48 protein-coding genes and 4 tRNA genes (2 of these 52 only partly in view) are annotated in these 57,671 nt (G+C 62.3%); 12 read left to right on the forward strand and 40 right to left on the reverse strand.

Annotated elements, in window-relative coordinates:
* From JTF07_RS21010 to aspS, 3 genes are all read right to left on the reverse strand, one after another.
* On the reverse strand, positions 1 to 362 hold the 5' end (the start) of the coding sequence (locus JTF07_RS21010) for a cation:proton antiporter domain-containing protein (protein WP_353844030.1). Its footprint begins 1,252 nt before the window's first position; 362 of the gene's 1,614 nt are visible here — the first part of the coding sequence; the start codon lies at positions 360 to 362; its stop codon lies beyond the left edge, outside the window.
* Positions 363 to 500: 138 nt separating this feature from the next.
* The gene (locus JTF07_RS19035) at positions 501 to 1,976 is read right to left on the reverse strand and encodes a replication-associated recombination protein A (protein WP_204235761.1); all 1,476 of its coding nucleotides are present in this window, start codon (positions 1,974 to 1,976) and stop codon (positions 501 to 503) included.
* Positions 1,976 to 3,760 (reverse strand): aspartate--tRNA ligase, encoded by a 1,785-nt coding sequence (gene aspS, locus JTF07_RS19040; RefSeq protein ID WP_204235762.1) that lies wholly within the window; start codon positions 3,758 to 3,760, stop codon positions 1,976 to 1,978. Before aspS ends, JTF07_RS19035 begins: the two co-directional genes overlap by 1 nt.
* Before the next feature lie 119 nt (positions 3,761 to 3,879).
* Here aspS and JTF07_RS19045 point away from each other — a divergent pair, with 119 nt between their 5' ends.
* Positions 3,880 to 4,254, forward strand: coding sequence for an ArsR/SmtB family transcription factor (locus tag JTF07_RS19045; RefSeq protein ID WP_204235763.1), 375 nt, complete (start codon positions 3,880 to 3,882; stop codon positions 4,252 to 4,254).
* A gap of 53 nt (positions 4,255 to 4,307) precedes the next feature.
* On the opposite strand, the gene hisS is transcribed toward JTF07_RS19045, so the two are convergent.
* Positions 4,308 to 5,642 (reverse strand): histidine--tRNA ligase, encoded by a 1,335-nt coding sequence (gene hisS / locus JTF07_RS19050; protein WP_204235764.1) that lies wholly within the window; start codon positions 5,640 to 5,642, stop codon positions 4,308 to 4,310.
* Positions 5,643 to 5,750: 108 nt separating this feature from the next.
* Positions 5,751 to 6,395: an MBL fold metallo-hydrolase gene (locus JTF07_RS19055; protein ID WP_204235765.1), complete on the reverse strand. Its 645-nt coding sequence runs from the start codon at positions 6,393 to 6,395 to the stop codon at positions 5,751 to 5,753.
* 119 nt (positions 6,396 to 6,514) lie between these two features.
* On the opposite strand from JTF07_RS19055, the gene JTF07_RS19060 reads away from it, so the two are divergent.
* Positions 6,515 to 7,867 (forward strand): DUF349 domain-containing protein, encoded by a 1,353-nt coding sequence (locus JTF07_RS19060; protein ID WP_204235766.1) that lies wholly within the window; start codon positions 6,515 to 6,517, stop codon positions 7,865 to 7,867.
* A 96-nt stretch (positions 7,868 to 7,963) separates the two neighbouring features.
* Positions 7,964 to 8,524, forward strand: a complete 561-nt coding sequence (locus JTF07_RS19065) for a hypothetical protein (RefSeq protein WP_252199942.1) — start codon at positions 7,964 to 7,966, stop codon at positions 8,522 to 8,524.
* Between the two features lie 30 nt (positions 8,525 to 8,554).
* On the opposite strand, the gene JTF07_RS19070 is transcribed toward JTF07_RS19065, so the two are convergent.
* From JTF07_RS19070 to JTF07_RS19155, 18 genes are all read right to left on the reverse strand, one after another.
* Positions 8,555 to 10,852: a RelA/SpoT family protein gene (locus JTF07_RS19070; RefSeq protein ID WP_204235767.1), complete on the reverse strand. Its 2,298-nt coding sequence runs from the start codon at positions 10,850 to 10,852 to the stop codon at positions 8,555 to 8,557.
* Positions 10,853 to 10,868: 16 nt separating this feature from the next.
* Positions 10,869 to 11,885, reverse strand: a complete 1,017-nt coding sequence (gene secF / locus JTF07_RS19075; protein ID WP_204235768.1) for a protein translocase subunit SecF — start codon at positions 11,883 to 11,885, stop codon at positions 10,869 to 10,871.
* Positions 11,882 to 14,239, reverse strand: coding sequence for a protein translocase subunit SecD (gene secD / locus JTF07_RS19080; protein WP_353844031.1), 2,358 nt, complete (start codon positions 14,237 to 14,239; stop codon positions 11,882 to 11,884). Before secD ends, secF begins: the two co-directional genes overlap by 4 nt.
* Before the next feature lie 33 nt (positions 14,240 to 14,272).
* A complete protein-coding gene (locus JTF07_RS19085) occupies positions 14,273 to 14,890 on the reverse strand; it encodes a preprotein translocase subunit YajC (protein ID WP_353844032.1) in 618 nt (205 codons plus the stop codon).
* An 81-nt stretch (positions 14,891 to 14,971) separates the two neighbouring features.
* Positions 14,972 to 16,015: a Holliday junction branch migration DNA helicase RuvB gene (gene ruvB / locus JTF07_RS19090; protein ID WP_204235914.1), complete on the reverse strand. Its 1,044-nt coding sequence runs from the start codon at positions 16,013 to 16,015 to the stop codon at positions 14,972 to 14,974.
* A 98-nt stretch (positions 16,016 to 16,113) separates the two neighbouring features.
* Positions 16,114 to 16,710 carry a Holliday junction branch migration protein RuvA gene (ruvA, locus tag JTF07_RS19095; RefSeq protein ID WP_353844033.1) on the reverse strand — a complete coding sequence of 199 codons (597 nt, stop codon included), beginning with the start codon at positions 16,708 to 16,710 and terminating at the stop codon, positions 16,114 to 16,116.
* 200 nt (positions 16,711 to 16,910) lie between these two features.
* Entirely contained in the window at positions 16,911 to 18,968 is a 2,058-nt protein-coding gene (locus JTF07_RS20535; RefSeq protein WP_252199943.1) for an HNH endonuclease signature motif containing protein, read from the reverse strand.
* Positions 18,969 to 19,358: 390 nt separating this feature from the next.
* Positions 19,359 to 19,955 (reverse strand): crossover junction endodeoxyribonuclease RuvC, encoded by a 597-nt coding sequence (ruvC, locus tag JTF07_RS19105; protein WP_143921814.1) that lies wholly within the window; start codon positions 19,953 to 19,955, stop codon positions 19,359 to 19,361.
* 21 nt (positions 19,956 to 19,976) lie between these two features.
* Complete coding sequence (locus JTF07_RS19110; RefSeq protein ID WP_204235770.1) at positions 19,977 to 20,729, reverse strand: YebC/PmpR family DNA-binding transcriptional regulator; 753 nt, start codon at positions 20,727 to 20,729, stop codon at positions 19,977 to 19,979.
* Positions 20,730 to 20,856: 127 nt separating this feature from the next.
* Positions 20,857 to 21,336 carry an NUDIX hydrolase gene (locus tag JTF07_RS19115; protein ID WP_235344391.1) on the reverse strand — a complete coding sequence of 160 codons (480 nt, stop codon included), beginning with the start codon at positions 21,334 to 21,336 and terminating at the stop codon, positions 20,857 to 20,859.
* Positions 21,337 to 21,560: 224 nt separating this feature from the next.
* Positions 21,561 to 23,582: an alpha/beta hydrolase family protein gene (locus tag JTF07_RS19120; protein WP_204235771.1), complete on the reverse strand. Its 2,022-nt coding sequence runs from the start codon at positions 23,580 to 23,582 to the stop codon at positions 21,561 to 21,563.
* Positions 23,579 to 24,178: an HIT family protein gene (locus tag JTF07_RS19125; RefSeq protein WP_502710973.1), complete on the reverse strand. Its 600-nt coding sequence runs from the start codon at positions 24,176 to 24,178 to the stop codon at positions 23,579 to 23,581. Before JTF07_RS19125 ends, JTF07_RS19120 begins: the two co-directional genes overlap by 4 nt.
* Positions 24,175 to 26,181 carry a threonine--tRNA ligase gene (gene thrS, locus JTF07_RS19130; protein ID WP_204235772.1) on the reverse strand — a complete coding sequence of 669 codons (2,007 nt, stop codon included), beginning with the start codon at positions 26,179 to 26,181 and terminating at the stop codon, positions 24,175 to 24,177. The genes JTF07_RS19125 and thrS overlap by 4 nt, the downstream gene beginning before the upstream one ends.
* 184 nt (positions 26,182 to 26,365) lie before the next feature.
* A complete protein-coding gene (locus JTF07_RS19135) occupies positions 26,366 to 27,700 on the reverse strand; it encodes a DUF4190 domain-containing protein (protein ID WP_213018933.1) in 1,335 nt (444 codons plus the stop codon).
* A gap of 184 nt (positions 27,701 to 27,884) precedes the next feature.
* Positions 27,885 to 27,956, reverse strand: a tRNA-Val gene (locus JTF07_RS19140).
* A gap of 36 nt (positions 27,957 to 27,992) precedes the next feature.
* Positions 27,993 to 28,064: transfer RNA gene (locus JTF07_RS19145), tRNA-Val, on the reverse strand.
* A 34-nt stretch (positions 28,065 to 28,098) separates the two neighbouring features.
* Positions 28,099 to 28,169: transfer RNA gene (locus tag JTF07_RS19150), tRNA-Cys, on the reverse strand.
* A 26-nt stretch (positions 28,170 to 28,195) separates the two neighbouring features.
* Positions 28,196 to 28,268: transfer RNA gene (locus tag JTF07_RS19155), tRNA-Gly, on the reverse strand.
* Positions 28,269 to 28,404: 136 nt separating this feature from the next.
* Between JTF07_RS19155 and JTF07_RS19160 the strand changes: the two genes are divergently transcribed.
* Entirely contained in the window at positions 28,405 to 28,881 is a 477-nt protein-coding gene (locus JTF07_RS19160; RefSeq protein WP_353844034.1) for a TIGR02611 family protein, read from the forward strand.
* A 123-nt stretch (positions 28,882 to 29,004) separates the two neighbouring features.
* On the opposite strand, the gene zapE is transcribed toward JTF07_RS19160, so the two are convergent.
* The 8 genes from zapE to hrcA all read right to left on the reverse strand — a co-directional run bounded on the left by zapE (position 29,005) and on the right by hrcA (position 36,959).
* Positions 29,005 to 30,015 (reverse strand): cell division protein ZapE, encoded by a 1,011-nt coding sequence (gene zapE / locus JTF07_RS19165; RefSeq protein ID WP_204235774.1) that lies wholly within the window; start codon positions 30,013 to 30,015, stop codon positions 29,005 to 29,007.
* Positions 30,016 to 30,112: 97 nt separating this feature from the next.
* Entirely contained in the window at positions 30,113 to 31,048 is a 936-nt protein-coding gene (gene era, locus JTF07_RS19170; RefSeq protein WP_204235775.1) for a GTPase Era, read from the reverse strand.
* Between the two features lies 1 nt (position 31,049).
* Entirely contained in the window at positions 31,050 to 32,303 is a 1,254-nt protein-coding gene (locus JTF07_RS19175; protein ID WP_204235776.1) for a hemolysin family protein, read from the reverse strand.
* A gap of 3 nt (positions 32,304 to 32,306) precedes the next feature.
* Positions 32,307 to 32,795 carry an rRNA maturation RNase YbeY gene (gene ybeY, locus JTF07_RS19180; protein WP_204235777.1) on the reverse strand — a complete coding sequence of 163 codons (489 nt, stop codon included), beginning with the start codon at positions 32,793 to 32,795 and terminating at the stop codon, positions 32,307 to 32,309.
* Positions 32,792 to 33,808 carry a PhoH family protein gene (locus JTF07_RS19185; protein ID WP_502710974.1) on the reverse strand — a complete coding sequence of 339 codons (1,017 nt, stop codon included), beginning with the start codon at positions 33,806 to 33,808 and terminating at the stop codon, positions 32,792 to 32,794. The genes ybeY and JTF07_RS19185 overlap by 4 nt, the downstream gene beginning before the upstream one ends.
* Positions 33,809 to 33,872: 64 nt before the next feature.
* Entirely contained in the window at positions 33,873 to 34,655 is a 783-nt protein-coding gene (locus JTF07_RS19190; RefSeq protein WP_204235778.1) for a 16S rRNA (uracil(1498)-N(3))-methyltransferase, read from the reverse strand.
* A complete protein-coding gene (gene dnaJ / locus JTF07_RS19195; protein ID WP_143921826.1) occupies positions 34,652 to 35,767 on the reverse strand; it encodes a molecular chaperone DnaJ in 1,116 nt (371 codons plus the stop codon). The genes JTF07_RS19190 and dnaJ overlap by 4 nt, the downstream gene beginning before the upstream one ends.
* 121 nt (positions 35,768 to 35,888) lie before the next feature.
* A complete protein-coding gene (gene hrcA / locus JTF07_RS19200) occupies positions 35,889 to 36,959 on the reverse strand; it encodes a heat-inducible transcriptional repressor HrcA (protein WP_204235779.1) in 1,071 nt (356 codons plus the stop codon).
* A gap of 141 nt (positions 36,960 to 37,100) precedes the next feature.
* On the opposite strand from hrcA, the gene JTF07_RS19205 reads away from it, so the two are divergent.
* A complete protein-coding gene (locus JTF07_RS19205; protein WP_204235780.1) occupies positions 37,101 to 37,964 on the forward strand; it encodes a DUF3097 domain-containing protein in 864 nt (287 codons plus the stop codon).
* A 123-nt stretch (positions 37,965 to 38,087) separates the two neighbouring features.
* A complete protein-coding gene (locus JTF07_RS19210) occupies positions 38,088 to 38,906 on the forward strand; it encodes a DUF4870 domain-containing protein (protein ID WP_204235781.1) in 819 nt (272 codons plus the stop codon).
* 128 nt (positions 38,907 to 39,034) lie between these two features.
* Here JTF07_RS19210 and hemW read toward each other — a convergent pair whose 3' ends face one another.
* Together hemW and lepA are read right to left on the reverse strand one after the other, a co-directional pair.
* Positions 39,035 to 40,267 (reverse strand): radical SAM family heme chaperone HemW, encoded by a 1,233-nt coding sequence (gene hemW / locus JTF07_RS19215; protein ID WP_204235782.1) that lies wholly within the window; start codon positions 40,265 to 40,267, stop codon positions 39,035 to 39,037.
* Positions 40,268 to 42,139: a translation elongation factor 4 gene (gene lepA / locus JTF07_RS19220; protein ID WP_252199944.1), complete on the reverse strand. Its 1,872-nt coding sequence runs from the start codon at positions 42,137 to 42,139 to the stop codon at positions 40,268 to 40,270. It lies immediately after the preceding gene.
* Positions 42,140 to 42,311: 172 nt separating this feature from the next.
* Between lepA and JTF07_RS19225 the strand changes: the two genes are divergently transcribed.
* From JTF07_RS19225 to rpsT, 4 genes are all read left to right on the forward strand, one after another.
* A complete protein-coding gene (locus JTF07_RS19225; RefSeq protein ID WP_204235783.1) occupies positions 42,312 to 43,079 on the forward strand; it encodes an endonuclease/exonuclease/phosphatase family protein in 768 nt (255 codons plus the stop codon).
* A gap of 11 nt (positions 43,080 to 43,090) precedes the next feature.
* On the forward strand, positions 43,091 to 43,687 hold the full coding sequence (locus JTF07_RS19230) for a type II toxin-antitoxin system PemK/MazF family toxin (protein WP_204235784.1): 597 nt from the start codon (positions 43,091 to 43,093) through the stop codon (positions 43,685 to 43,687).
* 61 nt (positions 43,688 to 43,748) lie between these two features.
* Positions 43,749 to 44,114 carry a VOC family protein gene (locus JTF07_RS19235; protein WP_204235785.1) on the forward strand — a complete coding sequence of 122 codons (366 nt, stop codon included), beginning with the start codon at positions 43,749 to 43,751 and terminating at the stop codon, positions 44,112 to 44,114.
* A gap of 215 nt (positions 44,115 to 44,329) precedes the next feature.
* On the forward strand, positions 44,330 to 44,590 hold the full coding sequence (gene rpsT, locus JTF07_RS19240) for a 30S ribosomal protein S20 (RefSeq protein ID WP_143921834.1): 261 nt from the start codon (positions 44,330 to 44,332) through the stop codon (positions 44,588 to 44,590).
* Between the two features lie 87 nt (positions 44,591 to 44,677).
* On the opposite strand, the gene holA is transcribed toward rpsT, so the two are convergent.
* The 5 genes from holA to JTF07_RS19265 all read right to left on the reverse strand — a co-directional run bounded on the left by holA (position 44,678) and on the right by JTF07_RS19265 (position 51,226).
* Positions 44,678 to 45,661, reverse strand: coding sequence for a DNA polymerase III subunit delta (gene holA, locus JTF07_RS19245; RefSeq protein ID WP_204235786.1), 984 nt, complete (start codon positions 45,659 to 45,661; stop codon positions 44,678 to 44,680).
* A 64-nt stretch (positions 45,662 to 45,725) separates the two neighbouring features.
* Entirely contained in the window at positions 45,726 to 47,957 is a 2,232-nt protein-coding gene (locus JTF07_RS19250) for a ComEC/Rec2 family competence protein (protein ID WP_204235787.1), read from the reverse strand.
* Between the two features lie 52 nt (positions 47,958 to 48,009).
* Entirely contained in the window at positions 48,010 to 48,900 is an 891-nt protein-coding gene (locus JTF07_RS19255; protein ID WP_204235788.1) for a helix-hairpin-helix domain-containing protein, read from the reverse strand.
* A gap of 146 nt (positions 48,901 to 49,046) precedes the next feature.
* Positions 49,047 to 49,922 (reverse strand): DegV family protein, encoded by an 876-nt coding sequence (locus tag JTF07_RS19260; protein WP_213018934.1) that lies wholly within the window; start codon positions 49,920 to 49,922, stop codon positions 49,047 to 49,049.
* Positions 49,919 to 51,226, reverse strand: a complete 1,308-nt coding sequence (locus JTF07_RS19265; RefSeq protein ID WP_204235790.1) for a UDP-glucose dehydrogenase family protein — start codon at positions 51,224 to 51,226, stop codon at positions 49,919 to 49,921. Before JTF07_RS19265 ends, JTF07_RS19260 begins: the two co-directional genes overlap by 4 nt.
* Positions 51,227 to 51,320: 94 nt before the next feature.
* Here JTF07_RS19265 and JTF07_RS19270 point away from each other — a divergent pair, with 94 nt between their 5' ends.
* The gene (locus tag JTF07_RS19270) at positions 51,321 to 52,016 is read left to right on the forward strand and encodes a hypothetical protein (RefSeq protein ID WP_204235791.1); all 696 of its coding nucleotides are present in this window, start codon (positions 51,321 to 51,323) and stop codon (positions 52,014 to 52,016) included.
* 42 nt (positions 52,017 to 52,058) lie between these two features.
* Here JTF07_RS19270 and nadE read toward each other — a convergent pair whose 3' ends face one another.
* Both nadE and leuS read right to left on the reverse strand, forming a co-directional pair.
* Entirely contained in the window at positions 52,059 to 52,886 is an 828-nt protein-coding gene (nadE, locus tag JTF07_RS19275) for an NAD(+) synthase (RefSeq protein WP_502710975.1), read from the reverse strand.
* A 39-nt stretch (positions 52,887 to 52,925) separates the two neighbouring features.
* Entirely contained in the window at positions 52,926 to 55,850 is a 2,925-nt protein-coding gene (gene leuS, locus JTF07_RS19280) for a leucine--tRNA ligase (protein WP_204235793.1), read from the reverse strand.
* A gap of 190 nt (positions 55,851 to 56,040) precedes the next feature.
* Here leuS and JTF07_RS19285 point away from each other — a divergent pair, with 190 nt between their 5' ends.
* Positions 56,041 to 57,671: the 5' portion of an AMP-dependent synthetase/ligase gene (locus JTF07_RS19285; protein WP_204235794.1), read on the forward strand. Its footprint extends 178 nt past the window's final position; only the first 1,631 of its 1,809 coding nucleotides appear in the window; the start codon lies at positions 56,041 to 56,043; its stop codon lies off the right edge, out of view.

A 57,671-nucleotide genomic window follows, 5' to 3' on the forward strand; every position in this document is an offset into this window, starting at 1 on the left:
GACAGTGCGAATCCGAGCAGACCGATCGTGCCGAGTCCACCGTCGAGCGACACGACGCCGATGACCGCGGCCAACCCGATCGTGCCGGCTCCTACGAGGACACTGGAGATCATGTGAAGCGCGGCCGTACCGTAGGCCTCGGGCTGGAGAAGGGATCGCAGATCGAACTTCAGTCCGATGGTGAAGAGGAGCAGAACCACACCGAGGTCGGAGACCCGTTCGAGACCGTCGAATGCGGAGAAGCCGAGGAAGTGAAGCAGGAATCCTGCACCGAGGAAGCCCACCAGTGGTGGAATGTGCAGTTCACGCGCCACCAATCCCAGAGCGAGAGCGGCCGCGATGGTGACGATGATGTCCTGCACGTCACCCCTCCTCGGCCTCTCAGGCGCCGGCGAACCGACTCTGGCCGCGGCGTTCCTTCATCCTGTGCACAAAACTACCGCGTCCCAGGGGCAAGAGGGAGGAAATCAGCGGCGAATATCGGCAGGCCGGTGCCGATATCAGGGTCGCAGGAGTCTCTGCAGCATCTCGAGACGCTCCCCCAGGGAACGCTCCATCCCGTTGCCAGTCGGCTCGTAGTAGCGCTTCCCGCGCAGTGTCTCGGGCAGATATTGCTGAGCGGCGACCCCGTGAGGATGATCGTGCGAGTATTTGTAGCCCTCGCCGTGGCCGAGCTCCTTGGCACCGGGATAGTGCGCGTCGCGCAGATGGGGCGGGACCTGCCCCGAGAACCCGTTCTTGACGTCGGCGATGGCCGCGTCGAGGGCGCGATAGCTCGCGTTCGACTTCGGTGCCATGGCCAGGTAGGTGACCGCCTCGGCCAGCGGAATGCGTCCTTCCGGCATACCGATGTTCTGCACGGCTGTTGACGCCGCCACCGCGATCGGCAGGGCCTGCGGATCGGCCATGCCGATGTCCTCGGCAGCCGATATCACGACGCGCCGTGCGATGAAGCGGGGATCCTCGCCGGCAACGATCATCCTGGCCAGGTAGTGCAAGGCGGCATCGACGTCTGAGCCGCGAATCGACTTGATGAATGCGGAGACGACATCGTAGTGCTGGTCACCGTTCTTGTCGTAGCGCAGCACAGTTTCGGAGCTGGCCTCGGCACAGGCGGCCTCGGTGATGAGGATCGCGCGGCGATCAGTTTCCAAATCGGCCGCGTCCTCAGACAAGTCATCAGTCGAGTCGTCGGCCGTGTCTGCGTCGTCTGCCTGTGCGAACTCTGTCTGTGCGGCAGCGATTCCGGCGGCGGCTTCGAGGATGGTCAGGGAGCGCCGGGCGTCGGCACCGGCGATGCGGACGATGAAGTCCTTCGCCGCAGGCTCGAGTTCGAACTGGTCGGCCAAACCTCGTTCGCTGGTGACTGCACGGTCGAGCAGATCGGCGATGGCGGCGTCGTCGAGCGGACGCAGCGTGAGCAGAAGCGAGCGGGACAGGAGTGGGGAGATGACGGAGAACGATGGGTTCTCGGTCGTCGCGGCCACGAGCACGACGAGGCGGTTCTCCACCGCTGGCAGCAGAGCGTCCTGCTGTGCTTTCGAGAATCGGTGGATCTCGTCGAGGAACAGCACGGTCGTGCGCTGATACATGTCGCGCTCACGCCTGGCGTTCTCGATCACCTGTCGCACGTCCTTGACGCCGGCGGTGATCGCGGACAGCTCGACGAAGGTGCGGCCCGGCGCGTGGGAGATGACGTGGGCCAGGGTGGTCTTGCCGACCCCGGGGGGACCCCACAGGATCACCGAGGAGGCTCCTGCCCGGTCTCCCCCGCTGGCCTCGACGAGTTGGACGAGGGGTGAACCGGGGAACGTCAGATGGTCTTGGCCGACCACCTCGGCGATGGTGCGCGGACGCATCCGCACCGCCAGCGGATCGAGAGCTCGACCCGAACCGGCAGATGAACCGCCGACGCCCGGACCAGGAGATCCCTGGTGCGGGCTGTCGGAGGAGAAGAGGTCAGGACCGTCGGTCATCAGGCCTCGGTGTCGTCGTCTTCCGGTTCGAAGTCCACGCCGGCCTCGGCACGCTGTGCGTCGGTGATCGGTGCGGGAGCCTGGGTGAGCGGATCGTACCCGGCACCCGTCTTCGGGAAGGCGATGACCTCGCGGATCGAGTCGACCCCGGCGAGCAGGGACACGATGCGGTCCCATCCGAAGGCGATGCCTCCATGCGGGGGTGCGCCGAACTTGAAGGCTTCGAGGAGGAAGCCGAACTTCTCCTGTGCGTCTTCCTCGGAGATGCCCATGATCTTGAACACCCGTTCCTGGACGTCCTTGCGGTGGATGCGGATCGAACCGCCGCCGATTTCGTTGCCGTTGCAGACGATGTCGTAGGCGTAGGCCAGGGCGGCTCCCGGATCGGATTCCAGAGTGTCGAGGAATTCGGGCTTCGGCGCGGTGAAGGCGTGGTGGACGGCGGTCCATGTTCCTTCGCCGACGGCGACGTCGCCCGCGGCCTGAGCCGCGGCTGCCGATTCGAAGAGCGGCGCGTCGACAACCCACACGAAGGCCCAGTCGCCTTCCTTGATGAGTCCTGTGCGTTCGGCGATCTCATTGCGAGCGGCGCCCAGGAGAGCCCGAGAGCTCGCAGGATCACCGGCGGCGAAGAAGATCGCGTCACCGGGGGTGGCTCCTGCGGCTTCGACGAGGCCTGCTTTCTCCTCATCGGAGATGTTCTTGGCCACGGGACCGGTCAGGGTGCCGTCTTCGGCCACGAGCACGTAGGCAAGGCCCTTGGCGCCGCGCTGCTTGGCCCAGTCCTGCCAGGCGTCGAGCTGACGACGGGGCAGGGAGCCGCCGCCGGGGTAGACGACGGAGCCGACGTAGTCGGACTGGAAGACCCGGAACGGAGTGTTCTGGAAGAATTCGGTGAGGTTGTGCAGCTCGAGTTCGAAGCGCAGATCGGGCTTGTCGCTGCCGTACTTCTCCATCGCCTCGGCGTAGGTGATGTGCGGGATCGGCGTGGTGATCTCGTGCCCGATGAGCTTCCACAGAGCCACGAGGATCTTCTCGGCGAGCTCGATGATGTCTTCCTGCTCGACGAAGGATGCTTCGATGTCGAGCTGGGTGAATTCGGGTTGCCTATCGGCGCGGAAGTCCTCGTCGCGGTAGCAGCGCGCCAGCTGGTAGTAGCGTTCCATTCCGGCGACCTGCAGGAGCTGCTTGAACAGCTGCGGTGACTGCGGCAAGGCGTACCAGGAACCGGGCTGCAGGCGAGCGGGGACGAGGAAGTCGCGGGCGCCCTCCGGGGTCGACCGGGTCAGGGTCGGGGTCTCGATCTCGAGGAATTCCTGCTCGTCGAGGACCGTGCGGGCCGCCTTGTTCGCGGCCGAGCGCAAGCGCATGGTTGAGGCCGGTCCGGACCGACGCAGGTCGAGGTACCGGTAGCGCAGGCGGGTCTCCTCGCCGACGGTGCCGGCGTCTTCGGCGTGGTCGGAGACCTGGAACGGCAGCGCCTCGGCGAGGCTGAGGATCTCGACGTTCGTGTCGATGACCTCGATGTCGCCGGTGGGCAGGTTGGCGTTGGTGTTGCCCTCGGGACGCAGGGACACGGTGCCGGTGACCTTGACGACGGATTCGTTGCGCAGCGAGTGCGCATCGTCCTCACGGACGACGACTTGAACGATGCCCGAAGCGTCACGCAGATCGATGAAGGCAACACCTCCGTGATCGCGACGACGGTCGACCCACCCGGTCAGGGTGACGGTCTGTCCTGCATGTGAGGCTCGCAGGCTTCCGGTTGTGTGGCTTCGCAGCACCTAGGGCTCCTTTACGATGTTTATGTGGCAGCGCGTGAACAATGATAGTCGCTCGCCACCGGAATACCGGCATGGCCCACTGCAGGTCACCTGCCGCGGGCGACGAGGAAGAGGATCACATGAGCACAGGTGGCACGGGCACGGAGGAACTCGGCTCGGATGTGGGATCCGACCCCACCTCCGCACAGGTCGAGGTGGCCGCGGAGACCTTTCGCATGCTCGCCTCCGGGACTCGCCTCCGTCTGGTCTGGACGTTGGTCAACCAGGAACTCGATGTCTCGTCCCTCGCCGAGGCGATCGGTGCGGCCGTACCCACCGTGAGTCAGCATCTGGCGAAGATGAGATTGGCGGGTCTGATCTCGTCTCGCCGGGACGGGCGTCGGATCTTCTACACCGTCGACGATCCGCACGTGGTCTCAATGGTGCGCGAGATCTTCGATCACATCGCCCCCGACGGATCGTTGGCGCCCGACCCGCCCGCGAGCGGCTCCTGACACTGGGCAGAGATTTCATACCTGGGCCCAGGCAGGATTCGGTCCGAACGATCTCAGTCCCGGTACACCCGCGGCTTACGATCGGCAGCGACAGGTTCCCAAGTCTGCGGGTCCGCCGGAACTTGGTCCCCGGAGCGGATGTCCTTGATTTCGTGACCACTCTCACCTTCGGTGAACCACACGAAGGGGATCCCCCGACGTTCGGCGTAGCGAATCTGCTTTCCGAACTTCGCAGCACTCGGTGAGACCTCACAGGCGATGTCACGGGAACGCAGAGCGGTGGCGACCGCATCGGCCTCACCGCGCTTGTCCTCATCCGTCACAGCAACGACCACAGCCGAGGGTGTCCCGCGCGTGGCCTTGATGCCGCTGTCGGCATCGAGGATGAAGGCCATGAGCCGCGAGACGCCGATCGACATCCCAACACCGGGGTAGCTCTTCTTACCCACAGTGACGAGCGAATCGTAGCGACCGCCCGAGGCCACCGATCCGAGTTCTTCGTGTCCGATCAGCTGCGTCTCGTAGACGGCTCCTGTGTAATAGTCGAGTCCTCGCGCGATCTTCAGCTGCGCCACAACCACTCCGGGTGCTCGCTCATGGGCTGCGCGAAGCATCGTCGTCAGAGAGTCGAGACCCTCGTCGAGCAGGGGGTGTTCCACGCCGAGTGCACGCACATCGTCTGCGAAGTCCGGCGAATCCGATTCGATCGCTGCCAGTGCCAGGCACAGTCGCTGCTGTTCTTCGTCGGCGTCGGCTTCCGCAGCCAACAGTTTGCCCACCTCGGCGGGACCGATCTTGTCGTACTTGTCGAGGCAGCGCAGGACGGCCTGGATGTTGGTGAGTCCGATGCCGCGCGCGAAACCTTCGAGGAGCCTGCGATCGTTGACCACGATCTTGACCCCGGGCACGCCCAGCGGGGCCAGCCGATTGAAGGCATCGGCCACGGCCAGCGGAATCTCAACTTCGAAGTGTCCGGGCAGCTCCGCCTCGGCGATCACGTCGATGTCGGCCTGGATGAATTCGCGGTACCGGCCCTGCTGGGGACGTTCACCGCGCCACACCGGCTGGATTCGGGCGGCTTTGAAGGGGAAGGAGAGTTCGTTCGCGTTGTCGGCGATGAACCGCGCAAGGGGCACAGTGAGGTCGAAGTGCAGCCCCAGCGGATTGCGCTCGGAGCCCTCGGAGTGCAGGCGGCTGACAGCGAAGATCTCTTTGTCGATCTCTCCGTCCTTGGCGAGCTGGCTGATCGGCTCGACTGCACGGTGGTTGAGTGCCGAGTATCCATGCAGCGCGAACGTGTGTTCGAGGACGTCGATGATCGACCTCTCAATCACGCGCTCTGCTGGAAGTCGTTCCGGGAATCCGGACAGTCGGGCTGACTTCGCCATTGTTCTCCTTGGTGCTCTGCGTCTCTGATGGGTGTTGTCGTACCTGGTGGGTGTTGGCCGGTTCGTCTCGCTCGGAACCGCTTCGTCTCCAGAAGAACGGGTTCGTCTCTAGAAGAACGGGTTCGTCGCCAGCTCGTGGCCGACTCGGGAGCCTGGACCGTGTCCAGGATAGATGGGAACATCGGGCAGCGTCGCGAACGCCCGCAGTGATTGTGCCATCGCCGAGGCGTCTCCCCCGGGGAGGTCGACGCGTCCGATCGCTCCGGCGAAGACCACATCACCGGTGAAGATGATCTCCTCACCGTCGGCCTGCACCCGCAGGAGGGTCGAGCCTTCAGTGTGTCCGGGTGCGGACACAGCAGTGACCGACAACCCTGCGACCTCCACCGTCTGCGCGTCGATGAGAGCGTTGACCTCCGGCGCTGACCAATCCTTGACGAGCGGTTCGAGCATCTGGGCGAACTGAGGGCTGAGAGTCTCGGCGGGCCTGTCCAAACGATAGTGGTCGGTGTCCCCCAGGTAGACGGGCACATTCCAGCGGGCCAGGACGTTGGTCAGACCGAGGACGTGGTCGGGGTGACCGTGGGTGAGGAAGATGGCCCGTGGCACCAGATTCTCTTCGTTGACGATTTCGCCGAGACCGGATGCACAATCGAATCCTGAGTCGACGAAGATGGCATCGTCATGGCCTTCGGCACGCACGGCGTAGCAGTTGACTTCGAGAAATTCGGCGCGGGTCACAAATACATCCATGCTCAAAGTCTATCCAGAGCATGGGGCTTGGTTATGCTGGGATAACGTCAATCAGGAAATCGAGTGATCTGCAGGCACAGAGTCCCGCAGGTTCGACCGATGGAAACAAGGTGAGAATCATGTCGACCCCGACCCCGAAGCCGGTCCCGCGCCCGTCCTCTCTGCCCCGCCCACAGGCGGCCCAGACTGTGACCGGGACTACCGTTGATCATGATGCGGAAGTCCGGCGCGCCATCGAGCACGGTCGCGCTGATCAGGAAGGCAATGTCTTCGTCGTCACTGCCGACGGCGAGCGTGCGGTCGGGCAGTATCCCGACGCCGGCCCTGAGGAAGCCTTGGAGTACTTCGCAAAGAAGTACGTCGACCTGGTGGAGAACGCAGCACTTCTCCGCAATCGCCTGTCCGCCGGTGCTCCCGGTCGCGAAGTGTCTTCGGCTGCAAAGACCCTGCAGGAGACCCTGCCGGAGGCCAATGTCGTCGGCGATCTCAAGGGCCTCTCTGCCACCTTGGATACCCTGATCTCGGATGCGCAGGCCACCGAATCGAAGCAGGCTGCCCGTGCGGAAGCAGCCAAGCTCGAAGCCGCCCAGGAACGCGAAGAGATCGTCGCCGAGGCTGAATCGCTGGCCAAGCGCGATCCCGCGAAGATCCAGTGGAAGCAGTCCGGGGCACGTCTGCGTGAGCTCTTCGCTCAATGGAAGGACATGCAGCGCAGCGGTCCCAGGCTGCCGCGTGCTGTGGACCAGGAGCTGTGGGGCCGCTTCTCGCAGGCCCGGAACACCTTCGAGCACAAGCGCAAGGAATTCTTTGCAGAGCTCGACAAGCAGAATTCCGAAGGCAAGCGGATCAAGGAGAAGCTCGTCGTCGAGGCCGAATCGCTGTCCGATTCGACCGACTTCCGCAATGTGTCGCAGAAGTACAAAGACCTCATGAACCAGTGGAAGAAGGCTCCACGTGCCTCGCGCAAGGACGATGATGCTCTCTGGGCGCGCTTCCGTGCCGCCCAGGACGTCTTCTTCGCAGCTCGAGATGCAGAGAATGCTGCTGTCGACGAGGAGTACAAGGGCAACCTTGAGGCCAAAGAGGAGATCTTGGCCAGGGCGCAGGGCCTGCTGCCGATCGGTGATATTGCCGTGGCGAAGAAGGAACTGCGCGTCATTCAGGATGAGTGGGAGGCCGCCGGCAAGGTGCCTCGGGCCGACGTGTCTCGTATGGAGAACGGGCTGCGTGATGTCGAACGCGCACTCTCCGATGCTGAGAGCGCCGAATGGAAGCGCAGCAACCCCGAGACCAAGGCACGCACGTCCGGTGCGCTGAGCCAGCTCGACGATTCGATCGCGGAATTGGAGCAGAAGTACGAGAAGGCGAAGGCCGGTGGCGACGCGAAGGCCGTCGCTGAAGCACAGTCTGCCCTCGACGCACGTCGGGCCTGGCGAGACCAGCTGGCTCAGACAGCTGCCGAACTGGGCTGATGGGGCTTCCACAGCCTGGAGACCATGAGTCGCGGTTTATCCACAGATCGGATCTTCGGTCTTGAACACGCCTCCATACAGCGCAATAGTTGCTGTATGGAGGCGATGTTTCATCTGCGCGACTACAGCTATGAACACCTCACCGAGCTGACGCTGGACGGTCTGCTGACGCGGCTGACCGAGTCCGCATGGGTCCGCAAGGGCGCTGTGCTCAGCTCAGAGGACCGCATGGCGGCGCTGCGGGCGCAGATCCCACCGCGCCTTGTGCTCTCCCATGACATCGCGTGGTGGGTTCACACCGGGCTTGGCAGAGCTCCGAGTCCGCTGACGTTCATCACTTATCCGAGGCGGCGCTACGTCGACGGCTGCGACGTCATCGTCCATGAGCTCACCATTGCGCGCAACGAATGGGAGCTGATCAGCGATCTGCCCATCACCACGGAGGACAGAACGCTCTACGACCTGCTGCTCCCCCACCTGCGCACCCCCGATGAACGTTCGGCCCAGGTCGTGAAGAACCTCATCGACGAACTTCCCGGAAGAGCCAGACAACGGTTCCGCATGTATCTGGCGGAGATGTCCCGCAGGCCATATGTCGCCCACATGCGTACCGTCTTCGAGGCGACCTGTGCCGCATCAGATCGCGATAGACGCTGACTCTGAGCAGCAGTCTGAAACTGGTCGCCCTCAGCCCCCGGCGATGCGGTAGACGTCGAAGACCCCTTCGACTTTGCGAACTGCCGAGAGCACGGTATCGAGATGACTGGCATCGCTCATCTCGAAGACGAACTTCGACTGGGCGACTCTGGCCCGTGACGTGGCGACCGAGGCGGACAGGATGTTGACGTGGGTCTCGGTGAGAACCTTCGTGATGTCCGAGAGCAGACCCGAGCGGTCCAAGGCTTCGACCTGGATCTGAACGAGGTAGATTCCACTGGTCGTCTCGCCCCAGGAGACATCGACCATCCGCTCAGGCTCCCGCTCGAGGGACGCGATGTTGGGACAGTCCACACGGTGAACGGAGACTCCCGAACCACGGGTGACGAATCCGAGGATCTCATCACCGGGCACCGGCGTGCAGCAGCGGGCGAGTTTCACCAGGACGTCGTCGACGCCTTTGACTGTGACTCCCCCGGACGAGGAATGATGGCCCGAGGACTGACCGGTGCGGTTGCGCGGTGACGGTGGCAGAACCGTCTGTTCGTCGTCGTCTCCAACCTCCTTTGCCAGCATATCAACGACGTGAGCCGCCGAGCTCACGCCGTTGCCGATCGCGGCGTAGAGCGCGGTGACATCGGGCAGGCGCAGCTCTGTGGCCACAACCTGCAGCGCTTCCTGACTCATCAGGGCCGAGGCGGAGAGCGTGTGACGACGCATTGCCCGAGCCAACTGCTCGCGACCGTTCTCGATCGCTTCTTCGCGGCGTTCCTTAGAGAACCATTGGCGGATCTTGCTGCGTGCGCGAGGGCTCTTGACGAAGCCCAACCAGTCACGGCTGGGGCCCGCGTTCTCATCTTTCGAGGTGAAGACTTCCACCGAGTCGCCGTTCTTCAGCTCGGTGTCGAGCGCGACGAGACGACCGTTGACCCGAGCGCCCATGGTCTTGTGCCCGACCTCTGTGTGAACCGCATAGGAGAAGTCGACGGGAGTCGCCCCTGCCGGCAGGCTCATCACGTCACCCTTGGGGGTGAATACGTAGACCTCTTTCGAGTTCACCTCATAGCGGAGATTGTCGAGGAACTCATCGGGGTCGCTGACTTCGCGCTGCCACTCCAGCAGCTGCCGCAGCCACGCTGCGTCATCGACTTCGCCGTCATCTGAAACTTTGACCGACCGTGCGGTATTCGACGTAGCGGCCTTCGATGCGTTGCGGCGGTCCTTGTACTTCCAGTGGGCGGCCACGCCGAATTCTGCGCGCCGGTCCATTTCGTGGGTTCGGATCTGGATCTCCACGGGTTTCCCGTTCGGTCCGATCACCGTCGTATGCAGGCTCTGGTACATGTTGTACTTCGGCATCGCAATGTAATCTTTGAACCGACCAGGGACAGGATTCCACCGGGCATGGACTATCCCCAGCGTGGCGTAGCACTCGCGAACGGTTTCGACGAGGACACGAACTCCGACGAGGTCGTAGATGTCGGCGAATTCGTGACCGCCGACGACCATCTTCTGATAGATCGAGTAGTAGTGCTTCGGTCGCCCTGTGATCGCGGCTTCGATGTTTGACTGCCCGAGCTCCGATTGGAGTTCGCTGGAGACCGTGGCCAGGTACTTCTCCCGTTGGGGTGCCCTATCGGCGACGAGTCGCACCACTTCGTCGTAGACCTTCGGGTGGAGAACCTGGAAGGACAGGTCCTCGAGTTCCCACTTGATCGTGTTCATGCCCAGGCGGTGAGCCAAGGGGGCATAGATCTCGAGGGTCTCACGAGCCTTCTTCGTACTCGATGAGGCGGGAACGAAACGCCAGGTGCGGGCGTTGTGGAGACGGTCTGCAAGTTTGATGACGAGGACACGGATGTCCTTGGCCATGGCCACGATCATCTTCCGCACGGTCTCCGACTGCGCGGCCTGTCCGTACGTGAGCTTGTCGAGCTTCGTCACTCCGTCGACCATCGCGGAGACCTCGGGACCGAACTCCTCGGTGAGTTCCTTCAAGGAGTAGGAGGTGTCTTCAACGGTGTCGTGGAGCAGCGCGGCGGCGAGGGTGACCGGCAGCATGCCGATCTCAGCCAAGATCGTGGCGACGGCCACAGGGTGCGTGATGTAGTCATCACCCGACCTGCGGGTCTGACCGCGGTGAGCCTGTTCTGCGACCTTATAGGCCCGGACCACCAGGTCGATGTCGGCCTTCGGGTGATTAGACTGCAGAGCCCTGATCATCGGACCGAGGACACGTGGGTAGCCAGGGTTGTTCTGCGCCCTGGCCGCCCACCATGCTAAACGGGAGATGCCTCGCGGACGGCGCGAATCGGCGGAAGAAGCCATGACATCCCCTCTCTGCTCAGACCTCGGCGTGAATCACCGGTGGAACATCTTCTGTTCCGTTCTTCAAGCGTAGTTCACGCACGGCCTCTTCCTGTTCCTTGACCGCAGGTTCATTTGCCCGCAGGAGGGCATAGAGAGGGCTGGCGACGAACAACGTCGAAGCTGCTGCCACAATCGTACCGATGAACAGCGACAGTGAGATGTCGACAAGAGTTCCGGCGCCGAGCAGGAAGACACCGATGAAGAGAATCGATGCGATCGGGAGCACAGACACCACAGAGGTGTTGATCGAACGAACCGTTGTCTGATTGACGCCGAGGTTGACCAGCTCGGAGAATTTCAGATTGCGTTTGTCCTTGAACCGAGTCGTATTCTCCCTGATCTTATCGAAGACCACCACAGTGTCATAGAGCGAGAAGCTCAGGACCGTCAGGAAGCCGATCACCGCTTCAGGAGTGATTTCGAATCCTGTCGCGGAATAGATCCCCGTCGTGATGATCATGACGACCAACAGCCCGACGATCGCGGCCAGAGACATCTTCCACGTGCGGAAGTACAGCGCCATCACGATCATGGCGATGCCGACGAAGATGACGAGAGCACGAATCATCTTCTCTGTCACGTCCTGGCCCCACTCGGGGCCGACGAACGTGGATGTGACGTCTTCTGCCTTGACGTCGTATCCGCTCACAAGAGCGTCACGGACTTCCTGCATCTGGTCATCGCTGAGCTGATTCGTCTCGATCTTCACAGCTGTATCGCCTGTAGGAGTCAGACGTGGTTCGGAATTGTCCACGACCCCGGCGACGATGTCTTCGCCCTTAGCCGGCGCAGTGTCCGAGACGTGATCGACTTGGAACTGCGATCCGCCCTTGAAGGCAATACCGAAGTTGAATCCTGCGATCAATGGGACGAGCAGTGACAGAAGGACCAGAGCGCCGGAGATCAACAGCCAGAGTTTGGCCTTCCCGACGAAGGGAATCGATGACTCACCGTTGTGGAGCCGGTTGCCCCAGGCAAAGAACCGTTTCACTTGTCTGCCTCCTTGCCATTGTCGGCAGAATCTTCGGCGGCCTTCTTCGCAGCAGCCTTCCGCTCGGCGATCGTGCCACCGGTTCGTGCCGATTTCGTCGACGACGTGGTCTTCTTCTTCGACTTCTTCTCGGTCGCCTCATCGACTGGCTCTGTGGTATCAGAGGCCTCGTCGGAATCGGTGGACCGAGACTTCTTCGACCGTTTGGTCGTCGTCGTGCCACGAGACTGGCTGGATGACTCGGATCCGGCATCGAGCTTCGACTTCGACGATGCAGACGAGGATTCAGACGTCGAAGCTGTCGACTTGACAGTCGATTCCTCGACCGCATCCGCCTCGGCGTCGGAGGACATTCCTGCCTTCCGGGTTCGAGCCTTCTCCCGTCTGCGTGCCTCCGGCGACTTCTCGTCATCGTCGATGCTGAGGTTGAGCGCGCCACGATAGGCAGCGGGCTTGACACCCAACAGCCTCGGATCCATACCGGACATCGGATGGCCCTGACCGAAGAACTTGGTGCGTGCGAGCACTTCCAACATGGGGTGCGTGAACAGGAAGACGATGAGCACGTCGATGATCACCGTCAGCCCCAGGGTGAAGGCGAACCCGCGTACGGAACCGACAGCCAGGATGTAGAGGATAACCGCGGCGAGCATGTTCACTGCCTTGGACGCCCAGATGGTGCGTTTGGCACGATCCCAACCGACCTCGACTGCAGACAGCAGCTGTCTGCCGCTGCGCAGCTCATCTCTGACACGTTCGAAGTAGACGATGAACGAGTCCGCGGCCATGCCGATGCCGATGATGATACCGGCGACACCTGCCAGAGACAGTCGATAGCCGTATCTCCACGAAGCCAGAAGCAGCAGGAGATAAGTCAGCACACCGGCGACGACAAGACTCGAGACCGTGACGAGGCCGAGCACTCGGTACTGGAGGAGCGAATAGATGACGACGAGGATGAGTCCGACGAGACCGGTGAGCAGGCCGATATTGAGGTAGTTGGTACCCAATGTCGGTGAAATCTGATCCTCGCTCTGGACCTGGAAGCTCAACGGCAGAGAGCCGTTCTTGAGCTGGTCGGCCAGGGTCTGTGCCTCGTCAAGAGTGAAGTTGCCCGAGATCTCGGCGTTGCCGTCAGTGATCGCTGCGTTCGATGTCGGTGCCGAAAGCACGTTGCCGTCGAGAGCGATGGCGAACTGGTTGTACGGCTGCTGCTTCCCGGTGATGTCCGAGGTGATCTGCTTGAAGATCTCACGCCCGACGCCGTCGAATTTGAGGTTCACCGCAGGCTGGTTGGTCTGCACTCCGTTGGCGCCCGTCGAATAGCCGAAGTTGGCGTCTTCGAGATGCTCGCCCGAGAGTTCGACGGGGCCAAGAATGTACTTGGCCTCGCCGTCCTTGCCACAGGCGACGACCGGTTCATCGGAGGGCTGCTGCTGTCCACCGGTCCGATTCTTCGGATCGGTGCAGTCGAGCTCCGAGTACTTCTTGATGATGGACTCGGTCTGCCACTTGTCGACGTCCTTCTCAGGGTCGAAGAGCGGTCTCGGCGTCGAATCAGTGACCTTCGTGTCGTCGCCCTTGCCGGACCCGCTCGCTTCGGCCGCCTGTCCGCCGCTCTTCTCCCCGGATTTCTCAGCGTCCTTGCCTGCCGGTCCTGGAACGCCGCCACCGGCCCTGGCGACATCGTCGCCACCGGCCTTGGCAACATCTCCACCACCGGTCTTGGCAATTTCGCCGCCACCGGCAGGTGCATTCCCGCTGTCCTGGCCCGGTGCTCCAGCGCCGCCCTGACCGCTGCCGTCGCCCTGTGCACCAGCATCCGCCTGTGCACCGGCACCGCCACCGGTGAGATCTTCGAGTCGCTTCTTCTCCTCGTCGGTGAGTCCTTCGGAGGGATCCTGCTGCTCTCCCCCGCCGCTCTTCTCCTGTTCCTTCTGGATATCCTCCTGGGAACGAGGGTCACCGACGAGTGCGACTCGACGGAAGACGAGCTGCGCGGAAGAACGGACCAGGTTGCGTGTCTCCTCGTCCGGGTTGCCCGGCAGGTTCACAATGATGTTGCGATCGCCCTGGGTCGTGATCTCGGCTTCGGAGACACCGGTGGAGTCCACACGCTGTCGAATGATCGACACAGCTTGATCAAGCTGTTCCTTGCTGATGTCCGTGTCCTCTGAAACCTGGGGCTCCAGGATGATCGAGGTTCCGCCCTCGAGGTCGAGTGCGAGCTTCGGGGTGGTCGTGGCATCTGACCATACGACACCGCCGGCAATGATGCCGAGGAGCAGTGCAGCGATGATCGACAGCCACACGAAGCGCAAACCAGGACGTGGCTTTTCTTCAATATCGGACACGTTTCAGCTTTCGATTGAGTGCAGTGAGCGAAGTCAGTTCTTCTTGTTGTTCTCAGGATCGGAAGAATCGGTGCCGGATGCGTCAGCATCGGTGTCACCGGAACCATCCACGACGTCGTCGGCACGCTCAGTCCCGGGAGCATCGTCGCCGATGGCGGAATCTGCATCGTCGGCCTTGGGCTGATCAGCGGCCGTGTTCAGCTCGGTGTCGGAGTCAACCACATCGTCTGCTGGCCGGTTCGCATCCTTATCGGTGTTCTCGGCGCGCTTACGCTCATTCATGGCGTCGAGTTCTGCGTCGGTGATTGCCGGGGTCTCCCTGCTCTCAGCGTCGTCGGCAACGTCGGCAATGTCGGCAGATCCTGCAACAGCACCGCCGGCGGCAGCGCCTTCGGTTTCAGGGTTATTGATCTGGCCGATTGCCTGACGGTGAACGCGGAGGACGGTGCCGGGGCCCGACTCTAGGGTGACCTGGTTGTTTTCATCGTCGATGGACAGGACCGTGCCGAAGACGCCGAACGTCGTCATCACAGTAGCCCCGGGGACGAGTCCCGTCTTGATCTGCTCTGCACGCGCCTTCTGTTTACGCCGAGAATTGAACAGGAAAAAAATAAGCAACGCTGCAAGCGCGAGAGGGATCAATAAATCCACAGGTATCTACCTTTCATAAGAACGAACCAGTCCACTACCTTAGTTCGTACTCAGTACTCAAGGCGAACTCAATTGCCGGGATCAGAACTCATAGTTTGCTGGGATCTGCATCCCAAGGTGTTTCCAAGCTGCTGACGTCGCAACTCGACCGCGCGGAGTGCGGCTGATGAGCCCTTCTCGCACAAGGTAGGGTTCCGATACGGTTTCCACGGTGTCGGCCTCTTCGCCAACGGAAACAGCAATGGTTCCAAGGCCAACCGGACCCCCGGCGAAACGTTGGCACAGAACTTGCAGCACCGAACGGTCAAGACGGTCCAGTCCAAGTTCGTCGACCTCGTAGACCTTGAGCGCCGTGAGCGCTGCGGCCTCATCGATGATGCCGGTTCCGCGCACCTGCGCCCAGTCTCTGACCCTTCGCAGAAGGCGGTTGGCAACTCGAGGAGTGCCGCGAGACCGGGTTGAGATCTCCTTCAGGCCTGCAAGGTCTGCTTCGATTCCGAGCATGTGAGCTGACCGCTTCAGCACGGTCAGGAGATCTTCGCTTGAGTAGAAGTCTAAGAGTCCGGTGAACCCGAACCGGTCGCGCAGAGGTGCGGGCAGCAGACCGGAACGAGTCGTGGCCCCGACCATGGTGAACTGGGGCAGGTCGAGCGGAATCGCTGTGGCGCCGGGGCCTTTGCCGACGATGACATCGACACGGAAGTCTTCCATCGCGACATAGAGCATCTCTTCTGCGGCGCGCGCCATCCGGTGGATTTCGTCGATGAAGAGGACCTCGCCTTCCTCTAGGGAAGAGAGGATCGCTGCGAGATCTCCTGCATGCTGAACTGCCGGCCCGGATGTGACGCGCAGACTTGTCTGCATCTCATGCGCGATGATCATCGCCAACGTCGTCTTTCCCAATCCGGGAGGCCCCGAGAGCAGCACGTGGTCGGGGGCCCTGTTCCGTGCTTTCGCAGCATCAAGCACGAGTGACAGCTGTTCGCGGACCTGGGGTTGGCCGATGAAGTCCTGCAGTCCTTTCGGACGAAGTGCTGCTTCCGCATCGCGCTCGGCGGTCTCCGCGCGGCCCGAGACCAAACGCTCTTCTTCGGCGCCGGTCAGTTCCTGATCGCCGAATTCCATTTCGTAGGAGGTGTCACCACCGCCGTAGGAGGAGTCACCGCCGCCGTAGGAGGACTTTCCACCGTCGTAGGAGCTGTTTCCACCGTCATAGGAGCTGGTCACTTCCTAGCACCCAGAACCTTGAGTGAAGCCTTCAGCAGCACCGAGGTGCCCGCATTCTGGCCGAGATCATTGACCACTTCCTGCACGACGTCAGCGGCCTGTGCTTCTTTCCAGCCAAGACCGACCAAAGCGTCGACGACCTGCTGATTCGCACCGCCGAACGACAGCTGCGGCCCTGGCTCCGACACGGAGAGCTTCGGCAGTTTGTTCTCGAGTTCGAGGATGATTCGGGAGGCGCCCTTTTTGCCGATCCCGGGCACGCGGGTCAGCGCGTTGGCATCCTGATTCGAGATCGCGGCTGCCAGTTCACCCGGCCCCATCACCGACAGAATTGCCATGGCCAGGCGGGGACCGATTCCGGAGATCGACAACAGCACGTCGAAGGTGTGGTTCTCGTCTTCTGTATCGAACCCGAAGAGAGTCATGGAATCTTCACGCACAACCAGGGTGGTCACGAGTTCGATATCTGCACCATGACGTGTGTTTGAAAGGGTATCCGGCGTGACGTTGACTCGGCGCCCGACACCATAGGTGAGAATCACGAGGTGGTCAGCTGCGATGCGATGGACCGTACCGCTGAGGAAACTGATCACGGCCTGCCTTTCGAGTGGGAACACATGTACGAATCCAGGCTATCAGCTAGTCCCCGAGTACCTGACTCGACATACCGACGATACCAAGGCTCCGCCCCGCAATGGTCTGTCCGGAAAACATCACCAGCGCGTCACAGCGGTGGGAGCTCTGCCAACACTGCGGTGGGAACTCTGCCAACACTGTGGCGGGAACTCTGCCATCACTGCGGTGGGAGCTCAGTTCCGTCAAACAGTCCGTCAATGATCTCCTGCGCGACGAACCTGGCGTGTAGGATCGGACGCCGTTCGACGTCAATGCCCGGTGGCGGGATCCATGCAGGTCGGCCGTCGTGGAGCATTCGGGCATACCAATCCGATTTGTCGATCAGGTGGTGATGCAGTCCGCATGCCAACGTGAGGTTGTTGATGTCAGTCTTGCCCCCGTCAGCCCAAGGCACAATGTGGTGCGTGTCGCACCATCCTGGCGGTGCATCGCAGCCCGGGAAGGTGCAGCCTTGATCTCTTGCTGCGAGTACTGCCACTTGCCTGTTCGTGGCAAATCGACCTTCGGTGGCGATTTCCATCGTCTTGGCTTTATCCGACATCAGGTGGAAGAAGACCGAACCGTTCAATCCTTCGCTGACCGCCGTTGATAGAGGAAATTCGGCTTCGCAACCTGTGGTCGATCGTCCTTTTCCGGCCGCAATGTCTTCGGCTTTTGCGGTGACGACCAAGGCGAATGGCGAACCGCGCCCTATCCGGTCCATCTCGACGCGGGAGATCGTTGTTGCAAATCGCTCGTAGATGCGATTGCGCACTGTTCCTTGACTCGCGCTTGTGTCGACCAGCGCTCCGTCTTCTCTGACTCCGAAGCTCGAGAACCCAGAAACAGCCGAATCGGAACCTCCTGTATCGGCAATCCAGTCCGGCCGATCCTCTGGCAGAGCATGTGGCAGCGGCGTGTCCGAGACGTCCCCGGCCAAAACGGCTCGAAAGATGTCGAATTCAGGCTCGGCAGGACCCTCGTCTTTCACGGTCGTGCGCGCGCCATCGGTCGTGCGCGCGCCATCCGTCGTGCGCGTACCATCGTGAGCCTGCAGGGGTTCCGTCGAGCCCGGTGCGCACTGTGCGTTTTCCGAGTTGTCACCTGGCAGAATACGCGAGGCGAGCAGTCCGTTGAGGATTCCTCCTGAGACTGAGTCCAAGAGGCCTCTGAGATCCCAATCGCCGTCATCTCGGGCTCGCACAGTCACGTAACAGCGCGAACGATCCCGCGAAAGCTTCGGTTCTTCCCCGTCGGGATCAATGCGGTCCAAAATAGTAGCGAAGATCGTTTTCAAATCTGAGACCCGGACTCGTGGGGCCCTTTCCACAAGGTCCGCTTCGACTTTGTCGCGCACACTGGATGAAACCCAGGTCGGCAGCTTGGAAAGACAGTCGTTGATCGCGGTCGCCTGACCCGCAGAGAGCACTCCCGAATGCAGGGCCTTGGAGACGATGGGGTTGACGGGTTTTCTGGCCTGACCAGTCATGTACACGCGGCCGCCGAGATTTTTGGCGAGCTCCGCACGTCGGTTGGCTTCATACCCGGTCAGATTCAACCGGTTCTGGACCAGCGCCTTCGTCGTCTTCGCTCCATAGTCGGTGGGTGTCCCGCACCGTTCATAGACCGACAGAGTGACAGCAGACATCGCTTCGAGTATGCGAGTGGCGGTTTCGATCCCGTTGATGACAGTCATCGCGTGATCAGGCCCAAGAGGACGTTCGAATCTCAGCAGTTCGTCTCTGAGGATACTGAGCTCACCGATGCTGCGGGTCAACTCGGGGGCAAGTCGGTCGAGGTCGCGCCATTCCGCATCCGATAGAAGTGGATGCGTCACGACAGAAGTCGATTCACCTTCGTCCACAGTTGGGGACCGGTCGATCCCACCGCCATCACTCTGCGTTCCAGAATCGACCGGAGCAACCTGTTCATCGGCATGTGCACCTTCGGTGCCGTGCCGGTCAGAATCGTCGTCGTCACTTTCCATGGGTGTGACCGGAACAGCCGCGATCGAATCGAGCTTCTCCGCCAAAGGATTGCCGCTCAGGTCCATTCCGGCGGCCTCAAGCTGCTCCCGAAACGAGGTCGGCTCCGGTACCGACAACGATTCATCTTCGGCGGCGGGCTCCCCCACAGCTGTGCCAGTTTCCTTCGGGCCTTCGGCAGACTCTCCCGCGGCGGTGCCAGGTGAGCGCTTATGGCTCTTTCCTGGTGTCTGATCGGGGGTGAGAGTCATCGTCTGTGCATCCGTTCGTCAACAACATTGTTGCGTGTATAGTCCCATTGCATTACCTCCAATGCGCCCTGTATAGACCTTTATTCGATTCTTTGCACGTTTTATTCGTCGTATTCTATGTTGTTCTATTCGTTTAGAGCGGCATTCATGCTCAGCCAAGAGGGATTGACAGCTGCGAACACTGCACATCGGAAAGACTGACAGAACTGCTCGGAGGTCATCTCCGCGCCGACACTCGCTCTCACACACCCGGACCCGGGCACAAAAGAACCGTCACACCCGCTTCGCACTGCGAAACGAAGTGACAGCGAAGTGACGGCAAAATGTCGGAGTGGAGTGCAGCAGTGACAGTGAAGCGCGGAGACAGCGGGACACCCGACCGCGATGACACTACTTGGCTTTGCGAAGGGCCTTGGCCCACTGCTCCTGAGCTTTCGTCAGGCCCGTGCCTTGGCGACCAGCGCTCTTGCGCTCATTCAGGTCCTTGTTCGCTCCAGGAGTCGATTGCCCGCTCAGAGCTCCACGCCATGAGTGGCAGATCGCGATCGCGAGAGCATCCGCGGCATCGGCCGGCTTCGGCGCAGCCTCGAGTTCGAGGATCCGGGTCACCATGTTCGTGACCTGCTTCTTATCAGCCCGTCCTGACCCGGTGATGGCGGCTTTGACCTCGGAGGGCGTGTGCATCGCCACCGGCAGTCCGCGCCTGGCGGCAAGCCCCATAGTCAGGCCTGACACCTGGGCAGTTCCCATGATCGTGGAGACGTCATTGCGGGCAAACACTCGCTCGATGGCCACGACATCGGGACGGTACGTGTCCAGCCAGCTGTCGAACGCCTCGGCGAGGGCGCCCAGACGCAGATCCACGGAGTCCGTGGATGGCGTACGCAGCACATCGACGGAAACCATAGTGGCCTTGCGGGCGGGCAGAGTGTCGATGACACCCAGCCCGCACCGGGTCAGACCAGGATCAACGCCGAGGATTCTCATCAGCCACCATATTCGGTCTCATCAGGAATCAAGTTCGGCAAGTACCTCGTCGCTGACATCAGCATTGGAATAGACGTTCTGAACTTCGTCGCTGTCTTCGAGCGCATCGATGAGGTTGAAGACCTTGCTGGCGGTGTCCGCGTCCAAGCTGACTTCGATCCCGGGCACGAAAGATGCCTCAGCCGAGTCATAGTCGATGCCTGCATCGACAAGCGCTGTGCGCACAGCGACGAGGTCGGTGGCCTCACAGATGATCTCGAAGTTCTCGCCTTCGTCCTTGACCTCTTCGGCTCCGGCGTCGACGGTGGCCAGGAGGATTGAGTCCTCGTCGGTTCCCTCGGCGGGAACGGTGATGACGCCCTTGCGGTCGAAGTTGTATGTGACCGATCCGGGGTCTGCCATGGTGCCGCCGTTGCGCGTGACTGCCACGCGGACTTCGGAGGCAGCACGGTTGCGGTTGTCGGTCAGACATTCGATGAGGAGGGCGACACCGCCTGCGGCATAGCCTTCGTACAGAATGTTCTCGTAGTTCACGGCAGAGCCGTCGAGACCACCGCCGCGCTTGACCGCGCGGGTGATGTTGTCGGCAGGAACCGAGTTCTTCTTCGCCTTCTGGACCGCGTCGAACAGCGTCGGGTTGCCGTCGAGATCAGGCCCACCATTGCGAGCGGCAACCTCGATGTTCTTGATCAGCTTGGCAAAGAGCTTGGCCCTCTTGGAGTCGATGGCAGCTTTTTTGTGTTTAGTCGTTGCCCACTTGGAATGACCTGACACTGGTGTTCCTTCCTATAGATACAGCCCCTAGAGTCTATACGCTCAGCACACCGTTATGTGCGCTGTGCCGGACGAAGCAGCTCACCGCTCGTGCGGTACGTTCCCTCGGCCGATGGCGAGCGGCCATTCAGTCGATGACGAGGGGGACCTCGGGCACAGAGCCTTCAGCGACCAGATCCATGAGGCTGAGAAGATTCTTCGGATAGATCGTCTCCGTCGTGGTCATCAGCTCTTCGCGAGACCACCACCGGAATTCCAGCAGACTGCGCTTCTCGATGTCAGTCCAGACGGCGTCCTCGAGCTCGATGTCCTCGCTCGTGCGGAATGCGAAGTAGGTTTCGCGCTGATGCAGAGACTTCTCCGTGAATTCGAACACCCCGTCACGGGTGGCCAAGGGTCCGATGAGCTCGCCGGGTTCGCATTCGATCCCGGTCTCCTCGGCGAGTTCGCGGGCCGCTGTCTGAGCCGCAGACTCCCCCAGTTCGGATCCGCCGCCGCAGGTCATCCACCACTGGTGTGTGGGCGTGAGCAGGTCCTGAGCACGAATCAGGAGAACCTCGTCGCGCTCATTGAGTAATACGACCCGTGAGGCTTTACGAGGTTTCATGGTTCTCCAGGAGTTGACGATGGACGGATGCAGTCTGTGCAGAATAGTGAAGCGGCAAGCAACCGGCAAGACCGCAATCGTAACCGACAGAACGATATCGGGTAGTGCCCAGACGACCAAGCTGGTGACGTTCAATGTGAGAAATCACCGACTTGGGACGTGTTCTGGCCAGGTGCAAGAGGGGTAGGGGCATCGCCTCAGAGGCGGTTGATTCGGTCATCGGCTCAGTGGATCGCCGAGGCGGTCTGGTCGTCGAGATTCGCATCGACGTCTCCGCCCAGATGCTGGTCCCACCAGTCGAGCATCGATTCGAAACGCTGCCGACGGTGGCGGGGCTGGCCCGAGCGTGAGAGTTCGTGGTTCTCTCCGGGGAAGATGAGCATTTCGGTGTCAACACCGGCCCGCTGCAGCGCGGCATAGTACTGCTGAGCCTGTTCGAGTGGACAGCGGAAGTCGAGTTCCGAATGCATCACCAGGCTGGGCGTGCGGACCTGCGAGGCGTGTGCCAAAGGTGACTGCCGTGCAATGGCTTCCCGATCACGGGTGGTGTACTCCTCGGTGAAAAACCGTCCGATGTCGGAGGTGCCTAAGAAACTGTCGGGATCGAGGTAGCCGCGTTCGACGATGGCCGCCTGGAAGCGATGATCTGCCGCAGTGATCATCGCGGTGAGATAGCCGCCGTAGGATCCGCCCTGGACGCCGAGGCGGGTGGAGTCGAGCTCGGCATCATTGGCCAGCGCGTGGTCGAGGACCGCGAGAACGTCGGACATCGCTGGGGCGGCCATGTCCCCCTGCACGGCGGTCCCCCACGCACGGGTGCGTCCGCCGGAGCCGCGCGGGTTCGCGTAGACCACGGCGTAGCCGGCCGAGGTGAGCACCTGGGTCTCATCGAACCACCCGTGGGTGTACTGCGCGAACGGTCCACCGTGGATGTTGAGAATGACGGGGAAGGGGCCGGGGCCGCTGGGCTTCGCCAGCCACCCCGTGATGGCCCCGCCCTCACCGTCGACGCGAAGAAGCTGTGGCAGGACGGAATTCGCGGGCGCAGGATGTGTTCTGAGGGCCTCGCGGTCGCCAGAGGATGGCCCGCCGGACCCGGAGAGTCGCACATGGGTGAGAACAGCAGGGTTCGCGGGCGTCTCCCCTGTCCAGACGAGACTGTCTCCGACGACGTCGAAGCCGTTGACCACTGCCGTGTCATCTGTGAGGAAGTCCAGTTCGTCCAGCGTCCGTTTCTCGGCAGCGAGTTCGATCGAGATGATCCGTGAAGCTCCGTCCGTGTCCACAACAGTGATGACTGAAGCCTTCGCCGCATCTGAGCCGTCTCCAGCTGTATCGATGACCTGGGGCCGGATCGACGCAACCGAAACGGTCTCCGGGTCGGTCAGGCGTCGTGTCGAGCCAGTGGTCAGATCGTGGACGAAGAGTCCGGGCATCTGCCCGACGAAGTCGAGTTCGTCTCGCGTCAGCTCGTTGCCGACGAGCAGCACAGTCTCATCGTCGATCCAGCGGTGCAGGTTCACGCTCATCCGGGGCAGCGTCAGCGGCTCAGGGTGATCTCCGCCAAGCAGCCACACCGTCGTTCGCAGGTCGGGCTCGCCATGATCTGGAACAACGGAGGACACCACGCTGACTCGGGTGCCGCTCGGTGAGAACTGCGGGTCGTGGACATCTGACTCCGGGGACTCCAGGAGCGTGGACATCGGCACCTCGGCGCCGCCGACGATGCCGGACTTCCCCAGGCCCGGTTCGACGAGATCGACCAGGAAGGCCCGCGCCGGACGGTCGTTCGTGTAGCCCAGCCCATTGCTCAGGTAGGCCGCCGAGGTGATGCGCCGTGGCGCTTCCTCAGCGGCGGGGATGTCGTCGTCCTGGCCGTAGCGCCCCGGCTGCGCCACTCGCGCGACGTAGAGTGCCCGTGCGCCCTCATCGTCGAGCGCGAACTCGGAGACGCCGAGGTGGTTGTCCGTGATCGGATGTGCCGTCTCGAGGCTGGAGCCGGCGAACAGCTGAGCTGATTCCTTCTTGGCCGCACTCAGATACCCGGACCAATTGCTGCGGATCTCGGGGGCGAAGTCTCGCCAGTTGTGGGTCAGTCGTCTCGAGTTCTCCCCTGACAGAGCGAACAACTGCGAGAGGTAACTGTTCGACTCAAGGTCGGGGCGGGTGATCGTGATGACGGCTTCGCTGCCGCGCAGCAGTGGGGATGAGTACTCGGCGAGAGAGTCGAGGTCTTCGGGGTTCATCTGTTCCATTCCTTTGACAGCGCTGCCTGCACGTCGGCGTGCACCTGCGGCAGAGCTTTGGTCTGTGCCACGACGGGCAGGAAGTTCGAGTCCCCGCCCCATCTGGGCACAATGTGCTGATGGAGGTGCGCGGCGATTCCGGCACCTGCCACGGGTCCTTGGTTCATCCCCAAGTTGAAGCCGTCCGGGGAGGACACGGCGCGAATCACGGTCATCGCCTTCTGCGAGAAGCGGGCGAGTTCCGCAGTCTCCGACTCGGACAGCTCCGTGTAGTCCGCGACGTGACGATAGGGGCAGATGAGGAGGTGGCCCGGATTGTACGGGTACAGGTTGAGCACTGCGTACACTTCCTCACCGCGGGCCACGATCAGGCCCTGTTCGTCGGACTTCGTCGGTGCCGTACAGAACGGGCACTCAGAGACTCCGGAATGCTTGGGTTTGTCCTGTCCTCCGATGTAGACCATCCGATGCGGTGTCCACAGCCGCTGGAAGCCATCGGGCTCCCCTGGGAAGCCCGCAGCCGCCTCGGGTTCGGGCATGCCCTCACATGGATCGGACCTGCTCTCGCCGAGGCGGTTGTGAGGGTCCTCTGTCATACCTGGGCCTTGGTGTTGATGGATTCGACGATCCGGGTGACCGCCTCGGCGACGGATACGCCGTTGTCCTGTTCCCCGTTGCGGAAACGGAACGACACGGCATTCGCATCGCGATCCTCCCCACCGGCGATGAGCACGAAGGGCACCTTCGACTTCGAGGCGTTGCGAATCTTCTTCGGGAAGCGATCGTCGCTGTCATCGATCTCGACGCGAACTCCGGCGGCCCGCAGCTGTGCGGCCACCTCGGCGAGGTAGTCGTTGAACTCCTCGGCCACGGGGATGCAGGTGACCTGGACCGGTGCCAGCCAGACGGGGAACGCGCCCGCATAGTGCTCGATGAGCACACCCATGAACCGTTCGATGGACCCGAACTTCGCCGAGTGGATCATCACCGGCTGCTTGCGGGTGCCGTCGGCGGCCTGATATTCCAGGCCGAAGCGCTCCGGCTGGTTGAAGTCGAGCTGCACGGTCGACATCTGCCAAGTCCGGCCGATGGCGTCGCGGGCCTGGACGGAGACCTTGGGTCCGTAGAAGGCGGCTCCGCCGGGATCAGGGACCAGTTCGAGCCCGGTCTCCCGTGCAACCTCTTCGAGGACCTGAGTGGCTTCTGCCCACTGCTCATCCGAACCGATGAACTTGTCCTTCTTCTTGCCGTCTTCGTCGCGTGTGGAGAGTTCGAGGTAGAAGTCGTCGAGTCCGAAATCACGCAGCAGGCTGAGGACGAATTCGAGCAGGTGACGGATCTCCTTCGCAGCGTCCTCCTGAGCCACATAGGAGTGCGAATCGTCCTGAGTCAGCGCGCGCACACGGGTGAGGCCGTGGACGACGCCGGAGGCCTCGTCACGGTACACGGTTCCGAATTCGAAGAGACGCAGGGGAAGCTCGCGATAGGAGCGTCCACGAGAGCGGAAGATCAGGTTGTGCATCGGGCAGTTCATCGCCTTGAGACGATAGGGGGTGCCCTCCTTGACGATCTCCCCGGATTCGTCGCGAACCTCATCGACGGAGATCGCCGGGAACATGTTCTCGCCGTAGTACGGCAAGTGCCCGGAGGTGTAGTAGAGGGCCTCCTTGGAGATGTGCGGGGTGCCGACGTATTCGAAGCCCTCTTCGATGTGGCGGGCGCGGACGTAATCCTCCATCTCGCGCTTGATAACTCCGCCTTTGGGATGGAAGACGGGCAGACCGGAGCCGAGCTCCTCTGGGAACGAGAACAGGTCGAGTTCGGCGCCGAGCTTGCGGTGGTCACGGCGTTCTGCCTCGGCGAGGCGATCCTGGTGGGCTTTGAGATCCTCCTTCGAGGCCCAGGCAGTTCCGTAGACGCGCTGCAGGCTCGCATTGGCCTGGTCCCCGCGCCAATAGGCCGCCGAGGAGCGGGTCACCGCGAACCCGTTGCCGATCAGTTTGGTGGTGGGCAGGTGCGGTCCGCGGCAGAGGTCCTGCCACACGACTTCGCCCTTGCGGTCACGGTTCTCGTAGACGGTGAGCTCACCGGCGCCGACCTCAACGGAGGCCGAGTCGTCGGAGCCTGCGCCCTTGTCGGAGATGAGTTCGAGTTTGTAGGGCTCATTGGCCATGCGCTCGCGTGCGTCCGCCTCGTCCACGACGACGCGATTGAAGGTCTGGCCGGACTTCACGATCTGCGCGGCCTTCTTCTGGATCGCTTTGAGATCTTCTGGTGTGAAGGGCTCAGCGACATCGAAGTCGAAGTAGTACCCGTCTGTGATGTAGGGCCCGATGCCGAGCTTTGCGTCTGGGAACAGGTCCTGGACGGCCTGAGCGGTGACGTGTGCCGCCGAGTGGCGCAGGATGTCGAGACCGGCGGGGGAATCGATGGCGATCGGAGCGACCTTGTCACCAGCGGAAAGTTCGCGACTGAGGTCGACAGGCTGCCCGTCGAGCCACATTGCAACGACCGTGCGGTCCGTGGAGAAGATCTCCGTGCCGGTCAGTCCCTGTTTCCAAGGAATGGTCTCTCCCGCGCAGTCAATGCTGTCTGCCACTGATCTTCTCCGTTCGTCTGTTCTAGGGTGTCTCGCCACTCGAGTCTAATACCAAATCGGCGTTGAGAAATCTGTTGGGTGGCAGTCGTAAGACCGCCACCCAACAGGTAAATCATATGCAATTTTCGATGTCCGCGCGGTTCGCGCTTACGTCAGTCGGGATCGGAGCGTCGTCCCAGCCGTGTCACGCAGCCTTGCTGAACTCGAAGTCCTTGCCCTTGCCCAGATCTTCGCTCATGGAGAGCTTCAGGTGGACCTTGTCGACCTCGGCCGACGGAACCGCGAATGCGAGTTCGACTGTCTCTTCGCCTCCAGCCGGGATCGGGCCGGAGAAAGGGAAGCCGCCCTTGTATTTCGAACCGTCGAACACATCCTCATATTCCTTGCCCGCACCATTGTCGGCGGTGAACTGTGCAAGCGAAAGATCAACGTCGGAGCTTCCGCTGTTCTTGGCAGTCACGGTCACAATCGCGATCTCACCATTGCTGCTTTCGGCGCCTGCAGAATATTCGGACGCGGTACCCGATTTCACGGCGACCGCCGCCGTCACATCGGTGCCGACCTCGACGCCGCCGCTCTCGACCGGAGGAGCCGCCGCTTCACTGCCGTCAGACGAGCCCGCACCTTGGCTGGGGTCCTGTGCAGGATCAGAGGGACCCTGAACCGGTGCTGCGGACGAGGACTGCTCATCAGCGGCCTCACCTATCGCTGTGATGAACATGCCGCCGAAGATCAAGGTGACGATGACCGAGATGATCGAGAACAGGATGGCGATGAAGCTGAGGATCATGCCGGTGATGGTCATGCCCTTGTTGTTGGCCAGCCCCTTCTTGATCGCGGAGAGACCGACGAAGGCGAAGATCGCGCCGGCAACGCCGAAGATGAATCCGATTCCGAAGAAGATGGACAGGACGATGCCGGCAATGCCGCCGATCAACGCGAGGATTCCCCAGATATTCTTCGACTTGTTGTTCCCCGGGCCTGCCGAATACGAACCGTAGTTCGCATTGGGGTTGGCCGGGATGAACTGGTCCGACGAACCGTCAGCACCGGCATAAGCGGGCTGCTGGCCGTACTGGTTCGCATCGTAGCCCTGCGCATTGGGGTCGTAGCCCGGAGCGCTGGAATCATAACCCTGGCCGTAGCCGCCCTGGTTCTGGCCGTACGGGTCCTGGTTGTAGCCTTGTGCGTTGGCATCGTAGCCCTGAGCGTGAGGATCATAGCTCTGGCCGTAGCCGCCTTGGTTCTGGTCGTATGCTGGAGCACCCATGTCGTTTGGCTGCGAGCCGTACTGAGGCTGCGAACCGTACTGCGGCTGCTGATTCGGATCGTTCTGCGATCCGTATTGTGGTGCCTGCTGCCCGTTGTTCTGCGAACCGTACTGCGGTGGCTGCTGGCCGTTGTTCTGATCACCCGAGAAGCCAGGAGCGCTGGGCGGCTGGTTGTCGGGGCCCTGACCGTTGGGGTTCTGATTTCCAGAACCGTTGTTCGGTTCGTACGGGTTCTGAGGAGTAGACATGAGTGCTCCGAAGTCTTCGTCGATGGTTACCTTCACTAGCGTACTAGTGAATGTGTCGCTTTCCCCCCGAAATCCACGTGGCAGTCCTGACACACACCCGACATATCGGGGCCGAGGCCATCAGGCTGAAGACGAGGATGATGAATGCACGAAGCCCCGAGTGAGTCACTCGGGGCTTCTTCTGTGCGCGATACTGGGATCGAACCAGTGACCTCTTCCGTGTCAGGGAAGCGCGCTACCGCTGCGCCAATCGCGCCTTATTCATTTGTTGCACCGGAACACAAGGTCCCTGTGCGCGATACTGGGATCGAACCAGTGACCTCTTCCGTGTGAAGGAAGCGCGCTACCGCTGCGCCAATCGCGCCGACTCACCAACAGCGAACCGTTGGACGAATCCGAGGTGGCGACGGGATTCGAACCCGTGTATACGGCTTTGCAGGCCGCTGCCTCGCCTCTCGGCCACGCCACCATCAAGGCAGTGCCATGACGCCTTCGAGCGGATGACGGGATTCGAACCCGCGACCCTCACCTTGGCAAGGTGATGCTCTACCAGCTGAGCCACATCCGCATTTCTCGCTGCCCGGTTTCCCTGGCAACGAGATACAACTCTATACGCAGGTGGCGGTCCATGCAAAATCAGATTCGAGTGATCGTGGTCACACACGCAAATCGAGCTTTCAGACTCATCGACTTATATTGGAAGAGTGAACGACGATCCCCAGGACAAGCGCCCCACAGGGTGGCTGTCACGCCATCACAAGCAAGGCGTGCGCCCCTGGCGCAAAACGCGTCTGAGCTTCCTGCGCTGGCGCAGAACCGTGATGGCCAACCCGCACACGGCACGGCTCTATCGGACCATCGTCGGCGGAGTGGGCACGCTCATCGTGCTCATCGGCCTGGTGCTCGTGCCGTTTCCGGGCCCGGGGTGGCTCATCGTCATCATCGGACTGTTCGTCATCTCCAGCGAGTTCCGTTGGGCGCAGCGGATTCTGCACTTCGTCCGCCTCAACGTGGAGAAATGGACGCACTGGGTCATGGCGCAGCCGGTCTGGGTGCGCTGGACGCTCGCTGCGGTCACAGCGGTATTCGTTGCCGTTATCGTCTGGGCTGCATTCAGGATCATCGGACTCCCCGACTGGGTGCCCGAACTCGAGGTCCTCAAATACCTCGAGCTGCAGTAGCGCCGATGCGCCTGCCCTTTGAGCCTGCTGTTGTCAGCACAGCCAACTGCCGCCTGGAGAGCCTGTCGACGCGGGGAAAGCCTGTCGACGCAGGGGGTGCCTGTGACTGCCAGGAGAAGCAGATTACTGCGAGGAGAGCGCCGTCAGGCGCGAAAGGCAGCGCATATACTTCTTCCGGTACCCACCGGCCAATGACTCTTCAGTGAAGACCTTGTTCAACGCCTGTCCCGAGTTGATGATCTTGACGTTGCGATCATAGAGCCTGTCGACGAGTGCCACGAAGCGCAGCGCGACACCCTCGTTGTCGATCGTCGTCACGTCTTCCCACACGGCCGCGTCCAACCCATCGACCATGCGACCATACCGGGAGGGATGGACGGTGGAGAGATGGCGAAGAAGTGTCGGGAAATCGTCGCGGGCGACGGCGCCGGTCAACTCAGACGTCGCGGCATCGAGGCTCTCGGCGGGAATCGGCTCGGCCGGCTCGCTCAACCCACGGTGGCGGTAGTCCTTGCCTTCGATGCGGTAGATGTCGAACTGGTCGGCCAGCGCCTGGATCTCTCGGATGAAGTCCTGTGCGGCGAAGCGGCCCTCCCCCAACGATCCGGGCAGAGTGTTCGAGGTGGCGATGATCTTCACGCCGGCGTCGGTGAGTTCGCGCATGAGGCGTGACATGAGCACCGTGTCGCCGGGATCGTCGAGTTCGAACTCGTCGACGCAGACGAGCTTCATCTGTGAGAGATCGTCACGGGCACGGATGAATCCGAGCGCGCCGACGAGGTTCGTGTATTCGACGAAGGTGCCGAAGGTCGCAGGCTTCTCATTCGCATGCCAGGCCGAGGCCAACAGGTGTGTCTTGCCCACGCCGTAGCCGCCGTCAAGGTAGACGCCCTTTGGCCCGTCCTTGCCCTTGGAGAACAGCTTGCCCAGGAAGCCCTTGGACGTCGACGACGCCGCGAATTCCTCAAGTTTGTTGCGCGCCTGGGCCTGCGAGGCCTCCGAGTCATCGGTGCGGTAGCTGGCGAAGGACACGTCCTGGAACTGAGGTGGCGGGACGAGGCCCGCAATCAGTTCATCGGGCGCAACGTGGGGGGAACGGTCGCTCAGTGCGACCAGAGTCTGCTCGGCATTCACTCGGCCTAGTCTATTGCAGGCCACGCGTGGTCGATCAACCGCCTCTGACGTGAGAGTGCTCTCAGCCGACGTCAGAGCACTCCCAGCTGACGTCGTCTCAGCTGAAGTCGAAGCCCAAGCGCCCCAGCTGCTTCGGGTCTCTCTGCCAGTCCTTGGCGATCTTCACGTGCAGGTCGAGGTACACCTTGGTCCCGAGCAGTGCTTCGATGCCGCGCCTCGATTCGCTTCCGATCTCTTTGAGTCGGCTGCCGCCCTTGCCGATGATGATCGCTTTCTGGCTCGAGCGCTCGACGTAGAGGTTGACGTGGACGTTCCACAGCGGGTTGTCCTCACTGCGTCCCTCGCGGGGGTACATCTCCTCGACCTGAGCGGCCAGAGAGTGCGGAAGCTCGTCGCGGACGCCTTCGAGCGCGGCCTCACGGACGAGCTCGGCGATCATCATCTCCTCCGGCTCATCCGTCAGCTCGCCCTCAGGGTAGAGCGGCGGCGAGACCGGCAGGTGACCGGTCAGAACGGAGTCGACCGTGTCGATCTGAAAACCGTCGACGGCAGAGACCGGAACCACATCGGCGAAGTCGGCGAGGGCACCCACGGCCAGCAGCGCCTCGGCGACCTTCTCCTGAGGAACTTTGTCGGTCTTCGTCACCAGGGCCACGATCGGAGTGCGGCCGTCGAGCAGCTCGAGCTGGGACGCGATGTATCTGTCGCCGGGCCCGATGGGTTCATCAGCGGGCAGGCAGAAGCCGATGACGTCGACCTCGCTCAGCGTCGAGGCCACAAGATCGTTGAGGCGGCTGCCCAACAGGGTCCGAGGCTTGTGGAGTCCCGGGGTGTCGACGAGGATGAGCTGGTGATCGTCTTTGTGGACGATGCCGCGGATCGTGTGCCGGGTGGTCTGGGGCTTCGCCGAGGTGATCGCCACCTTCTCCCCCACCAGCGCGTTCGTCAGCGTTGACTTGCCGGTGTTCGGTCGGCCCACGAAGCAGGCGAAGCCTGCCCGGTAGTTCTCGGGATAGTCTGTGCGAAATTCCATTTCAGTTCTCTTCCTTCGTGACCCGGACGTGGGTGATGCGGTGGCGGCGGCCCTGACCCTCCATCGCTTCGATGTTGAGACCTTCGATCGCTGCGTTCGAGCCGTCGATGGGAACGCGGCCGATGAGCTTCGTGAGCAGACCGCCGACGCTGTTGACGTCGTCCTCGTCGATCTTCACATCGAAGTAGTCGGCGAAGTCGGAGATCGACATGCGGGTGCTGATGACGAATGAGCCGTCGTCGACTTCGACGAGTTCATCATCACTGGTGTCGTATTCGTCTTCGATCTCGCCGACGATCTCCTCCACGATGTCCTCGATGGTGACGAGTCCGGCGGTGCCGCCGTATTCATCGACGAGGATCGCCAGATGCGTCGAATCGAGCTGCATCTGCTCCAGCAGGTCATCGGCAGGTTTGGTCTCGGGGACGAACAGAACTCCCCGTGCCAGGATATCGACCGATCGTTCTGAGTCCTCCGGGTGGAGGTGGAGCCGTCTGGCGACGTCCTTGAGGTAGGCAACACCGCGAATGTCGTCGAGATCCTCTCCGCTGACGGGGATCCTTGAGAATCCCGAGCGGAGGAAGAGGTTCATGACCTTGGTCAACGGTGTACCCGAGTTGACCGTCACGAGATCGGTGCGCGGGACCATGACCTCATTCGCCGAGGTGTCGGAGAGGTTGAAGACAGATTGGATCATCTCCCGTTCGCCGTCTTCGATGATGTCGGACTCGCTGGCTCGCTCCACGAGGTCGCGCAGCTGGTCGGAGGTGACGAAGGGGCCGTCCTTGTACACGCGGTCCGGCGTCAGCAGGTTTCCGAGGAGGACGAGGATATTCGTCAGCGGTTTGAGAACGACCAGTGCTGCACCCACGACCCAGCTGAGGTTGAGGCAGACGGCCAGAGAACGGCGTCGACCGATTGTCCGTGGGGACACGCCGGCGACGACGAAGACGGCGATCGAGGCGGTGAGCACTGTGAGCACGACCATGAGCGGTCCCACGGAGTAGATCGAGTTATAGGCCAGCGCAATGAAGACCGTGGCCAGTGCCTCCATGAAGTTTCGGACGAAGATGATGACGTTGATGTTGGTGGGCAGATCGATGAGGATCTTCTCTGCCCGAAACGCAGACTTCTTGCCTTCGTCCTTCGCATCCTGGATCGCCTGATGGGACACGCTGAGCAGAGCGGCATCGACAGCAGACAGAGTCGCCGAAACGACGAGACACAGTGCGGCACCGAGGAACAGCCAGAGCACGGCTCAGACCTCAGTGGGAGAAGGGATGTCGGTGCGACCGTCGTAGCGGGCAGCGAAGAAGGTGAGCAGCAGATGCCGCTGCAGGGCGAACATCTCCTCCTTCTCCTCAGGCTCACCGTGGTCGTATCCGAGCAGGTGCAGGAATCCGTGGACGGTCAACAGGAGCACCTCGTCCATGGTCGAATGTCCCGAGGACGAGGCCTGGGCGGCGGCCACCTCGGGGCAGATGATGATGTCACCCATCTGGCCCTCGGTGGGAGCCCCGGCCTGTCCCTGTGTGAGCTGGTCCATCGGGAACGACATCACATCGGTGGCACCGTCGAGGTCCATCCAGGTGACGTGGAGTTCCTCCATCGCCTTCGCATCGACCATCGTGACTGCGAGCTCCGCGCCGGCGTGCATGTGCAGAGCCTGGCCCAGGTATTCGGTGAGAGCCACGACCTCGTCGAGGTCGATTGCTTCGTCTGTCTCGTTTGAGATCTCGGTATTCACTCGGTGCTTCCCCACAGGTCATAGGCATCGACGATCTTCGTCACCAGCTGATGGCGGACGACATCCTTGCTGCCGAGGTGGCAGAATTCCATGTCGTCGATTCCGGTCAGAATGTCCTGGACAAGGTTGAGACCGCTGCGGGTCTTGCCTGGCAGGTCGATCTGAGAGACGTCACCGGTGACGACCATCCGCGCGCCGAAGCCCAGCCGGGTGAGGAACATCTTCATCTGCTCACCGGTCGTGTTCTGCGCTTCATCGAGGATGATGAACGCATCGTTGAGGGTGCGGCCGCGCATGTATGCCAACGGTGCGACCTCGATGGTCCCCGTTTCGATGAGCAGCGGAATCGACTCCGGATCAACCATGTCGTGCAGGGCGTCGTAGAGGGGCCGCACATAGGGGTCGATCTTCTCGTTCAGCGTTCCAGGCAGGTAGCCCAGGCTCTCCCCCGCCTCAACCGCTGGGCGGGTGAGAATGATGCGTGAGACTTCTTTGTGCTGCAATGCGTTGATGGCCATGGCCATCGCCAGGTAGGTCTTGCCCGTACCTGCTGGACCGATGCCGAAGGTGATCGTATGGTTGCGGATCGCCTTGACATAGTCGTGCTGGCCCATCGTCTTGGGACGGATGGACTTTCCGCGGGTGGACAGGATGTTCGTTCCCATCACCGCCGAGGCGGCTTTGCCCTCCGAGGAGAACGACGCCACCCGGTCGATCGTCTCCTCGTTGATGCGGTGGCCGGAGCCGTGCAGCTTCTTGAGCTCCCCGATGACGGAGACGAAGGCTGCCACCTGCGTCGGCTCGCCGTTGGCCTGGACCTGGTTGGCGCGCACGTGCAGGTCGAGGTCGGGGAATACTCGCTCGAGCTTCCGCAGGTTCGACTCCCCCGGCCCGAAGAACTCGACCAGATCGATGGAGTCGGGAATCACGAGACGCACTGTGTCCGATGCAGCTTCTTCGGCAGGTGTGTTGTTCACAGAGTTCGTGGGATGAGTGGAGGTGTCCAGAATGATCCTTAGTGACTGTTCGTACTTGTGGGATTACTGCAATTGCGTGTTTCCATCGTAGTCGCCTTCGTCACCAACGGCCCAATGAATTCTGAGCCATGACGAGTCCGGCCGCTCCGGCCGACGACGACCGCAGAACCGTGGGTCCCAGGAGCACGGCTTTCGCACCGATGGCTGCGAGTGCATTGAGCTCAGCGTCGCTGATCCCGCCTTCGGGCCCAACGACGAGGACGATGCGTGCAGAGTCTGCGGCCGAGGAGTCTTCGACGACCGAGGTGTTCGCTGGTCCCGAGTCCCTCAGAGCCTGCGACAGTTTCTGCTCGGCGGCCTCATGGAGGACGTAGACGGTATCTGTCTCGGTCAGAATCGACGCCAGGCCGGTGCCGCGGACCAGGTCGTGGCGCAGAGGGAAGCGGGATCGCCTGGCCTGCAGGGATGCTGCCCGCAGAACGTTGTCCCACTTGGCTGCGAGCTTGTCGCGCTTCTTCGCGGGCCAATCGGCGATCGAGCGCTCGGCGGCCCAAGGGACCACCTCGTCGACTCCGATCTCCGTGGCGGCTTCGATCGCCTGCAGATCGCGGTCGCCCTTGGCCAGAGCCTGCACGAGGACCAACCGCGGCTGGTCTTCGTCGGTGTGAGCCACCGAGGCGACGTGCAGTCCGAGTTGGTTCGCCGAGGCGGCCGATACCGTTCCGCGTACGCGGGTGCCGGATCCGTCGACGACTTCGAGTTCGTCCCCGGGCCCGAGTCTGCGGACTCGGACCGCGTGGCCGGCCACGTCCTCACCGAAGGTGAGCACCTGACCGGCGGCCGCCTCGGCGACCTGAGTCGAGAAGAAGACGGGAAGGCTCACCGACCGGCGAACTTCTCACGCATGCGGGAGAACATACCGCGGTTCTGGGTGGTGATCTGAGCGCGAGGGGTCTCTTCCTCACGCAGAGTCGCCAGCTGTGACAGCAGTTCCTTCTGCTCATCGTCAAGCTTGTCCGGCGTCAACACGTCCACCGTGACGAGCAGGTCGCCTCGGGTCTCCGAACGCAGTCGGGTGGCGCCGAGTCCCGGAAGCTTGATGACGGTGCCTGACTGGATGCCGGCTTCGATCGAGAGTTCCTGTGATCCGTCGAAGGTGTCGAAGGGGATCGACGCCCCCAGAGCGGCTGCGGTCATCGGCACGGAGACGGAGGCGCGCAGGTTGTCACCGTCGCGCTGGAAGACTTCGTGGCGGGAGACCATGACCTCGACGAAGAGATCACCGGCAGGACCGCCGCCGGGTCCCACTTCGCCCTGCGATGAGAGCTGGATGCGGGTTCCGTCGGAGACGCCGGCGGGGATGCGGATCTTCATGGTCCGCTGCTTGCGGACCCGACCGTCACCCTGGCAGTTGAGGCAGGGGTTGGGAATGACGGTGCCGAAGCCGTGACAGGAGTTGCACGTCTGGTTCGTCACCATCTGGCCCAGGAGCGTCCGGGTCATGCGCTGAACGCTGCCGGCACCGTGGCACAGGGAGCATGTCTCAACGGATGTGCCCTGCTGGGTTCCGGCACCTGAGCAGGTGTCGCAGACGACGGCAGTGGTGACATCGAGGTCGATGTTCCCACCGAACGCGGCGGTCTCGAGATCGATGTCGACTCCCACGAGTGCGTCCTTGCCGCGCTGTGTGCGCGGCATCGGACCGCCGGCCGATCCGGCTCCCCCGCCGAAGAAGGTCTCGAAGATGTCGCCGAAGCCACCGAAGCCGCCACCGGCTGGGAATCCCTGTCCGTTCTCGCCGCCGCCCATGTCGTAGTTCCGGCGCTTCTCCGAATCGGAGAGGACATCGTAGGCGAGGGAAATGGCTTTGAACTCGTCCTCGTGTCCCGGGTTCACATCGGGGTGATACTTCCGGGCCAACTTTCGGTACGACGATTTGATTTCAGCCGCCGAAGCGTCTTTGGACACTCCGAGTGTTTCATAGTGATCGGCCACAGAAACTTCTCTCTCCCTGGTGGTGTGCGTTGTTCGCGTTATCGTGCCTGTTCGCAGTGTGGTGCTTGGTCACGCTGTGCTGCTTGTTCGCGCTGTGCTGAGTGCTCTGGTGTCGGTTCATCTAGCCCTGGTCGAGGACGGAGGAGACGTATTTCGCCACGGCCCGGACAGCTGTGATCGTCGTAGGATAGTCCATCCGGGTCGGCCCGAGCACTGCCAATCGCGCGGTGGACCCCGCGTCATGACCATATTCGGCGGCCACGAGGGATGTCGAGCTGAACGACTCGTGAGTATTCTCACGACCGATCCGAACGCTGATCTCCTCTTGGTCCTCAGCCATCGACGTCAACAGCTTGAGCAGTACGACCTGCTCCTCGAAAGCTTCGAGGATCGGTGCCATCTTCTCACCGAACTCCCTGCCGGAGCGAGCCAGGTTTGCCGTGCCTGCCATGATGATGCGCTCTTCACGCGTGGCGATGACGAGATCGGTGACGGCGGAGCGGACCTGTACCAGTGCCGCGGCGGCGTCCGTTCCGACAGCGCCGGCTCCCACGACAGATTCCGCCTGGGTGCCGTCATCGTTCTGAGCCGAAGCACGAGGGGTGACTGTGCCCACGACTCTCGACAGCTTCTGACCGGAGAATTCGGAGTTGACCTCATCGCGGATTCCGCGCAGCGACTCATCGTCGACGACGCCCGGCGTGATCACGATCTTCTGCTCGACCTGACCTGCGTCGGTGATGAGGACGACGAGGATGCGGTTGGGGCCAAGACCCACTACCTCGATGTGCTTGATCGTGGCACGCGAAACTGTCGGGTACTGGATCAGCGCCACTTGGTGAGTCAGGCCCGAGAGGACCCGCACCGTGCGGTCGAGCATGTCATCGAGGTCCCCGTTGCCATCGATGAGCTGGAAGATCGCACGCCGCTCAGCGTGTGTGAGCGGTTTGAAGTCGTCGATGCGATCAACGAACATCCGATAGCCGAGATCAGTCGGGATTCGACCAGCGGAGGTATGAGGCTGCGCAATGTAGCCCTCCTGCTCCAGGTGGGCCATGTCATTGCGGATCGTGGCCGGAGAGACGCCGAGCGTGTGGCGCTGAACGATGGCCTTCGACCCGACGGGTTCATTGGTGGCGACGAAGTCTTCGACGATCGCACGCAGAACCTGTGCTCGCCTGCTGTCGTTCATTCGTCCCCTTCCTTCGTTCGGCACCGCATTTGGCACTCATCTGCTTTGAGTGCCAATTCTACGCCTCTTGCATTCCGAATTCACTTTCGGGCCTGCCCCAGCGGGTCTGCACCCATCGCATCACGTCCTTGATTAGGGTGGTTGACCGTGAATACCTTTGATCGCTACGGGCACGATGTGCTGGCAGGTTCCTCTCCTTCCTCGCACCGGCCCAAGAAGTCCACACCTGTTGAACTGGGTCTCGGAATGGTTCTCGAAGACGCAATGAGCGGATATGTCGGCGCCGTCGTCGGCGCCGAGAAGACCACCGCCGGGGTCGTCGTCAATCTTGAGGACCGGACAGGCAAGGTCCGCGCATTCCCCCTGGGTCCTGGCTTCCTGCTTGAGGGCAGACCCGTCGACGTCAAACTTCCGACTAAGAAGAAATCGGCTCCCGGTCGCACGGCTTCGGGCTCACGTGCGGTCGGCAATGCTCGTGCCCGGGTGGCTCGAGGTTCCCGCATCTGGGTCGAAGGCAAACACGATGCCGAGCTCGTCGAGAAGATCTGGGGCGACGATCTGCGCATCGAAGGAGTCGTCGTCGAACCGCTGGGTGGACTGGACGATGTCGCCGACAAGCTCGCGGCGTTCGGTCCTGACAAGGATCACCGCGTCGGTGTCCTCGCCGACCACCTCGTGTCCGGCACCAAGGAATCCAAGATCGCCGAGGCGGTGCGTGCTGATCCCCGCTACCGCGACGTCGTCCACATCATCGGTCATCCCTATGTCGACATCTGGCAGGCGGTGAAGCCTCATGTCGTCGGCATCAGGGAATGGCCGGTCGTCCCCCGTGGTGAGGATTGGAAGACGGGAATCCTGAGACGTATCGGTTGGCCGCACGCCGACCACCGGGATGTTGCCCGCGGTTGGGTGCGCATCCTGGGCAAGGTCAGCACCATAGCCGATGTCGAACCCACACTCTCGGGCCGAGTCGAAGAGCTCATCGACTTCGTCACCGTCGGCTGAGATTTCCGTCGGCTATGGCCGCGGTCGAATGTGATCGATCTGCTACAGAATTCGGGCTTTCCCCAATTCGGCGTCAGGGCATTTCCGATAGTGTGAATGTCCAGAAGCTCTGAAAGGACCCACATGTCTGACAACCCCCAGCAGCCGAACAACGGCCCTGACCAGTCGCGTCCAATGCCGCCGAACTATTCTCAGGCCTCTGGACCCCAACAGCCCTACAGCCAGCAGAACCAAGGCTACGGTTCCCAGCAGCCGAACCCCGCTTCGCAGAACTACGGTTCGCAGCAGAGCCAGCCAGCTCAGCCGGGCTTTGGTGCACAGCAGACAGCGTACGGATCACAGCAGCCGAGCTACGGTTCGCAGCAGCCGGGTTATGCCTCGCAGCAGCAACAGCCAGGCTACGGATCACAGCAGGCCTACAGCGGTCAGCAGCAGTATGGCCAGGGTCAGCAGTATGCTCAGCAATCCTATGGTCAGCAGGCACACAGCTACGGACCGGGGCAGCCAATCGGAAATCCGGCGCTGTTCGACTCACGAATGCTTCCGGAGAATGCCTACGGCCCCGGCTCCGAGATGTTCTGGCAGGCCAGCCAGACCGAGAGAACCACGGTCCTATGGACCCATATCGGGTCGATCTTCGTCTGGTTCCTTCCCCTCATCATGTTCCTCGTAAAGAAGAACGAATCGCCTTACGTGCGCGAACATTCGCGACAGGGCCTCAATGCAATGATCACGAACTGCATCGCCACGTTCGCGGCCGTCATCGTGTTCATGGTCATCGGCTTCGTCCTCGCTCTCGTCACCTTCGGTCTCGGATTCTTCGTCTACTTCCTGGCATTCCTCGTCCCGCTCGTCTACACGGTGCTCTACATCATCGCCGCTGTGGCAGGGAACAAGGGAGAGGGCTACAAGATCCCACTGACCTTCGAATTCGTGAAGTGATCAGATCCGGCACATGATCTGACTGTCATTTCAGCATAGAGAAGCCGCCGCCATCGAAATCGATGACAGCGGCTTCTCTGCGTTCGGTTCCGTTCACATGGTCGTGGTGCAGTCCACGTAGTCTCGGTTCAGTCCACGTAATCCGTGAGGATGCGAACCATGTAGTCAGCCATCAGCCGGCCCTGCAACGTAGGTTCGAAGCGGCCTTCATCCACGGCGTCTCCATCGAGAAGTCCCTGCTGGACGAAACCCGTGATCGCCCTGTCACTGCCTTGGCCCAAGGTGTCCAGAGGCAGCTCCGAATCGATGCGAGCCGCGAGCATGATCCGCTCGATCTCCTGGGTGGATGCGTCCAGCACCTCACGTCCGATGGCAGGCGACTCACCTGCAAGCAGCCGGTCGGACCAGGCACGGGGATGTTTTGCGTTCCAGAACCGCACTCCGCCGATGTGCGAATGAGCTCCGGGTCCGAAGCCCCACCAATCGGCATTGCGCCAGTAGGCCATGTTGTGGTCGCAGCGGGTCTGCGCTGACGTCGACCAGTTGCTGACCTCATACCAGTGCAGACCAGCCGCCTCCATGGCGGCATCGGCGATCTCGTATTTGTCGGCCAGGTCGTCTTCGTCGGGCACCGGCAGTTCACCTCGGCGAACCATGGCACCCATCTTCGTACCGGGTTCGACGATGAGCGAATAGGCGGAGACATGATCGACGTCGTTGCTCAGCGCCACCTGAAGTGACCGGCGCCAATCATCGATGGACTCCCCTGGTGTGCCGTAGATGAGGTCGAGGCTCAGTTCCAGGCCGGCCTCCTTGATCCATTTCGCCACATCCGGAATCTTCTCCGGATCGTGTGTGCGGTCCAGGGTCGCGAGCACATGGGGCACAGCCGACTGCATGCCCAAGGAGATCCTCGTGAATCCGGCTGCGGCAAGAGTTGCAATGTAGCTTGGGTCCAACGTGTCGGGGTTCGCTTCGGTCGTGACCTCAACATCCGATGCCAACCGGAAGCGGTCGCGGATGTCATCCATCACCCCGGCCAGCACCTCGGCGGCCAACATCGTCGGGGTACCCCCGCCGAAGAAGATCGTCGTCACCGCACGGTCGGCGGCCCCTGCCTCGGCGAGAACACGAGTCGACAGATCAAGCTCGCGGGCAAGATTGCTGCGGTAGTCGTCGCGGGAGGCGCCGGGCCCCAGATCCTCTGCAGTGTAGGTGTTGAAGTCGCAGTAGCCGCAGCGGACCCGACAGTAGGGGACGTGAACGTACAGGCTCAGCCCGCGAGAGGCCGCGCCGACCCCGACCGAGGCCGGCAGCGAACCGTCAAGCGGTGGAGTCTCACCAGTCGGTTGTGCGGGCACTTACTTCTTGGATTCCTTCTTGGGCTCCGGATCATCCGAGGACAGAGCAGCGATGAAGGCTTCCTGAGGGACCTCGACGTTGCCGACGACCTTCATCCGCTTCTTGCCTTCCTTCTGCTTCTCCAGCAGCTTGCGCTTACGGCTGATGTCTCCGCCGTAGCACTTGCTCAGGACATCCTTGCGGATGGCGCGGATGGTCTCACGAGCGATGATGCGAGAACCGATGGCAGCCTGGATCGGCACTTCGAACTGCTGGCGCGGGATCAGCTTGCGCAGCTTGCCGGCCATGAGCACACCGTAGGAGTAGGAGTTGTCGCGGTGGACGATCGCGGAGAAGGCATCGACCTGATCGCCGTGGAGCAGAATGTCGACCTTGACCAGGTCCGCTGCGTCTTCGCCGTCATCTGAGTAGTCGAGGGTCGCGTAGCCCTTGGTCTTCGACTTCAGCTGGTCGAAGAAGTCGAAGACGATCTCGGCCAGGGGCAGTCGGTACCGGATCTCGACCCGATCCGAGGACAGATAGTCCATTCCCTGAAGACTGCCGCGACGCGTCTGGCACAGTTCCATCACCGCGCCGATGTAATCGCTCGGGGTGAGGATGGTGGCCCGGACCATGGGTTCCCTGACCTCTTTGATCTTGCCGGTCGGATACTCGCTCGGGTTCGTGACCTCCATCTCCGATCCGTCTTCCATCGTGACGTCGTAGATCACGCTGGGTGCGGTGGAGATGAGGTCGAGGTCGTATTCGCGTTCGAGGCGATCACGCAGGACTTCGAGGTGGAGAAGTCCGAGGAATCCGCAGCGGAAGCCGAAGCCCAGCGCAGTCGAGGTCTCTGGCTCGTAGGCCAGGGAAGCATCGTTGAGTTTGAGCTTGTCAAGGGCATCGCGAAGGACCGGGTAGTCCGATCCATCGATCGGGAACAGCCCGGAGTAGACCATGGGCTTAGGTTCCTTGTAGCCCTCGAGCGCCTGCGTGGCCGGTGCAGAGCTCAGTGTGACCGTGTCGCCGACCTTGGACAGGCGCACGTCTTTGACGCCGGTGATGAGATATCCGACTTCGCCGACGCCCAGGCCCTTCGTGGCCTTCGGCTCCGGTGAGGAGACGCCGATCTCGAGAAGCTCGTGGGTGCTGCCTGTCGACATCATCGTCAGCTTCTCACGCGGATGCAGCGAACCGTCGATGAGGCGCACGTAGGTCACGACGCCCCGGTATGTGTCGTAGACGGAGTCGAAGATCATCGCTCGCGCCGGTGCATCGGCGTCGCCGACAGGCGCAGGAATGTCCGAGATGATGCGATCGAGGACCGCGTCGACGCCTTCGCCGGTCTTGCCCGACACCAGCAGACAGTCTTCGGGCTCGCAGCCGATGAGGTTGGCCAGCTCCTCCGCGTACTTCTCGGGCTGTGCAGCGGGGAGGTCGATCTTGTTGAGGACGGGAATGATCGCGAGATCGTTCTCCATGGCCATGTAGAGGTTGGCCAGAGTCTGGGCTTCGATGCCCTGTGCTGCGTCGACGAGAAGGAGCGCACCTTCACAGGCGGCCAAGGATCTGGAGACCTCATAGCTGAAGTCGACGTGCCCCGGAGTGTCGATCATGTTGAGAGCGAAGGGAGTGCCCTCGTTCTCCCAGGCCATGCGCACGGCCTGGGACTTGATCGTGATTCCGCGTTCGCGTTCGATGTCCATCCGGTCGAGGTACTGAGCTCGCATATCGCGGGGTTGAACCGCCCCGGTGACCTGGAGCATCCTGTCAGCCAGGGTCGACTTTCCATGGTCGATATGGGCAATGATGCAGAAATTGCGGATCAACTCGGGTGATGTAGCGGACGGCGAAATCCGTTCGAGTGCTTGCGGCTTCACCTGAGGTGACATGAACGCCCTTCCTTCGACAGACCAGAACTTCCATTGTTCCATGGGTTGCGCACCAGACTGGAATCCTCCGCGCCCCGGTGCATGCGGCCACAGCTTCTTCTCACCGACTCGAACTCACAGAGAACCCAGTGTCGATCCTGCACATTCGACGGCGATCGGCGAAGATTGAGCCATGAGCGATTTCTCGATCATGAGCTTCAACCTCAGATATCCGGCGTTGGACGGCCATCCCGTGGCCAAGCGCCTGCCCATCGCCGCCGAGCTCATCACCCAGGCTCACCCTCATATCATCGGCACGCAAGAGGGTGAGCTCGATCAGCTCGAGACACTCATCAGCCTGCTTCCCGGAGAGTACATCTGGTTGGGTGAGGGGCATTCGGGCGGCAATTCGGGTGAGTTCACCGCGGTCATCTACGACTCATCGCGATTCGACGTCGAGACCGTCGACATCAGCTGGCTGTCCGAACATCCGGAGACGGTCGCCTCCGAATCCTGGGGTGTCTCACACGCCCGGACGCTGACAGTGGTTGACTTTCGGGACCGTATCGCCGGGCAGTCGCTGCGCCTACTCAACACTCACCTCGATCACAAGTCTGAGGAGGCTCGTCTGGAATCAGGGAAGATCATGGGCGGCCATCTCGCCGCGGCAACCGGCCCCTCCGTGGTCACTGGAGACTTCAACGTTGCCACAGGCTCTCCCGTCTACGACTATTTCTGCACTGAGCTGGGACTCACCGACACCGGGGCAGTCGTCCCGGGTGAGAACATCGGCACCTTCCACCGCTACAAGGGCCCGAAGGACGGAGATGGCCGGATCGACTGGATCTTGACGACATCGGACCTGCGGACCGTGTCGACCCGGATCAACACCTTCTCCGCTGACGGCGAATACCCCTCCGACCACTTTCCGGTCGAGGCGGTCCTGAGCTACGTCGATTAGGCTTAGTGACCATGAGTTGGAAATCACTGGTCAATCGCGTCGTCAAGATCGGCGTCAACGAAGGCTTCAAATTCCTCAAGGAATCACAGGCGAAGAAGAAAGCGGATTCGCAGGGGTCGGGCCCGCGCCCGAACGGTCCTGGAAGAAGCGGAGCTGGAGGGACCGATGCGCGGTCATCCGACCCCGCCTCGGCGAGTCAGAGCGACTACCCGGGTGATTACCGCGGTCCAGTCAATGTCGCCTATTCACCCGATCTCGACGGCGATGCCGATCCGGGAGAGGTCGTCTGGGGATGGGTCCCCTACGAAGAAGATCATTCCCAGGGCAAGGATCGCCCTTCCCTGGTCGTGGGCAAGGACGGTCGTTGGGTGCTCGCGCTCATGCTCACCAGCCAGGACCACATCTCCGGTGGAGTCGGCGAGGTTCGCGAAGACCGCCATGCCCGGTGGATGAACATCGGCAGCGGCGATTGGGACTCACAGGGCAGGCCCTCCGAGATTCGCCTCGACCGTGTGATCCGACTCGATCCGCAGTCCATCCGTCGAGAAGGATCGATCATGCCCCGCGCGATCTTCGAGCAGATCGGCAGGAACGTCGCCGCCGGCTGAGCCTACTCGTCCATCAACACACAGCATTGACAGGATCGTCTCCCCCACTGAGAATTCGATCATGGACAGTCGCAGGATAGGCACAATCGTTTCCGCGGACCTGACAGTCCCCGAGGCCGGCCCACTTCGTGACTTCTACACAGATGTGATCGGATGGACTGTCGAAGAGTGGGATATGGAGGGCTACTCCGACTACTTCCTCAAGACTGCAGACGGTGCCGACTATGTTGGCGGTATATGCCACCGGCGCGGCGCAAATGCACCGCTTCCGCCAGTCTGGCTCGTCTACATCAACGTCGCCGATGTCGCAGTCAGCGCGGAACGATGCACTGCTCTGGGCGGCAAGGTTCTTGTTCACAATGATCAGTTCGCGGTGATCGAGGACCCGGCCGGAAGTATCCTCGCCATCACACACGTAGACAGCTGATGCTCACTCGTGTGACTCACGCGGATTGAATTTCTGCCTGACGGGATCAGCCTGTATCGTTGAGAGAGTATCTTCATCAAAGGCGTGTGTCTCGCTGAGGTCGGGTGAAGATGCCATCAGGCTCGATATCATCGATGTGTTTCCCCGCGGAGATGAGTATGTCGGTCAGGTGTGCCCTCACGACCATGTTCCACTAACACGAAAGAGTGTTGAAATTGGCTAATATCAAGTCACAGATCAAGCGGATTGAAACCAATGAGAAGGCTCGCCAGCGCAACAAAGCTGTGCGGTCCGAGGTTCGGTCACATATCCGTGTCGTCCGCGAGAACATTGCTGCCGGCAACAAGGACGAAGCACAGCAGGCTTATGCTGTTGCCGCCCGTAAGCTCGACAAGGCTGTTTCGAAGGGTGTTCTGCACAAGAACAACGCTGCGAACCGCAAGTCGCGCATGGCCACGCAGATCAACGCTCTCTGAGTCGATCACTGAGGCTATAGCTTCGAGGGGCCCGATCCGTTTGGATCGGGCCCCTCATCTATTCACCATTCAGAGTCTGTTCTCCGCTCAGCGCTGACGAGCCAGCCGGCAGACTTCGGAGACGAACCATTCGACCGCATACACCGGGTCACGGCCTCCGCCTTTGACGGCTTCATCGGCTTCGGCTGCCGCGATCAATGACTGCCCCAAGGCGACTTCGTTCCACCGGCGCACCTCGCGCCGGGCGCGGTCGACCTGCCAGGGAGCCATCTTCAGCTCCGAGGCGAGCTCGCCGCTCGATCCCGAGAATCCCTGGACCTTGGCCATCGACCGCAGTTTCATCGCGACCGCGGCTACCAGGGGCACCGGATCGGATCCGGTCGACAATGCGTGGCGCAGGAGGCTCAGCGCGCTCTTCGCATCGCCTCCGACTGCGGCGTCGGCGACTTTGAAGCCGGTGGCCTCCACTCGACCGCCGTAGTACTGGTCGACGATCTGCGAGGTGATGATTCCGCCGGTATCCTCGATGAGCTGGTCGACCCCGGCATTGAGTTCGGACAGGTCGGCCCCGAGTGCAGACATGAGCGCGGCCATCCCCGATTCGTCGATCTGCCTCTTTGCAGCCTTGAATCGTCCTTGGGCGAATTTGGCGCGGTCGCTCTCGTTCTTCAGCGGAGCCGCATCGACCCGGGGGAATCCGTTCGCCTCGATCTTCTTGACCAATTTGGCGCCTCGGTTGCCGCCTCCGTGAAGAAGCAGGACGACGGCATCGTCATTGGGTTCATCGAGGTAGGCGAGCGCGTCTGCCAAGAATGCCTCCGAACACTTCTCGACGCTGTCGACGACGATGAGCTTGGAGGAGGAGAACAATGAGGGAGAGGCAGCCATGAGCAGCTCTCCGCCCTGGTATCCGGCGGCGTCGAACTCGATCTCCTCAGGGTCGGACTTCCGCGCGGCAGCGACGATCCGATCCTTGGCCATGCGGATGAGCACCGGCTCGTTTCCGGAGATCATCACTACGGGCGCGGGCTTCGCGGAACTCCACGGGATCAGGGTCTTCTTCACTGCCATGCGCCAAGCCTATCGTTAGCCACGGACTCGATGCGCGGCAGTGGCCGGAGCCTACGCGTGGGAATCACTGTCCATCACCGCCACAGCTTCGCCCCGTGCTGTACGCAGCGTTCGCATAGACGGCGATGGTGCCGCAGAGGTCGGTGCGCAGAACAGGGACGGGGCCGAAGGCTCGTTGGGCTCGTGGGGTGGGATGGCCGTAGCTGTTCTCCCCCACTGAGATCGCTCCGAGGCGAGCGCCTGCAGCGGTGAAGAAGTCCTCGGACAGGTCGGAGGAGCCATGATGGGGTGCGATGAGCACGTCGACGGGTTCGAGATTCTGGGCGACGATGAACTGTTCGTCCTCTCCGATGTCGCCAGGGACCAGGTAGCTCAGTCCCTTCTGTTCGACCCTGAGGACCAGTGAGTCCTCATTGCGCACTTCGGTCCCCTCTGCCCCCGCGGTCTCTCGCGCAGGTGGCCAGAGCACCTCGATCTGAGCCCCACCGGCGTCGAACGTGCGTCCACGCGCTGTCGGGACCACCTCGGCTCCGGTGTCCTCGACAATACTGTGCATCTCCTCTCCCCCGTAGGCGTTGGTGGACACCCACAGGCGGTGCAGGGTCCGCGACCAGGTGGTTCCGGCATACCCGGCGCTGTGATCGGCGTCGAAGTGGGAGATGACGAGATCGAACTCCTCGATCCCGCCCTCGTCGAGACACACATCGACGGGCTTCGGGTCCTTGCCTGTGTCGATGACGAGGCCACGGCCCTCGCCGAGGTTGATCAGCGTTGCCGAGCCCTGCCCGACATCGCAGATCATCACCAACCAATCGTGTGCCGGTGGCTTCGTCCGACCGACCACGATGATCAGTGCGGTCAGGCAGATGCAGAGGACGACGACCGGGACTCCCCACAGCTTCCTGCGCACCAGCAGCCAGGACCCTGCACCCAGCACGATGAGGAGTCCGAGCGCGGCCAGTGTCCCCCACGGCGGTTCGGGCCAGTCGAGGGCAGCTCCGGGCAGCCCAGCACAGATCCTGGCCACCGCGACGATCCACCATGCGCACAGAGAGCCGAGCCAGGCGGGAATCTGAGCACACCACATCAGTCCGGGGACTCCGATGAGACCGAGCCCCCCGCACACCAGCGATAGGAACCCGAGGACGGTGGCGGGCAGGACTGCGGGCGCGGCCAGGGCGTTCGCCGCCACCGACCACAGCCCTATCCGGGGGTCGATGGCCACGAGGACCGGGGTGCAGGCCAGTTGGGCGACCAGGGGCACGATGAGGGCACTGAGGACGACGGCGGGGACCATCGACAGGCGCAGGCTCAGTCGCCGCAGACAGATCGGAACGACGAACATGATTGCGGCGGTCGAGACGACGGAGAGCACGAAGCCTACCGAGGTCGCCAGCACAGGGACAACGGTGAGCAGGATGCACACGGTCGAGCTCATCACCGCCACTGGTGAGATCCCTCCCCCACGAAGGAAGACGAAGGCGACCGCGATCGCCATACCCGCGGCACGGATGGCGCTGGGTTCGAATCCGACCACGAACACATACCCCATGCAGGTGAGTACCCCGACACCGACGCGAGTCCGAGGACCGGCCCCGCACAGTCCGGCCAGCAGTCCGGCACCGAGGCTGACAATCGTGACATTGCTGCCTGAAACAGCCGAAATGTGAGTCAGGGACACCACACGCATATCGTCTTCCATCCGGGAATCCTGAGGCTCGGTGTCACCGACCACACGGCCCGGCAGCAGTGCACCGCCGCTGTGTCCTGAGGCCAGGGAATCAGTCCGCAGCTGCATGCGCAGGTCACCTCGCCACTGCCACAGCCTGTTCGGTGTGCGCAGGACCGTCGCATCATCGCTGCTGATGCGGATGTCGTCGAGAGCCTCCGTGCGCATGGTCACGTGCGATCCTTCAGCTGGAGCGGAAGGGCTGAGCACCTCGGTGAAGCCTCCCGAGGTGAGCACCGTCAACCGAGACCACCCCGAAGGCCCTGGTTGGCTGTGGCCGACCACGATGCCCTCCACATCGGTGACTTCTTCAGTTCCGCGGCCGGCACCGAGCATCGTGGTCTGAACCGTGAAGAGACACGCGAACACAATGAGGAGCACGCCAAGGTGGTGGTGTCTGCGCAGGCAGAGGAAGCCGAGACCCACGAGGAACCCAGCGGCGAGGAGCGCCCATGGCCCTGGGGCCACCAGCGCGGTGATCCACAGGCCCAGCGCGCAGATAAGCAGTCGAACGGATCCTGGCCAGACCGTCGCAACCGAGCGAGCCCGGCGGAGGCCTGCTCTCACACGATCTCTCACCCACTGAGCCTTCGACCAGTTCGCGCGCTCGTGCCGGGCCCTATCCGACCGAGACACGATCTTTGAGGCTCTCGAATGTCTTGGGTCCGATCCCCTGGACAAGCAGCAGATCTTCGATGCTGGTGAAGGGCTGTTCTTCGCGGTGGGCGATGATCGCCTCCGCCGTCACCGGTCCGACTCCTGGCAGCGTCTCCAGAGTCGTGAGATCAGCCGTGTTGAGATCCACCTGTGCCCCCTGCTCTGCGGCCCCACCGCCGGAGGCACCGACCGCGCTGTCTGCCCCACTGCCGGGAGCATCAGCTGCGCTGTCTCCCTCACTGCCGGTCCCTGTGTCCCCTGGCGCCTTCGATGCCCCACTGCCGGCATCGGCGCCTCCGGGATCTCGTTCCTCTCCGTGGGCGGGGATGTGGATCTGCTCGCCGTCGTGGAGGACGCGCGCGAGGTTGATGGCCTCCGCATCCGCCTGGTCCTCCAGTCCACCTGCCTTCTCCACAGCGTCCTGGACTCGGGCTCCGGCGCTCAGGCTCACGACTGAGGGTCTGTTCACCGCCCCGGTGACATGGACGACGACCGTGCCGGGATCGGCGCTCTGGGCGGCAGACGTGGCTGCGTCCGCAGCAGGTTGGTTCTGTTCTGGAGATGCGCCCGTCTTCGTCTCGGTCGAGGTCGCTTTCCTTCCGGAGGCCGAGCCCTCCTGGTCCCCACTGGCGGCATGCTGTGGGGCCGGGCGAAGAATGAGAAAGGCCATGACGAGCACAGCCATGGTGGCGACCGTCAGCGCGACGAGGATCGGCAGACGCACCCGGCGAGGCTCGACCGGTTCCTCTTCGCCTTCGCTGTCGCTTCCGAAGACGTCTCCTGGGACCCATCCGCCGCGTTCGGCGCTGGAGTTGATGAGGCCTGCGAAGCGATCATCGGGAGAGACAGCCATGCCGACAAGCTAAGGGCAGGTGCTCCGATCGCACCAGGGCCGACATTCCGCCTGTGGAAACCATTCGCCGGTCCACACCTCAAACGCACATCAGTCGGCCCGTCGTCCACAGTTCAACGAACGTGAGTGGCCCTGCTGTGAGGAGATCAGGGTCTGGTCTGGACGGTGATACCGATCGTGCCGGAGCCGACGTGGGCGGTGATGATGGTCGACAAGGTTCGAAACGTCGTCGGCAGACCGGCACCTTCGATCTTCTCGCGCAACATGACCACATCGGGGTGGGAGGGTTCACCGTCCGCGTGCTGGATCTCCACGTAGACGTCCTGCTCATCGGAGTCGATCTCTGTCGCGGCTTCGCCGGCCAGCGCAACCATGCGCTCCAGTGCTTTCGTCCGTGTCCGGACCCTGGCGACAGGAGCGACGACACCGGCGTTGAGTCCGAGCACCGGAACGATCTGCAGGGCCCGGCCCAGCAGTGAGGAGGCGGCGCCGATGCGACCACCTCGGCGCAGGTGCTCCAAGGTCTCAGGAGCGAATGCGGTTCGGGTCTCGCCCGCGCACCAGTCGGCGACTGTGCCGGCGATCGATGCCACGTCGTGTCCCTGCGAGATTCCGGCGGCCGCGATCGCCAGGGCACCGGCCAGTCCCGCCGAGGTGGTTCGGGAGTCGACGACATTGATCAGCGAATCTTCGTTCTGTGCTGCGGCCACGGCCGAGTCGCGGGTCCCCGAGAGATCTCCGGACATGGTCACTGTGATGATCGACTCGGCACCATGATCAAGCAACGTCGCATAGGCGTTCGCGAACTGGGCGGGTGTCGCCATGGACGTCGACACCTCGGCGCCTTCGTCCATCTTCCGGCACAGGTCTCCAGCGGCGAGCTCCCCGTCGGTGAAGGCGACCCCTCCGACGAGCACCGTCAGGGGTACGACGGCGAAGAGATCACCGGTGATCTCACGCAGCGTGGCTTCCTCTGCATCGGACAGCTGGGCCGTCGAATCAGTGACCAGGCCGATCCTCATGGACGGCCCAGAGCCCGATACGTCCATCCAGCCGAGCGCCACACCTGCGGTGTCAGCACATTCCTGCCATCGACGAGGACTTTGCCCGCCACCAGCGAGGCCGTGGCGACGGGATCAAGATCCCGATACTCCTGCCATTCCGTCAGCAGCAGCACCGCATCGGCACCAGCCAACGCCTGAGAGGCATCGGCCACATAGTTCAGCTCGGGAAACGATCGTGCGGCATTGTCGATGGCCTGCGGATCAGTCACCGTAACCACACCGCCCTGTGTCGCGATCAGCCGCGCCACCGCCAGAGCAGGAGAATCCCTGACATCGTCGCTGTTGGGTTTGAACGCGGCACCGAGGACCGTGATCTTCTTCCCGATGAACGAGCCGTCCAAAGTATCCCGGGCAATGTCGACCATGCGCACACGCCGACGCATGTTGATCGAATCGATCTCACGCAGGAACGCCACTGCCTGATCAGCACCCAACTCACCGGCACGCGCCATGAACGCACGGATGTCCTTGGGCAGACACCCACCGCCGAAGCCGAGTCCGGCATTGAGGAACTTCCTCCCGATACGATCGTCCATCCCGATCGCATCCGCCAGCTGAGTCACGTCCGCGCCCGAGGCTTCGCACAGCTCAGCCATCGCATTGATGAACGAGATCTTCGTGGCCAAGAACGAGTTCGCAGCGGTCTTGACCAGCTCGGCCGTGGCGAAGTCGGTGACCATTCGTGGGGTCTGGTCCGCCAGCATCGTCGCATACACCTCGTCGAGAACTGCTGTAGCCCGCTCACCGGCCTCATCCTCAGCAACGCCGTAGACCAGACGATTCGGGTGCAGTGTGTCCTCAACGGCATGGCCCTCGCGCAGGAACTCCGGATTCCACATCATCGACGCACCTGTGGGAGCCAGCACAGCGGCCAGACGCTCAGCAGTGCCAACAGGAACCGTGGACTTACCCACAACCACCGACGACGAAGTCAGATGGGGAACCAGCGAATCCACGGCGGCATCGACATACGTGATGTCGGCTGCGAACTCCCCAGGCTTCTGCGGAGTCCCGACACACACGAAATGGATCGCAGAATCTGCGACACGCGAGACGTCGGTGGTGAACTCGAGACTGCCGAGATTCTGACCTTTCACCAGCAATTCACTCAGGCCCGGTTCGAAGAACGGCGGCCGACCAGAGGTCAGCGCCGCAATCTTGTCTGCGTCGACGTCGACGCCGACGACCTCGTGTCCCAGTGATGCCATAGCCGCCGCATGCACAGCGCCCAAGTATCCGCACCCGATGACTGAAATCTTCAACCCGTGTTCTCCCTGCTACGTCCCGGCGTTTCAGCCACACTATATGCCACTAGGTTCCACGATATCTGCAGGTTGAAACAGTACCCTTGGAATTGTGAAGCGTTTCTTTGATTTCCTGACCAACTCACCAGCAGCCGTGACATTCGCGGTGCTCAGCGTTCTGGGCATCGTGGTCTTCGCTGTGCCCGGACTGCATCCGATCGCCTGGATCCTCGGCCTTGTTCTGTGCCTGGGCGTCATCGGCGCCCTGCTCATGTTCCATGGCGAGTGGAGGCGGGCACAGACGCAGATCGATTCCCTGCGCCAGCTGCTGAGCACCGAGCGCGGGCGCCTCGACACGCTGGGGCTGACCCCCGTCGACGAAGAGGTCACTGCGCTGCCCGACGAAGAGCGAGCACAGCGGATCCTGGACCTGCTCCCGGATTCTGCCGGTCTGGTGCAGTCGCTGCGTCTTGACGCGACCTACGGGTCGCTCGAAGTCGACGAACTCGAGCCGCTGCACACGTTCAGGCAGGAATTCTCGAAGTCCAGCTTCGACAATTCGCGCTCGCACACCGCGTTCATGAATCTCTATCGCGCGGCCGAGGCTCTCTCGATCTGGGTCAACGAAGAGACGCGGCCGCTGGCTGACGATCAGACGAAGCGGGAGATCCGTCCAGGTGACACCCGCAAGGGTGGCTGGAGAGAGTACACAGAAGCACGCGGCCGCGGCGAAATCTTGGGTGACAGGTTCGTCTCCGCTCGGTGGGAATTCAACCAGACAGCCTTGGAACTCGGACTCGTCGCCTGAGCCGAATCAGCGGCGCCGAGTCAGTGGCGGATCCACGCCGAGTCAGTGGCGGATCCACCACGAATCGGTCGGTGTCACCGGAGTCCGACGCTTGTGCTCGGTGGCACGGTACTTCTCGATGATTCTCGCAGCCGCCGACTTCTCGATGTCTCTGCCCTCGAGGAAATCGTCGATCTGGTCATAGCTGAGCCCCAGTGACGACTCATCAGTCTGGCCCGGTTCGTCATCGAGCAGGTCCGCCGTCGGCGCCTTTCGCGCAAGGTGCTCGGGGGCGCCGAGGTGGTCAAGCAGTGCTCGACCCTGCCGCTTGTTCAGTCCGGCCAGCGGCACCACATCGGCACCGCCGTCGCCGAATTTGGTGAAGAAGCCTGTGAGCGCCTCGGCAGCGTGATCGGTGCCTGCGACGAGGAGCCGCTTCTCACCTGCCAGCTCGAACTGAGCGACCATCCGCATCCGTGCTTTGACGTTGCCCTTGCCGAAGTCGGAGATGGACTCTCCGGTGGCATTCTCATATTCAGCCGCCGCTGCATCTGTCGCCGAACCGATATTGATGACGACTTCGTGGTCGGCGCGGATGAATCCCATTGCATCCTGAGCGTCGCTCTCATCGGCCTGAACGTGATGCGGCAGGCGGATCGCCCAGAATTCCGCTCTCGCTCCCCGCCGACGCAGCTCCTCGACCGCCAGTTGGCACAGGCGTCCGGCCAGGGTCGAATCCTGGCCGCCGCTGATGCCCAAGGTCAGGCCTCTGACGCCGGTTGTCAGGATGTAGTCGCCGAGGAATTCGACACGCCGAGCGACCTCCGTTGCCGGATCGATTGTCGGCCTCACACCCAGTGTGTGCCGGATCTCGTCCCGTGTAGCTTCCAATGACATATGTTTCCAACCCTTCCGGGCAGACGCCGACGCTCAGGCGTCGGGGACGATATTGACCAACTTGGGCGCACGAACGATGACCTTGCGCACTCCGGCCCCGTCGAGCGCTTTGAGGGCATTCGGTGATTCCAATGCCAGCTTCTCCAGATCCTCTGCCGAGATATCTGGGTCGACCTCGAGCCTGGCACGCACCTTGCCCTTGACCTGGACGACACAGGTGACCTGGTCGGCGACCAGGTGCTGTGGGTCCGCGACGGGGAAGGTCGCATAGGTCACCGTCGATGTGCGTCCCAGCTTCGTCCACAGCTCTTCGGCCAGGTGCGGTGCAAAGGGCGAGAGCATGATGGCCAGCGGTTCGAGCACGTCGGCCGTGGCTCCGCCCTGCTTCGTCGCATGGTTCGTGAGTACGATCAGCTTCGAGATCGCGGTGTTGAAGCGCAGGTGGTCCATATCGTCTCGGACGCCGTCGATGACCTGGTGAAGGACCTTGAGTGTCTCCGGATCGGCCGCACCGTCCCTGATGACGGACTCGCCGGTGGTCTCATCCACGAACAGACGCCACACGCGCTGCAGGAACCTCTGCGCGCCGACGACGGCACGAGTCTCCCAGGGGCGAGCCTGTTCGATCGGCCCCATCGACATCTCATAGACGCGGAACGTGTCTGCACCGTACGCGTCATACATCTCATCGGGCGAGACGGAGTTCTTCAGCGACTTGCCGATCTTGCCGTATTCACGGTTGACCTGCGAACCGTCGTACCAGAAGCTCGACTCGCCCTTGTCATCGGTCCTCTCCTCCACCTCGGCGGCGGGAACATAGACTCCACGTGAGTCGGTGTAGGCGTAGGCCTGGATGTAGCCCTGATTGACCAGACGATGGAACGGCTCCGACGAGGTGACGTGGCCCAGGTCGAACAGGATCTTGTGCCAGAATCGGGCGTAGAGAAGGTGCAGAACCGAGTGCTCAGCACCGCCGACGTAGAGGTCGGCGCCGCCGCGTGGCTTGGATTCGCGTGGACCCATCCAGTAGTTCTCGTTGACCGGGTCAACGAGACGATCGCTGTTGTGCGGGTCGGCGTAGCGCAGCTGGTACCAGGACGATCCAGCCCAGTTGGGCATCGTGTTCGTCTCGCGGTAGTACCTCTGCGGACCATCGCCCAAGTCGAGTTCGACCTCGACCCAGTCGCGATTGCGCCCCAGGGCAGGTTCCGGATGGCTGTCGGCATCATCGGCGGCGAACGTCCGAGGTGCGAAGTCATCGACCTCTGGCAGCTCCACCGGCAGCATGGAATCGGGCAGTGCGATGGGGGTGCCGGCCTCGTTGTAGACGATCGGGAACGGTTCGCCCCAATAGCGCTGACGTGAGAACAGCCAATCCCGCAGTCGGTACTGGGTCGACTCGGTGGCCAGACCCTGGCTGGCCAGCCAGTCGGTGATCGTCGCCTTCGCCGCATCGACTTCGAGACCGTTGATGTCGATCTCGTCGTTGGCGGAGTTGATCATCACGCCCGAGCCGGTGAAGGGAGTGTCCTCATCGTGGTCGACTGGAGGCTGCACCGTGCGCACATAGGGCAGCCCGAAGGTCTTCGCGAAGTCCCAGTCACGGGCGTCCTCTGCCGGAACAGCCATGATCGCACCGGTGCCATAGCCCATCAGCACATAGTCGGCGACGAAGACGGGGATCTGTTCACCGGTCGCAGGATTGATCGCATAGGAACCGGTGAAGATTCCGGTCTTCTCCTTGCTCTGCTGACGGTCCGCGTCAGTCTTCGCGGCGGCGTCCCGCTGGTAGGAGGCGATCGCCTCGGCGGGGCTGGGCTGACCACCGCGCCACGAATCGGGCGTCTGCTCACCCCACTCAGCTGCAGTCAGCTCAGCGACCTGCGGATGCTCTGGGCTGAGGACGAGGTAGGTGGCGCCGAAGAGTGTGTCCGGACGGGTCGTGTAGACCTCGACCTGAGTATCTGATGCGGCCACAGGCAGGCGCAGCAGGGCGCCCTTGGAGCGGCCGATCCAGTTGACCTGCATACTGCGAACGGCCGAAGGCCAATCCAAGTCGTCCAGGTCGTCGATGAGGCGGTCGGCGTAGGCGGTGATGCGCATGTTCCACTGCCGCAGACGGCGGGTGTAGACCGGGAAGTTGCCCCGTTCGGACAGTCCCTCGGCCGTGACCTCCTCGTTCGCGAGCACTGTGCCCAGTCCCGGGCACCAGTTGACCGGGGATTCCGAGACGTAGGCCAAGCGATAGTCCTGCAGGATGTTCTCCCGCTCCGCCGGGCTCATTTCGGCCCAGGGACGAGAGTCAGGTGTCTGCTTGGTTCCCTGCTCGAATGCCTCGACCAGAGTAGAGATCGGTCGTGCGGCACCGATGGAGGCCTCTCCCTCGGTGGCTGCCTCCGGGTCGTACCAGGAGTTGAAGATCTGCAGGAAGATCCACTGGGTCCACCGGACGAAGTCATCGTCGGTGGTCGCGAAGCTGCGGCGGGCGTCGTGGGCAAGCCCCAGCCGACGCAGCTGACGTGTCATGTTCTTGATGTTCGCATCCGTCGTGATGCGTGGGTGCTGCCCCGTCTGCACCGCGTACAGATCGGCGGGCAGTCCGAAGGCGTCATAGGACAGTGCATGCATGACGTTGTGGCCGCGCATCCGCTGATAGCGGCCGTAGACGTCCGTGCCCAGGTATCCCAAGGGGTGGCCGACGTGCAGTCCGGCCCCTGAAGGGTAGGGGAACATGTCCATGATGTAGAGGGATTCACGCTCACCGAGAGCCTGTGGCGGAGCGTAGGCAGACTCCGAATCCTGTCGACCGAGACTTCCGTCAGCCCGGCTCAGATCACCGGTGGGGTTCGGTGCGTGGAAAGTTCCCGCCTGTTCCCATGTGTGCTGCCATGACTTCTCGATCTTCTCGGCCAGCACCGCGTCATAGCGGAAACCGGTCTCCTCAGGATTCGTCGTCATTACCTTCCTTCACTGACTGGGCGTGAGCGGGTTTCGACCATCGTACTCTGAACATTCCCTGCTTCGACTTGGCTAGACTGCCAGATAGAGGTGTGAAGTGGTTTTGAGCCTCCAAACGTGAGCGATTTCACCTCACAACGCCAGACCAGTAGGATAACCGGGCAGTAACTTACGTCACGAAGGAGACCTCATGAGCCCAGCGACAATGCCCCAATCCACGACCCCGGTCGTCGACTTCAAGGTTGATACGACGTCATCGACGACCGATGTCTTCCTTGCGAAGGTTGCCGAGGACGCGAATCTGCCGTTGCTGGCCAAACCAGTTGAGAACGGCTGGGAGGAAGTGAGCGCCGGCGAATTCCTCACCCAGGTCCGTACAGCAGCCAAGGGGCTCATAGCTTCCGGAGTCGAGGTCGGGGACAGGGTCGCGATCTTCGGTCCCACCTCCTTCGAATGGACGCTCAGCGATTATGCCGTGTGGTTCGCCGGCGCGATCTCGGTTCCCTTCTACGACACCTCTTCTGAAGACCAGCTGGCCTGGATGATCAAGGACGCTGAAGTCGGCCGTGGCCTTGTCAGCACACGTGAGCACGCCGACCGGGTCGAAGCCGCCGCGGCCGCCGCTGGCATCGCGGCCCCGCAGCTATGGGTGTGGGACCAAGGAGCCTTCGCCGAGCTCGAAACAACCGGGCGAGCGATCAGCGACGACGCCCTTGAAGCTCAGCGTTCACAGGTCACCGGCGAATCGGTCGCCACCCTCATCTACACCTCCGGCACCACCGGCAAGCCCAAGGGCTGCGTCCTCACACACGGAAACTTCGTGCAGACGGTGCAGGCTGCTCAGGAGCAGATCCCCGAGATCTTCACTGAAGGCATGCGCGCCCTGTTGTTCCTGCCGCAGGCACATGTCTTTGCCCGTTTCATCGAGGTCCTTGCGATCAGCTCCGGCGCTCTGCTGGCCCACCAGTCCGACCTGACCAAGCTCACCGACGCGCTCGCAAGCTTCCGTCCATCGTTCATCCTCGGAGTTCCTCGTGTCTTCGAGAAGGTCTTCAACTCGGCACTGGCGACGGCCCAGTCCGGCGGCAAGGAGAAGATCTTCCGTCGAGCAGAACAGGTCGCGGTCTCCTATTCCAAGGCCACGGATGCCGGCAAGGTCCCGGTCGCGCTCAAGCTGCAGCATGCGCTCTTCGACAAGCTCGTGTATTCGAAGCTCCGTACGGTCATGGGCAACAATGTCAGCGCCGCGGTCTCAGGCGGCGGCCCTCTCGGTGCCCACCTCGGCCACTTCTTCCGCGGAGTCGGCCTCGTCGTGCTCGAAGGATACGGCCTGACGGAGACGACCGCCCCGATCACTGTCAATGTGCCGGAGAAGTCCAAGATCGGCACCGTCGGCGTTCCCCTTCCCGGAGTCAGCGTGGCGATCGCACCCGATGGAGAGATTCTGGCCAAGGGCGTCCCCGTCTTCCGCGAATATTGGAACAATCCCGAGGCCACCGACAAGGAATTCCACGACGGATGGTTCGCCACCGGCGACCTCGGTTCTCTCGACGAGGACGGCTACCTCACGATCAGTGGCCGCAAGAAGGAGCTCATCGTCACCTCGAGCGGCAAGAACATCGCGCCGGCACCTCTCGAAGATGCACTGCGCCGCCACCCGCTCATCGGCCAGCCCGTCGTCGTCGGTGACAACCGGAAGTTCATCTCCGCACTCATCTTCCTCGACTCTGAGATGCTGCCGACATGGTTGAAGAATCATGATCTGCCGGAGATGGACCTGCGCCAGGCTTCTGCCGACGAAACCGTGAGAGCCACCATCGA

The organism is Brevibacterium sp. RIT 803 (assembly GCF_016892625.1).
GTDB lineage: Bacteria > Actinomycetota > Actinomycetes > Actinomycetales > Brevibacteriaceae > Brevibacterium.

Excerpts from the sequence above, each read along its gene's own strand:
- JTF07_RS20535 (WP_252199943.1), bottom strand. The coding sequence starts at position 18,968 with ATGACTCTCACCCCCGATCAGACACCAGGAAAGAGCCATAAGCGCTCA.
- JTF07_RS19070 (WP_204235767.1), bottom strand. The coding sequence starts at position 10,852 with ATGGCTTCTTCCGCCGATTCGCGCCGTCCGCGAGGCATCTCCCGTTTA.
- ruvC (WP_143921814.1), bottom strand. The coding sequence starts at position 19,955 with ATGAGAATCCTCGGCGTTGATCCTGGTCTGACCCGGTGCGGGCTGGGT.
- JTF07_RS19235 (WP_204235785.1), top strand. The coding sequence starts at position 43,749 with ATGGACAGTCGCAGGATAGGCACAATCGTTTCCGCGGACCTGACAGTC.
- JTF07_RS19115 (WP_235344391.1), bottom strand. The coding sequence starts at position 21,336 with ATGAAACCTCGTAAAGCCTCACGGGTCGTATTACTCAATGAGCGCGAC.
- hisS (WP_204235764.1), bottom strand. The coding sequence starts at position 5,642 with ATGGCGAAGTCAGCCCGACTGTCCGGATTCCCGGAACGACTTCCAGCA.
- JTF07_RS19045 (WP_204235763.1), top strand. The coding sequence starts at position 3,880 with ATGAGCACAGGTGGCACGGGCACGGAGGAACTCGGCTCGGATGTGGGA.
- JTF07_RS19125 (WP_502710973.1), bottom strand. The coding sequence starts at position 24,178 with ATGACAGAGGACCCTCACAACCGCCTCGGCGAGAGCAGGTCCGATCCA.
- JTF07_RS19120 (WP_204235771.1), bottom strand. The coding sequence starts at position 23,582 with ATGAACCCCGAAGACCTCGACTCTCTCGCCGAGTACTCATCCCCACTG.
- JTF07_RS19035 (WP_204235761.1), bottom strand. The coding sequence starts at position 1,976 with ATGACCGACGGTCCTGACCTCTTCTCCTCCGACAGCCCGCACCAGGGA.
- JTF07_RS19055 (WP_204235765.1), bottom strand. The coding sequence starts at position 6,395 with ATGGATGTATTTGTGACCCGCGCCGAATTTCTCGAAGTCAACTGCTAC.
- JTF07_RS19210 (WP_204235781.1), top strand. The coding sequence starts at position 38,088 with ATGTCTGACAACCCCCAGCAGCCGAACAACGGCCCTGACCAGTCGCGT.
- holA (WP_204235786.1), bottom strand. The coding sequence starts at position 45,661 with ATGGCAGTGAAGAAGACCCTGATCCCGTGGAGTTCCGCGAAGCCCGCG.
- JTF07_RS19260 (WP_213018934.1), bottom strand. The coding sequence starts at position 49,922 with ATGAGGATCGGCCTGGTCACTGATTCGACGGCCCAGCTGTCCGATGCA.
- leuS (WP_204235793.1), bottom strand. The coding sequence starts at position 55,850 with ATGACGACGAATCCTGAGGAGACCGGTTTCCGCTATGACGCGGTGCTG.
- JTF07_RS19255 (WP_204235788.1), bottom strand. The coding sequence starts at position 48,900 with ATGGCTGTCTCTCCCGATGATCGCTTCGCAGGCCTCATCAACTCCAGC.
- JTF07_RS19060 (WP_204235766.1), top strand. The coding sequence starts at position 6,515 with ATGTCGACCCCGACCCCGAAGCCGGTCCCGCGCCCGTCCTCTCTGCCC.
- JTF07_RS19230 (WP_204235784.1), top strand. The coding sequence starts at position 43,091 with ATGAGTTGGAAATCACTGGTCAATCGCGTCGTCAAGATCGGCGTCAAC.
- lepA (WP_252199944.1), bottom strand. The coding sequence starts at position 42,139 with ATGTCACCTCAGGTGAAGCCGCAAGCACTCGAACGGATTTCGCCGTCC.
- JTF07_RS19225 (WP_204235783.1), top strand. The coding sequence starts at position 42,312 with ATGAGCGATTTCTCGATCATGAGCTTCAACCTCAGATATCCGGCGTTG.
- ruvB (WP_204235914.1), bottom strand. The coding sequence starts at position 16,015 with ATGGAATTCGGCGATCAGGAACTGACCGGCGCCGAAGAAGAGCGTTTG.
- JTF07_RS19135 (WP_213018933.1), bottom strand. The coding sequence starts at position 27,700 with ATGTCTACTCCTCAGAACCCGTACGAACCGAACAACGGTTCTGGAAAT.
- JTF07_RS19065 (WP_252199942.1), top strand. The coding sequence starts at position 7,964 with ATGGAGGCGATGTTTCATCTGCGCGACTACAGCTATGAACACCTCACC.
- era (WP_204235775.1), bottom strand. The coding sequence starts at position 31,048 with ATGGAATTTCGCACAGACTATCCCGAGAACTACCGGGCAGGCTTCGCC.
- hrcA (WP_204235779.1), bottom strand. The coding sequence starts at position 36,959 with ATGAACGACAGCAGGCGAGCACAGGTTCTGCGTGCGATCGTCGAAGAC.